At 75.1% G+C, this 57,115-nt stretch carries 50 protein-coding genes (1 of these 50 running past the window's edge); 30 read left to right on the top strand and 20 right to left on the bottom strand.

Annotation, left to right across the window (positions count from 1 at the left end; genetic code table 11):
- Nucleotides 1-1,898, top strand: the 3' portion of a protein-coding gene (locus NLX85_RS33290) for a WG repeat-containing protein (RefSeq protein ID WP_305885054.1). It extends 3,883 nt beyond the left edge of the window; the window shows 1,898 of its 5,781 coding nt (coding positions 3,884-5,781); the start codon falls outside the window, past its left edge; the stop codon is at nt 1,896-1,898.
- A 74-nt stretch (nt 1,899-1,972) separates the two neighbouring features.
- Nucleotides 1,973-2,971, top strand: a complete 999-nt coding sequence (locus tag NLX85_RS22300; protein WP_254338151.1) for an aldo/keto reductase family protein — start codon at nt 1,973-1,975, stop codon at nt 2,969-2,971.
- A 106-nt stretch (nt 2,972-3,077) separates the two neighbouring features.
- Here NLX85_RS22300 and NLX85_RS22295 read toward each other — a convergent pair whose 3' ends face one another.
- Both NLX85_RS22295 and NLX85_RS22290 read right to left on the bottom strand, forming a co-directional pair.
- Nucleotides 3,078-3,875, bottom strand: a complete 798-nt coding sequence (locus tag NLX85_RS22295; RefSeq protein ID WP_254338149.1) for a site-2 protease family protein — start codon at nt 3,873-3,875, stop codon at nt 3,078-3,080.
- Nucleotides 3,872-4,072 (bottom strand): hypothetical protein, encoded by a 201-nt coding sequence (locus tag NLX85_RS22290; protein WP_091320006.1) that lies wholly within the window; start codon nt 4,070-4,072, stop codon nt 3,872-3,874. The genes NLX85_RS22295 and NLX85_RS22290 overlap by 4 nt, the downstream gene beginning before the upstream one ends.
- A gap of 124 nt (nt 4,073-4,196) precedes the next feature.
- Here NLX85_RS22290 and NLX85_RS33760 point away from each other — a divergent pair, with 124 nt between their 5' ends.
- The 4 genes from NLX85_RS33760 (at nt 4,197) to NLX85_RS22270 (ending at nt 10,375) form a co-directional block, all read left to right on the top strand.
- Nucleotides 4,197-6,158 (top strand): protein kinase, encoded by a 1,962-nt coding sequence (locus tag NLX85_RS33760; protein WP_374628220.1) that lies wholly within the window; start codon nt 4,197-4,199, stop codon nt 6,156-6,158.
- Nucleotides 6,159-6,209: 51 nt separating this feature from the next.
- Nucleotides 6,210-8,255 (top strand): bifunctional adenosylcobinamide kinase/adenosylcobinamide-phosphate guanylyltransferase, encoded by a 2,046-nt coding sequence (locus NLX85_RS22280; protein WP_254338147.1) that lies wholly within the window; start codon nt 6,210-6,212, stop codon nt 8,253-8,255.
- Complete coding sequence (locus tag NLX85_RS22275) at nt 8,245-9,018, top strand: adenosylcobinamide-GDP ribazoletransferase (protein ID WP_254338145.1); 774 nt, start codon at nt 8,245-8,247, stop codon at nt 9,016-9,018. Before NLX85_RS22280 ends, NLX85_RS22275 begins: the two co-directional genes overlap by 11 nt.
- A gap of 64 nt (nt 9,019-9,082) precedes the next feature.
- Nucleotides 9,083-10,375, top strand: coding sequence for a DUF2314 domain-containing protein (locus NLX85_RS22270; protein WP_254338143.1), 1,293 nt, complete (start codon nt 9,083-9,085; stop codon nt 10,373-10,375).
- A 6-nt stretch (nt 10,376-10,381) separates the two neighbouring features.
- Here NLX85_RS22270 and NLX85_RS22265 read toward each other — a convergent pair whose 3' ends face one another.
- A complete protein-coding gene (locus tag NLX85_RS22265) occupies nt 10,382-10,717 on the bottom strand; it encodes a helix-turn-helix domain-containing protein (protein ID WP_254338141.1) in 336 nt (111 codons plus the stop codon).
- A 67-nt stretch (nt 10,718-10,784) separates the two neighbouring features.
- On the opposite strand from NLX85_RS22265, the gene NLX85_RS22260 reads away from it, so the two are divergent.
- Complete coding sequence (locus NLX85_RS22260) at nt 10,785-11,090, top strand: putative quinol monooxygenase (protein WP_254338139.1); 306 nt, start codon at nt 10,785-10,787, stop codon at nt 11,088-11,090.
- Nucleotides 11,091-11,168: 78 nt separating this feature from the next.
- Here the strand turns inward: NLX85_RS22260 and gcvT are convergent, their stop codons facing one another.
- Nucleotides 11,169-12,299 (bottom strand): glycine cleavage system aminomethyltransferase GcvT, encoded by a 1,131-nt coding sequence (gene gcvT, locus NLX85_RS22255; protein WP_254338137.1) that lies wholly within the window; start codon nt 12,297-12,299, stop codon nt 11,169-11,171.
- A gap of 198 nt (nt 12,300-12,497) precedes the next feature.
- On the opposite strand from gcvT, the gene NLX85_RS22250 reads away from it, so the two are divergent.
- Nucleotides 12,498-14,066 carry a leucyl aminopeptidase gene (locus NLX85_RS22250; RefSeq protein ID WP_254338135.1) on the top strand — a complete coding sequence of 523 codons (1,569 nt, stop codon included), beginning with the start codon at nt 12,498-12,500 and terminating at the stop codon, nt 14,064-14,066.
- 64 nt (nt 14,067-14,130) lie between these two features.
- On the opposite strand, the gene NLX85_RS22245 is transcribed toward NLX85_RS22250, so the two are convergent.
- Nucleotides 14,131-14,460 carry a hypothetical protein gene (locus tag NLX85_RS22245; protein WP_254338134.1) on the bottom strand — a complete coding sequence of 110 codons (330 nt, stop codon included), beginning with the start codon at nt 14,458-14,460 and terminating at the stop codon, nt 14,131-14,133.
- 177 nt (nt 14,461-14,637) lie between these two features.
- Between NLX85_RS22245 and lpdA the strand changes: the two genes are divergently transcribed.
- Nucleotides 14,638-16,029, top strand: coding sequence for a dihydrolipoyl dehydrogenase (lpdA, locus tag NLX85_RS22240; protein WP_254338132.1), 1,392 nt, complete (start codon nt 14,638-14,640; stop codon nt 16,027-16,029).
- 66 nt (nt 16,030-16,095) lie between these two features.
- Nucleotides 16,096-17,901: a 2-oxoglutarate dehydrogenase, E2 component, dihydrolipoamide succinyltransferase gene (gene sucB / locus NLX85_RS22235; RefSeq protein ID WP_254338130.1), complete on the top strand. Its 1,806-nt coding sequence runs from the start codon at nt 16,096-16,098 to the stop codon at nt 17,899-17,901.
- Between the two features lie 64 nt (nt 17,902-17,965).
- Here the strand turns inward: sucB and NLX85_RS22230 are convergent, their stop codons facing one another.
- Nucleotides 17,966-18,910, bottom strand: a complete 945-nt coding sequence (locus tag NLX85_RS22230; RefSeq protein WP_254338128.1) for an SDR family NAD(P)-dependent oxidoreductase — start codon at nt 18,908-18,910, stop codon at nt 17,966-17,968.
- Nucleotides 18,911-19,058: 148 nt separating this feature from the next.
- On the opposite strand from NLX85_RS22230, the gene NLX85_RS22225 reads away from it, so the two are divergent.
- The 5 genes from NLX85_RS22225 to NLX85_RS22205 all read left to right on the top strand — a co-directional run bounded on the left by NLX85_RS22225 (nt 19,059) and on the right by NLX85_RS22205 (nt 23,555).
- Nucleotides 19,059-19,625, top strand: a complete 567-nt coding sequence (locus NLX85_RS22225) for a TetR/AcrR family transcriptional regulator (RefSeq protein ID WP_254338127.1) — start codon at nt 19,059-19,061, stop codon at nt 19,623-19,625.
- Between the two features lie 45 nt (nt 19,626-19,670).
- On the top strand, nt 19,671-21,002 hold the full coding sequence (locus tag NLX85_RS22220; protein WP_254338125.1) for a low temperature requirement protein A: 1,332 nt from the start codon (nt 19,671-19,673) through the stop codon (nt 21,000-21,002).
- Between the two features lie 138 nt (nt 21,003-21,140).
- Nucleotides 21,141-21,656: a hemerythrin domain-containing protein gene (locus NLX85_RS22215; RefSeq protein ID WP_254338123.1), complete on the top strand. Its 516-nt coding sequence runs from the start codon at nt 21,141-21,143 to the stop codon at nt 21,654-21,656.
- Nucleotides 21,653-22,546, top strand: coding sequence for an oxidoreductase (locus NLX85_RS22210; protein ID WP_254338121.1), 894 nt, complete (start codon nt 21,653-21,655; stop codon nt 22,544-22,546). Before NLX85_RS22215 ends, NLX85_RS22210 begins: the two co-directional genes overlap by 4 nt.
- 85 nt (nt 22,547-22,631) lie before the next feature.
- Nucleotides 22,632-23,555 (top strand): LLM class flavin-dependent oxidoreductase, encoded by a 924-nt coding sequence (locus tag NLX85_RS22205; RefSeq protein ID WP_254338119.1) that lies wholly within the window; start codon nt 22,632-22,634, stop codon nt 23,553-23,555.
- 54 nt (nt 23,556-23,609) lie between these two features.
- Here the strand turns inward: NLX85_RS22205 and NLX85_RS22200 are convergent, their stop codons facing one another.
- Nucleotides 23,610-24,134 carry a PadR family transcriptional regulator gene (locus NLX85_RS22200; RefSeq protein WP_254338117.1) on the bottom strand — a complete coding sequence of 175 codons (525 nt, stop codon included), beginning with the start codon at nt 24,132-24,134 and terminating at the stop codon, nt 23,610-23,612.
- 72 nt (nt 24,135-24,206) lie between these two features.
- On the opposite strand from NLX85_RS22200, the gene NLX85_RS22195 reads away from it, so the two are divergent.
- The 3 genes from NLX85_RS22195 (at nt 24,207) to NLX85_RS22185 (ending at nt 26,550) form a co-directional block, all read left to right on the top strand.
- Nucleotides 24,207-25,022 (top strand): alpha/beta fold hydrolase, encoded by an 816-nt coding sequence (locus NLX85_RS22195; RefSeq protein ID WP_254338116.1) that lies wholly within the window; start codon nt 24,207-24,209, stop codon nt 25,020-25,022.
- The gene (locus NLX85_RS22190) at nt 25,019-25,525 is read left to right on the top strand and encodes a DinB family protein (protein ID WP_254338114.1); all 507 of its coding nucleotides are present in this window, start codon (nt 25,019-25,021) and stop codon (nt 25,523-25,525) included. The genes NLX85_RS22195 and NLX85_RS22190 overlap by 4 nt, the downstream gene beginning before the upstream one ends.
- 125 nt (nt 25,526-25,650) lie before the next feature.
- The gene (locus tag NLX85_RS22185; RefSeq protein ID WP_254338112.1) at nt 25,651-26,550 is read left to right on the top strand and encodes a TIGR01777 family oxidoreductase; all 900 of its coding nucleotides are present in this window, start codon (nt 25,651-25,653) and stop codon (nt 26,548-26,550) included.
- Between the two features lie 21 nt (nt 26,551-26,571).
- Here NLX85_RS22185 and NLX85_RS22180 read toward each other — a convergent pair whose 3' ends face one another.
- Nucleotides 26,572-27,798, bottom strand: coding sequence for a PHB depolymerase family esterase (locus NLX85_RS22180; protein WP_254338110.1), 1,227 nt, complete (start codon nt 27,796-27,798; stop codon nt 26,572-26,574).
- 187 nt (nt 27,799-27,985) lie between these two features.
- Here NLX85_RS22180 and NLX85_RS22175 point away from each other — a divergent pair, with 187 nt between their 5' ends.
- The 5 genes from NLX85_RS22175 (at nt 27,986) to nadE (ending at nt 33,008) form a co-directional block, all read left to right on the top strand.
- On the top strand, nt 27,986-29,797 hold the full coding sequence (locus NLX85_RS22175) for a DUF2079 domain-containing protein (protein WP_254338108.1): 1,812 nt from the start codon (nt 27,986-27,988) through the stop codon (nt 29,795-29,797).
- Nucleotides 29,798-29,861: 64 nt separating this feature from the next.
- Nucleotides 29,862-31,097, top strand: coding sequence for a hypothetical protein (locus NLX85_RS22170; protein WP_254338106.1), 1,236 nt, complete (start codon nt 29,862-29,864; stop codon nt 31,095-31,097).
- Nucleotides 31,098-31,125: 28 nt separating this feature from the next.
- The gene (gene lipB, locus NLX85_RS22165; RefSeq protein WP_254338104.1) at nt 31,126-31,767 is read left to right on the top strand and encodes a lipoyl(octanoyl) transferase LipB; all 642 of its coding nucleotides are present in this window, start codon (nt 31,126-31,128) and stop codon (nt 31,765-31,767) included.
- A 5-nt stretch (nt 31,768-31,772) separates the two neighbouring features.
- Nucleotides 31,773-32,165, top strand: a complete 393-nt coding sequence (locus NLX85_RS22160; RefSeq protein WP_254338102.1) for a VOC family protein — start codon at nt 31,773-31,775, stop codon at nt 32,163-32,165.
- Between the two features lie 18 nt (nt 32,166-32,183).
- Nucleotides 32,184-33,008 carry an ammonia-dependent NAD(+) synthetase gene (gene nadE, locus NLX85_RS22155; protein ID WP_305885053.1) on the top strand — a complete coding sequence of 275 codons (825 nt, stop codon included), beginning with the start codon at nt 32,184-32,186 and terminating at the stop codon, nt 33,006-33,008.
- Nucleotides 33,009-33,056: 48 nt separating this feature from the next.
- Here nadE and aspS read toward each other — a convergent pair whose 3' ends face one another.
- A complete protein-coding gene (gene aspS, locus NLX85_RS22150; protein ID WP_254338100.1) occupies nt 33,057-34,343 on the bottom strand; it encodes an aspartate--tRNA(Asn) ligase in 1,287 nt (428 codons plus the stop codon).
- 355 nt (nt 34,344-34,698) lie between these two features.
- Between aspS and lipA the strand changes: the two genes are divergently transcribed.
- A complete protein-coding gene (gene lipA / locus NLX85_RS22145) occupies nt 34,699-35,745 on the top strand; it encodes a lipoyl synthase (protein WP_254338098.1) in 1,047 nt (348 codons plus the stop codon).
- A 60-nt stretch (nt 35,746-35,805) separates the two neighbouring features.
- Nucleotides 35,806-37,665, top strand: coding sequence for a DUF423 domain-containing protein (locus NLX85_RS22140; protein ID WP_254338097.1), 1,860 nt, complete (start codon nt 35,806-35,808; stop codon nt 37,663-37,665).
- On the opposite strand, the gene NLX85_RS22135 is transcribed toward NLX85_RS22140, so the two are convergent.
- Both NLX85_RS22135 and NLX85_RS22130 read right to left on the bottom strand, forming a co-directional pair.
- Nucleotides 37,647-40,643 carry an AAA family ATPase gene (locus tag NLX85_RS22135; RefSeq protein ID WP_254338095.1) on the bottom strand — a complete coding sequence of 999 codons (2,997 nt, stop codon included), beginning with the start codon at nt 40,641-40,643 and terminating at the stop codon, nt 37,647-37,649. The genes NLX85_RS22140 and NLX85_RS22135 overlap by 19 nt on opposite strands.
- A gap of 314 nt (nt 40,644-40,957) precedes the next feature.
- Nucleotides 40,958-41,128, bottom strand: a complete 171-nt coding sequence (locus tag NLX85_RS22130) for a hypothetical protein (protein ID WP_254338093.1) — start codon at nt 41,126-41,128, stop codon at nt 40,958-40,960.
- A 210-nt stretch (nt 41,129-41,338) separates the two neighbouring features.
- Here NLX85_RS22130 and NLX85_RS22125 point away from each other — a divergent pair, with 210 nt between their 5' ends.
- Nucleotides 41,339-42,028 (top strand): DUF4191 domain-containing protein, encoded by a 690-nt coding sequence (locus NLX85_RS22125; protein WP_254338091.1) that lies wholly within the window; start codon nt 41,339-41,341, stop codon nt 42,026-42,028.
- Nucleotides 42,029-42,093: 65 nt separating this feature from the next.
- Here the strand turns inward: NLX85_RS22125 and NLX85_RS22120 are convergent, their stop codons facing one another.
- On the bottom strand, nt 42,094-42,504 hold the full coding sequence (locus tag NLX85_RS22120) for an RDD family protein (RefSeq protein WP_374628208.1): 411 nt from the start codon (nt 42,502-42,504) through the stop codon (nt 42,094-42,096).
- A 299-nt stretch (nt 42,505-42,803) separates the two neighbouring features.
- On the opposite strand from NLX85_RS22120, the gene glnA reads away from it, so the two are divergent.
- Nucleotides 42,804-44,228 (top strand): type I glutamate--ammonia ligase, encoded by a 1,425-nt coding sequence (gene glnA, locus NLX85_RS22115; protein ID WP_091319930.1) that lies wholly within the window; start codon nt 42,804-42,806, stop codon nt 44,226-44,228.
- A 70-nt stretch (nt 44,229-44,298) separates the two neighbouring features.
- On the opposite strand, the gene mptB (NLX85_RS22110) is transcribed toward glnA, so the two are convergent.
- Both mptB (NLX85_RS22110) and mptB (NLX85_RS22105) read right to left on the bottom strand, forming a co-directional pair.
- A complete protein-coding gene (gene mptB / locus NLX85_RS22110) occupies nt 44,299-45,780 on the bottom strand; it encodes a polyprenol phosphomannose-dependent alpha 1,6 mannosyltransferase MptB (RefSeq protein WP_254338089.1) in 1,482 nt (493 codons plus the stop codon).
- A gap of 12 nt (nt 45,781-45,792) precedes the next feature.
- Complete coding sequence (gene mptB, locus NLX85_RS22105; protein ID WP_254338087.1) at nt 45,793-47,208, bottom strand: polyprenol phosphomannose-dependent alpha 1,6 mannosyltransferase MptB; 1,416 nt, start codon at nt 47,206-47,208, stop codon at nt 45,793-45,795.
- A gap of 45 nt (nt 47,209-47,253) precedes the next feature.
- Between mptB (NLX85_RS22105) and NLX85_RS22100 the strand changes: the two genes are divergently transcribed.
- On the top strand, nt 47,254-48,870 hold the full coding sequence (locus NLX85_RS22100) for a hypothetical protein (RefSeq protein ID WP_254338085.1): 1,617 nt from the start codon (nt 47,254-47,256) through the stop codon (nt 48,868-48,870).
- A gap of 17 nt (nt 48,871-48,887) precedes the next feature.
- Here the strand turns inward: NLX85_RS22100 and NLX85_RS22095 are convergent, their stop codons facing one another.
- Both NLX85_RS22095 and NLX85_RS22090 read right to left on the bottom strand, forming a co-directional pair.
- Nucleotides 48,888-51,911, bottom strand: coding sequence for a bifunctional [glutamine synthetase] adenylyltransferase/[glutamine synthetase]-adenylyl-L-tyrosine phosphorylase (locus tag NLX85_RS22095; RefSeq protein WP_254338083.1), 3,024 nt, complete (start codon nt 51,909-51,911; stop codon nt 48,888-48,890).
- Nucleotide 51,912: 1 nt separating this feature from the next.
- Nucleotides 51,913-52,683, bottom strand: coding sequence for a type 1 glutamine amidotransferase (locus NLX85_RS22090; protein WP_254338081.1), 771 nt, complete (start codon nt 52,681-52,683; stop codon nt 51,913-51,915).
- A 65-nt stretch (nt 52,684-52,748) separates the two neighbouring features.
- Here NLX85_RS22090 and NLX85_RS22085 point away from each other — a divergent pair, with 65 nt between their 5' ends.
- The gene (locus NLX85_RS22085) at nt 52,749-53,678 is read left to right on the top strand and encodes an LD-carboxypeptidase (RefSeq protein ID WP_254338079.1); all 930 of its coding nucleotides are present in this window, start codon (nt 52,749-52,751) and stop codon (nt 53,676-53,678) included.
- Nucleotides 53,679-53,751: 73 nt separating this feature from the next.
- Here the strand turns inward: NLX85_RS22085 and NLX85_RS22080 are convergent, their stop codons facing one another.
- Nucleotides 53,752-54,636, bottom strand: coding sequence for a virginiamycin B lyase (locus NLX85_RS22080; RefSeq protein ID WP_254338077.1), 885 nt, complete (start codon nt 54,634-54,636; stop codon nt 53,752-53,754).
- Nucleotides 54,637-54,816: 180 nt separating this feature from the next.
- Between NLX85_RS22080 and NLX85_RS22075 the strand changes: the two genes are divergently transcribed.
- Complete coding sequence (locus tag NLX85_RS22075) at nt 54,817-55,281, top strand: hypothetical protein (RefSeq protein ID WP_254338075.1); 465 nt, start codon at nt 54,817-54,819, stop codon at nt 55,279-55,281.
- Between the two features lie 131 nt (nt 55,282-55,412).
- Here NLX85_RS22075 and NLX85_RS22070 read toward each other — a convergent pair whose 3' ends face one another.
- From NLX85_RS22070 to NLX85_RS22060, 3 genes are all read right to left on the bottom strand, one after another.
- Entirely contained in the window at nt 55,413-55,784 is a 372-nt protein-coding gene (locus NLX85_RS22070) for a VOC family protein (protein ID WP_254338073.1), read from the bottom strand.
- A gap of 98 nt (nt 55,785-55,882) precedes the next feature.
- Nucleotides 55,883-56,575 carry a YafY family protein gene (locus NLX85_RS22065; protein WP_254338070.1) on the bottom strand — a complete coding sequence of 231 codons (693 nt, stop codon included), beginning with the start codon at nt 56,573-56,575 and terminating at the stop codon, nt 55,883-55,885.
- Nucleotides 56,576-56,607: 32 nt separating this feature from the next.
- A complete protein-coding gene (locus NLX85_RS22060; protein WP_254338068.1) occupies nt 56,608-57,033 on the bottom strand; it encodes a DUF350 domain-containing protein in 426 nt (141 codons plus the stop codon).
- Nucleotides 57,034-57,115: the final 82 nt, after the last annotated feature.

Below are 57,115 nucleotides of genomic sequence, written 5' to 3'. Positions count from 1 at the left end.
CGGCCGGCCCGGCACCCACCGGCGCCGCGGCTGCGGTACCGTCCGCTGCCCCGGCCACGCCCGCCCGACCGGCTCCGGCCCCCTGGACACCACCGGTCCACAGCTCCGGCGACCCCGGCACCCACGAGGTACCGGCGCAGGCCGCTGCCCACGTCCCCGCAACCGCCGACGTCGCCCCGCCGGCCCGAGCCGAGGCGCCGGCGCAGGCCGACATACCGGCACAGGCAGCGCCGCGGGAAGCCGCCCCACCGGCAGTCACGTCGCGCGAGAGCGACGCGGCCCGCGACACCGCCCCGGCCGAGGTCCCGGACGAACCGGCCGTCGCCCCCGAACAGCCACATCCCGTCCCGGCCCCACCGGCCGCCCAGGCCGCGCCGCCGGAGCCCACCACGACCCTGGGAACCGACACCCAGGACACGCCGGCAGAACCCACCCCGGCCGTGGGAACGGACGTCCAGGACACGCCCGCAGAACCCACCACCGGAAGCGACACCACCCCGACCGGGGAGACAGCGCCGCCGGCCGCCACCGCCACGGAGCAGGGGACGGCAGAGCCGGACGCCGACGCCGACCAGCGGGAGTCCCGGCCGGCGGACCCGGAGCAGGCCCTCGCCGCCACCCGCTGGCGGCTGCACCCGGAGACCCTCCGCGAGGAGGCCCCCGATCCCCCGGCGCTGCGCGAGATCCGGGACGGACTGACCACCAAGCTGGGCAGCGCGCTGGACAACCGCAGCCGGGCCCGGCTGCTCAGCCTGCGTTCGGTGGCGTCCCGGATCCTCGGCGACCTGGACGACGCCCTGGCCGACGCGCGGCTCGCCCTCACGTACGCGGAGGCCACGGGTGAGTTGCGGCGGACCGCGCTGGCCCGCGCCCGGCTGGCCGAGGTGCTGCGTTGGCGAGGTGAGCACGCGGAGGCCGACCGGCTCTTTGCGGAGGCCAACTCGGCGGAGCTGCCCGACCGGCTGCGTGCGGTGCTGCACGAGCACGCCGGCCGCTCCTGCTACGACCAGGGCCGGCTGACCGAGGCGTGCCTGCACTTCGAGCGGGCTCTGGACCTGCGCCAGGGCGAGGACCCGGAGCTGAACGCACGTACCTCGCTGGCGTTGGACGCGGTCGCGGAGCGGGCCGCGACGGGCGGGTTCGGGCCGAAGCCGCGCAGCCGGGAGACGGTCCTGGGCGGCGAGCGGCACCCGGTGCCGACCTTCGACGAGGAGCAGGAGCTCTGGGGGTACGCGGACGCCGAGGGCGAGCTGGTGATCGCGCACCGGTACGCCGAGGTGCAGCCGTTCCGCGAGGGCCTGGCGTGGGTACGCCGCCCGGAGGCGTCCCGCTGGGCGCTGATCGACACCACCGGCGTGGCGCTGATCGAGGCGAACAACGGCTACCGGGCGGTGGGCTCGTTCTCGGAGGGGCTGTCCTGGGTGTCGATGGACGGCAAGGGCCGGTGGATGGCGGTCGACCGGACCAACATCGTGAAGATCCCGCCGGGCTACGAGGACGTGCGGCCGTTCCGGGGCGGCCTGGCGGCGGTCCGGCAGAACGGCGGCTGGGGCGCGGTGGACCGGACCGGCCAGGTGGTGGTGCCGACCCGCTACCACGGTCTGACGACCGCGCTGGCCGACGGCCGGTACGTGGACGGCTTCTCCGAGGACGGCCTGGCCGTGGTGGAGCTGGCCGGCCGCCGCGGGGTGGTGGACCGGACCGGCCGGGTGCTGGTCGCGCCGGCGTACCCGACGTTGGTGGTGCATCCGGTGGCATTCCTGGTCGGCGACGAGTCGGGCCGGTGGGGCGCGCTGGACCGGCGGGGCGAGCGGCTGATCGAGCCGGTGCACCCGAGCCGGGCCGCCGTGGTCGCGGAGATCGACCGGCTGCTCGCCGACAGCACCCCGGTGCTCTGACGCGCGGGACCCGGGGGCGGCGCGGCCGGGAGCGCCGCATGTCGACCATGATCGGACGGGGCTAGGGTCGGGTCATGGAATTCCGACACCTAGGCCGATCGGGCCTGCTGGTCAGCGAGATCTCGTACGGCAACTGGATCACCCACGGGTCGCAGGTCGAGGAGGAGGCGGCGACCGCCTGCGTGCGGGCCGCCCTGGACACCGGCATCACCACCTTCGACACGGCCGACGTCTACGCCGGCACGCGGGCCGAGGAGGTGCTCGGCCGCGCGCTGAAGGGCGAGCGGCGCGAGGGGCTGGAGATCTTCACCAAGGTGTACTGGCCGACCGGGCCGGGCCGCAACGACCGCGGCCTGTCCCGCAAGCACATCATGGAGTCGATCAACGGCTCGCTGCGCCGCCTGCAGACCGACCACGTGGACCTCTACCAGGCCCACCGCTACGACTACAGCACGCCGCTGGAGGAGACGATGGAGGCGTTCGCCGACATCGTGCACTCCGGCAAGGCGCACTACATCGGCGTCTCCGAGTGGAAGGCGTCGCAGATCCGCCAGGCGCACGCGCTCGCCCGCGAGCTGCGCATCCCGCTGGTCTCCAACCAGCCGCAGTACTCGATGCTGTGGCGGGTCATCGAGGCCGAGGTCATCCCCACCAGCGAGGAGCTGGGCGTCGGCCAGATCGTGTGGTCGCCGATGGCCCAGGGTGTGCTGTCCGGCAAGTACCTGCCGGGCCAGCCGCCGCCGGCCGGTTCCCGCGCCACCGACGAGAAGTCCGGCGCGGGGTTCATCGCGTCCTGGCTGAGCGACGACGTGCTCACCCGGGTGCAGCGGCTCAAGCCCCTGGCCGAGCAGGCGGGGCTCACCATGCCGCAGCTCGCCGTCGCCTGGGTGCTGCAGAACCCGAACGTCTCCTCGGCGATCGTCGGCGCGTCCCGGCCGGAGCAGGTGCACGACAACGTGAAGGCGGCGGGCGTGAAGCTCGACGCCGACCTGCTCAAGGCCATCGACGAGATCGTCGAGCCGGTCACCGAGCGGGACCCGGCGAAGACCGAGAGCCCGGCGCAGCGTCCGTGACGCTCTCCCCGGGCCGGCGCGACCTCCGCGCCGGCCCGGGAACCCTCGGGGGTACGCACGACCCGGAGCGCCCCGCCGCTTCGCGGCGGCTCCCGCCGCGGGAGGGTCAGCCCCGCCAGAACCGGATGAGCTCCAGTCCGAGCACGTAGAGCTGGGGCGGCAGCCCGAGGAAGTCCGCCACGTCGAAGACGGCGCCGAAGAACCAGTTGCCGATCCGCGGGCTCCACAGCAGCGCGAACAGCAGGATGAAGCCGTACGGGGCGAACAGGTCGTACATCCGCCGGTACTCCGGGCTCAGCCACGGCTGGATCATGTTGCCGCCGTCCAGGCCGGGCACCGGCAGCAGGTTGAGCACGCTGGCGGTGAGCTGGAGGAACGCGAGCAGCCCCACGCCCGCCCAGAACTCCAGCGGGCCGCCCACTTCCGGGCCGATCCGCACGGCCAGCACCAGCAGCAGGGTGAACAGCACGTTTGTGGCCGGTCCGGCCAGGCTGACCAGGGTGTGGCGCAGCCGGCCGGGGATGGCGTGCCGGTCCACCCAGACCGCGCCGCCGGGCAGGCCGATGCCGCCCAGCAGCACCACGACCACCGGCAGCACGATGGACAGCAGCGGGTGGGTGTATTTCAGCGGGTTCAACGTCAGGTAGCCCCGGTGGGCGATGTCCCGGTCCCCGGCCCGGTACGCGACCACGGCGTGCGCGTACTCGTGCAGGCAGAGCGAGATCAGCCAGCCGGAGACCACGAAGAGGAAGACGTCGAACCGGACGTTGCCGAACCGGTTCCAGGTCATCACCCCGCTGGCCACGAAGAGCGCGACCAGGGCCAGGAAGATCGCGCTGGGCCGGAACGCCGCCCGGGGCACCCCGAGCACCAGCGGGTCGCGCGGGCGCTCGTAACCGGTCATTCGGCCGGGGGCAGCAGGCTCATCCGGTACTCCACCCGGTCGTCCTCGACGAGCGCGACGGAGGTGACGCCGGATGCCGCGAGCTCCCGCCAGGCCTGGCCGATCCACGATTCGGCGTCCGCCTGACTGGGGAACGACTCACCCGGCCCGTCGACCGAAGCGCCGTTCGTGCCCTCGTACCGCCAGCTCCACGCCATGCCGCGTCTCCCCTCGCCGCCGTCGCCCTGGGACGGAAACCCCCGCAAGCCTAGTCGGCCCGGCGCGGGACGGCCCGGCCGCCACATGGATCATGCCGTCACCCCGGGCCGGTACGGTGGCGCGGTGCTGACTCAAGGAGTGGTGCTCAGCGACCGCTATCGGCTGGGCGAACGCATCGCGACGGGCGGCATGGGGGCCGTCTGGAAGTGCACCGACACCCTGCTGGGCCGCGAGGTCGCGGTGAAGGTGCTGCTCCCCTCGCTGGTCGCCGACCCCGAGTTCACCACCCGCTTCCACGCCGAGGCCCGGATGCTGGCCGCGCTGCGCCACCCCGGCATCGTCCAGGTCCACGACTTCGGCTCGGCAACCCTCGCCGACGGCAGCCAGGTCAGCTACCTGGTGATGGAGTACGTCGACGGCGAGCCGCTGGTCACCTGGATCCGGCGCGCCGGCCGGCTCGACCCGGCGTCCACCATGTCGGTGGTGGCGCAGGCCGCGCACGCGCTGCACGCCGCCCACCTCGCCGGGATCGTGCACCGCGACGTGAAGCCCGGCAACCTGCTGGTCAAGCGGGACGGCACGGTGGTGCTGGTCGACTTCGGGATCGCCCGGGCCAGCACCATGGCGGGCATCACGGCCGCGCACATGGTGCTGGGCACCGCCTCGTACATGTCCCCGGAGCAGGCCGCCGGCCAGCCGGTGTCGCCGGTCACCGACGTCTACGCGCTCGGCGCGGTCGCGTACTTCTGCCTGGCCGGGCGGCCGCCCTTCGACGGCGACAACCCGCTCCAGGTGGCCATGCGGCACGTCCAGGACGAGCCGCCGCCGCTGGTCGGCACGCCGCCGGCGGTGGTCGAGGTGGTCGCCCGTGCGCTGGCGAAGCGCCCGGCCGACCGGTTCCCGAGCGCGCTCGCCCTGGCCGAGGCCGCCCAGGACGCCCGGGACGCCACCCTCGCCGCCCTGCCCGTCCCGCCGCGCCCGCCGTGGGCGGTGGCCGGGCCGGCCGTGCCGGGCGCGGCCGTCCTGCCGGCCCCCGCGCCGATCCCGGGCCCACCCGGGGGTACGCCGCCCGCCGGCCAGCCGCCCGCCGTGGTCCCGGCCGCTCCGGGGACCGACCCCGCCGCGCACACCCCGACGCCCGGTCCCGCCTCCGCGCCTCCCGGGCACGTCTCCGCGGCTCCCGGGCATGTCTCAGCGGCTTCCGGGCACGTCCCTGCGCTTCCCGGGCACATCTCCGAGGCTCCCGGGCACGCCGCGGCTTCGGGGCCGGTTTCCCCACCGGGGCCGGCCTGGTCGGTCGGGGTCGCGCAGCCCGGGCGGCCGCCCGGCGGGTACGGCCCTGTGCAGGAACGGCACGCCGGTTCGGGCGTACCGCCGACGCTGGAGGAGCCGGCGGAGCGCCGGGGTCGCGGCCGGGCGCTGGCGCTGGCCGGGGCGGCCGGCGTCGTCCTCGTCGCGGTGCTGACCGCGGTGGCCGTGGCGGCGCTGCGCTCCCCGGACGACACGGACGCGGGGCAACGCCCGGCCGCGCTGACCGGGGAGTCCGCGGTCGCCGACCCCGTGCAGCCGGAGGTCCCGGCCAGCGCCACTGCCGGCGCGGAGCCGACGCCGAGCCGTACCGGCCGGCCGAGCCGGTCGCCGTCGGCCACGCCGAGCCGCCCGGCGGCGGACGCCGGCGCCCCGTCGAGCGGGGACCCGGCGTCGACCACCGGCGCGCCCGCGCCGACCGCGAGCACGGCCGGGCCGAAGCAGCCGTACACGGCGGGGCAGGTGTGCGGCAGCGGCTACCAGGTGATCGACTCGGCGACGCTGACCGCGGGCGGGGTGCGCCGGGGCCGGGTCTACCTGCTCTACAGCACCGCCGCCGGCACCAACTGCGTGGTCACCCTCAAGGACACCGACGTGGGGCGGGCCACCACGGTGACCACGTACCTGGAGGTGCAGGGCAAGGCGCGGCAGACCGAGAGCGGCAGCTACCAGTACTACGCCGGGCCGGTGCGGGCGAGCGCCCCGGGGGTCTGCGTGAAGTGGGGCGGGTCGGCGGGCGGGGCCAGCTACGCCAGCCCGTTCGAGCACTGCGACTGAGCCGACCGGGCCGGCGGGCGGCGACCCGCCGGACGGCTTTAAGGTACGGGCATGTCCGTTGACGGGTGGAACACCCTCCTGGTGCTCGGCGGTATCCGCTCCGGCAAGTCGGAGTTCGCCGAATCGGTGGTCGCCGAGGCGCCCACGGTCCGGTACGTGGCCACCGCCCCCGCGGGGGACCCGGAGGACACCGAGTGGGCGACCCGCCTCGCGGCGCACCGCGCCCGTCGGCCGGGGAGCTGGACGACGGAGGAGACCGCCGCGGACCCCGGCCGGCTGGCCGAGGTGATCACGGCGGCCGGGCCGAACGAGACGCTCCTCGTGGACGACCTGGGCGGCTGGGTGACCGTGCTGCTCGACCCGGCCCACCAGCCGGCCGACGACACGGCCACCATCGCCGAACTGGCCGCGGCGGTCCGCGCCAGCGCCGCCCGGCTGGTGCTGGTCAGCCCCGAGGTGGGCCTGTCCCTGGTGCCCACCACGCCGCTGGGCCGGGCGTTCACCGACGCGCTCGGCGCGACCAATCGTGCGGTCGCCGACGCCTGCGACGCCGTCGCGCTCGTGGTGGCCGGGCAGACCGCCTGGCTGAAGCCGGCCGCCACCCCGACCCACCCGGCGGCGCCGGTCGGCGCCGGCCAGGCGGACGTCCCGGCGCAGGCCGGCCCCGGGCAGGCGGGCACTCCGGCGCAGGCCGGTCCCGGACAGGCGGGCGCGCCCGACGAGGCGCTGCCCGAGGTGCTCACCCCGGCGGCGCCCGCCACCCCGGCAGCGGCGCCGGCCGGCGCGCCCGGCCAGGCCGACTGGGCCGCGCCCACCATGGCGCTGCCGATGGTCGCCACCGGCCTGGTCATCCAGCCGGGCATGGAACTGCCGATGCCCGACGACTACACCGGCCCGCAGGCGGTCGACCGGCTGGCCACCCTGGACATCCCGGGCGCGGGCCTCGGCGTCCTGGAGCGGGTGGTCGGCTTCGCCGCCGCCACCCAGGGCACCGCGACCCCGACGCCGTGGGGCCCGGTCCGCGTGCTGCTGCTGCACGGCGACCACGAGGGCGGGGCGTCGGCCGGCGCGACGCCCGGCGAGTCGGCCCGCCGCGCCCGGCAGGCGCGCGCCGGCAAGGGGGCCCTGGCCCGGCTGGCCGCCGAGAACGGCGCCAGCCTCCAGGTGGTCGAGACGCCCACCTCCGCGCCCATCGAGGAGGGACCGGCGCTCACCGGCGAGCGGGTCGAGTCGGCCCTGCGCTACGGCTGGCGGCTCGCCGAGCAGGCCGCCGACGCGGGCGTACAGCTGCTGGTGCTGGCGGCGTGCGGAGCCGGCACCGAGACGGCCGCCGCGGCGGTGCTGGCGGCCACGGCCGGCGCGGAGCCCCCGGCGGTCCTCGGCCGGGTGATGAACGAGCACGGCGAGTACGACGACGCCGCCTGGATGGTCCGCTGCGCGGCCGTCCGCGACGCGCTGCACCGCACCCGGCGCTCCCCCCGGGAGGCCAAGGACATCCTCGCCGAGCTGGGCGGCGGCGACGTGGCGGTGGCCACCGGCGTCCTGCTGGGCGCGACCGCCCGGCGCGTTCCGGTGCTGCTGGACGGGCCGGTCGGGGCGGCCGCCGGCATGGTGAGCCGCGACCTGGCCGGGCAGGCCCGGCACTGGTGCCTGCTGCCCGACCACGGCGGCCGGCCCGGGGTGCGGCTCGCCGCCGACGTGCTGGGCCTGACCCCGCTGCTGGACCTGCGGCTCGACCTGGGCGAGGGCGCGACCGCGCTGGCCGCCCTGCCGCTGCTGCGCTCGGCACTGACGCTCGCCGCCGGCCTGCCCGTGCACCCGTCGCTCGGCGGCGGGGACGACGAGGACTTCACCGAGCCCGAACCGGCCGGCCCCGGGCCCACCAGCACGGAGCCTGAGCCGGAGTTCACCGAGCCGGAGCCGGCCGGGCCGGGGCCCACCAGCACGGAACCGGAGTTCACCGGGCCCGAGCCGGCCGGACCGGGGCCGACCGGCACCGAGGCCGGGCCGGAGTTCGCCGAGCCGGAGCCGGCCGGACCGGGGCCCACCACCATCGGGCCGGACGAGCCGGTGGCCCCCGGCCGACGTGCCGACTGAGGTCCGGCTCGCCGACGGGATCCGGCTGGCGCTCACCACCTTCACCACGGCGCCGGTGCGCTCCGGCCGGGTGGACCGGGCCGCGGCCGGCGCCGCCATGGCGCTCGCCCCGGCGGTCGGTGCGCTGCTCGGCGTGCTCCTCGGGGCCGTGCTGCTGCTCGCCGCGGCGGTCGCTCCCCCGCTGGTCGCCGCCGGGGTGACCGTCGCGCTGGGCGCGCTGCTCACCCGAGGCCTGCACCTGGACGGGCTGGCCGACACCGTGGACGCGCTCGGCTCCTACCGGCGCGGGCCGGCGGCGCTGGAGATCATGAAGAAGCCGGACGTCGGCCCGTTCGGGGTGGTCGCGCTGGTGGTCGTACTCCTGCTCCAGGCCGCGGTGCTCGCGGAGCTGGCCGGGCGGTCCCGGCCGGCGGCGCTCGCGGCGGTGGTCGCCGCGACGGCGGCCGGCCGGCTGGGCGTCGCGCTGGCCTGCCGGCGCGGGGTGCCGGCGGCGCGGCCGGAGGGGCTGGGCGCGCTGGTGGCCGGCACGGTGGGCCCGGTCGCGCTGGTGGCCGGCACGGTGGCCGTCGCCCTGCTGGCCGTGCCGGCGGTGCCGGACCGCCCGTGGCAGGGGCCGCTCGCCGTGCTCGCCGCGCTCGCCGTCGCGGCCGGGCTGCTGCGGCATCTGGTACGCCGGTTCGGCGGGATCACCGGCGACGTGCTCGGCGCCCTCCTGGAGATCGTCACCACGCTGTCCTACCTGGGACTGGTGCTGTCCGGCTGATCGTCACCCGTCCGGGCGGGTAGCGTTCTCGGCGAGGTGCACCGGTGTGGTCGAGGGGGACGGCATGCTCATCACGGACGACTTCCTGCCCGTACCGGTGCCCGAGTCGCTGGACGCGACCTACCTGGTGCCGATCGTCGGGCTGCCGAAGGTGAGCCCGAAGACCGCGGTGGAGGGGCTCGCCGGCCGGCTCGCCGAGCCGGTGCACGGGCTGGCCCGGCAGATGCTGGACAGCCCCCTCATGACCGTGGACACCCGGCCGGTCAGCGAGTTCCCCGAGCTGCCGCCGGACCTGCTCACCGCGTTCGGGGCGACCGAGGCGCAGCTGGCCCGGCTGGCCGCCGCCACGCACCTCGTGGTGGTGCAGGCCGAGTACCGGCCGGGCTGGCCGCCGGCGCACGAGTGGGCGGCCCGGGCGGTGGCCGCGGCGGTCGCCGAAACGGTCGACGGGGACGTCGTGGACGTCTTCGGGCTCCAGTTCCTCGACCCGGCGGCCGCGCTGCGGTCCCTCCCCGACGAGCACGGCCGGATCCGGCTGGTCGACTGGGTGCTGGTGCCGTACTCGTCGGACGCCGACGGGCTCTGGTTCACCACGAAGGGGCTGCGCCGCTTCGGCCTGCTGGAGCTCCAGGCCCAGGGCGTGCCGGACCACCTCACCCGGGCGTGGGGCGCGGTGATGACCGGTGCCGCCCGGCGGCTGCTGCGGGACTGGACCGAGGGGCTGGCCGGCGAGGAGGTGCCGGCGTTCGTGCAGCTCCCGGTGCTCGCCACGGTGACCGGGCACGACATCGCGGTGGCGTACGGCAACCCGGAGCAGCACGGCGCGACGGCGCCGGTGCTGCTGCGGCTGGAGCTGGACCCGGCGACCGACCCGGACGCCGACTCGTTCCTCACCCTCAACCCGCCGCCCGGGCACCCGGGCCCGCCCGGCCGCTACTTCGCCGCCGCCTGCGCGACCCTGTTCAACGGCATCCAGCCCGACGTCCGGTACGCCCGCTCGGGCGACGCGATGAGCCGGGCCATCGCCACGGCCCGCGCCGCGCTGGACGACATCCGGGCCCGCTTCCTCGCCGGCGGACTCCCCGCCGAGAGCCAGCTCGTGGTCAAGTACGGCCTGCCCGGCGACGACGGCCCCGAGTACGTCTGGGCCGGGGTGACCTCGTGGGACAACCCGGAGCGGATCGTCGGGGCGAGCGCCAGCGACGCCGCCGGCGACCCGACGGTCCGGATCGGCGCACCCGTGGTGGTGGAGGCCGCCGACGTCGTCGACTGGGCCGTCCTCGACGGCACGGGCGTCATCGAGGGCGGCTGGACCCAGGCGGTCCTCGACGCCGGCGAACCCCCGATCGCCGAATAGCGGGCGTCAGGGCTCGATCGGCGTGCCGGTCCGGGCGGCCCGGGCCAGTCCCCAGGCGTGCAGCGCGGTCAGCACCGGGACGAGGCTTCGCCCCTCCTCGGTGAGGTGGTACTCGACGTGCGGGGCCTTCGGGGTGCCGAGGTCGTGCCGGGCGACCAGGCCCTCTGCCTCCAGCTCGCGCAGCCGCTGGACGAGCATCTTCTCGCTGGTGTCCGGCATCCGGCGGCGCAGCTCGCCGTAGCGGTGCACGCCCTCCTTGAGGTGGGCGAGGATCACCGGCCGCCACCGGCCGCCGATCACGTCGACGGCCACCTCGACCGCGCAGTGGTAGCGCCTGGGCACGCGATCCCCCTACTCACCGGAAAGTGCGTACTTGAGCATGCGCCGGCCCGGGTGTGGGCTGGTGGGCATGATCGTCGAGTACATCAGGTACCGGGTACCGGCCGAGCGGCAGGCGGAGTTCGTCCCGGCGTACGCGCGGGCGGCACAGGCGCTGGACGCCGCGCCCGAGTGCCTCGGCTACGAGCTGAGCCGCTGCGTCGAGGACCCGGCCGCGTACGTCCTGCGGATCCGCTGGACGTCGGCCGAGGACCACCTCCGGCGCTTCCGCACCGGCCCGCACTTCCCCGCCTTCTTCCGCGAGATCCGCCCCTACGTCCCCGACATCGAGGAGATGCGCCACTACACCCCGACGGAGGTCACCTCCACGGACTGACACTGTCGATCATGAAGTTGGCGGCGATGTCGACCTCGCCGGGTGCCGCCAACTTCATGATCGACGAGCGTGCTGCCGTCAGCGGACGGAGGGCTCCACGAAGGGCGGGCGCGTCAGGCGCATCTGGGCGCGGCGGCCGCGGATGTCGACCTCCAGCGTCTCGCCGTCGGGGAGCTTCGGGTCGGTGTCGATCAGGGCCAGGGCGATGCCCTGCTTCTTCGTCGGGCTGAAGGTGCCGCTGGTGATCGTGCCGACCTGCTTGTCGCCCGCGTAGACGGCCATGCCGGGGCGCGGGATGGCCCGGTCGATCGCCTCCAGGCCGCGCAGCGTGCGGGCCGGGCCGGCGGCCTTCTCGGCCCGCAGCACGTCGCGACCCCAGAAGGCCGGCTTGTCCCAGCCGACGGCCCAGCCGGAGCGGGCCTGCACCGGGGTGATGTCCAGGGAGAGGTCCTGCCCGTGCAGCGGGTACCCCATCTCGGTGCGCAGCGTGTCCCGCGCGGCCAGGCCGCAGGCGCGCAGCTCGTACGCGGCGCCGGCGGCGAACAGCGCGTCCCAGACGGCGAGCGCGTCGACGGCCGGGACGACCAGCTCGTAGCCGAGCTCGCCGGTGTAGCCGGTGCGGCAGACGGTCAGCTCGACGCCCTGCAGGGAGGCGGTCGAGAAGCTCATGTAGTCGTGCTCCGTGGGCAGGCCGAGCGCGCCCAGCAGCTCCGCCGAGCGCGGGCCCTGGACGGCGAGCACCGCGTACGCCTCGTGCTCGTCGGTGACGACCACGCCGTCGGGCGCCGCGGCGCGCAGCCGGCGGACCACCTCGGCGGTGTTCGCCGCGTTCGGCACCAGGAAGACGTGGTCCCCGTCGTGCAGGTAGGCGATGATGTCGTCCACCACGCCGCCGGTGGCGTCGTCGCAGCAGAGCGTGTACTGGGCCTTGCCGGGTGCGATCCGGCCGAGGTCGTTGGACAGGCAGGAGTTCACGAAGTCCGCGGCGCCCGGCCCGGTGATCCGGGCCTTGCCGAGGTGCGAGACGTCGAAGACGCCCACCCCGGTACGCACGGCCGTGTGCTCCTTGAGGACGCCGCCGCCGGCGTACTCGAGTGGCATCTCCCAGCCCCCGAAGGGGGCGAACTTGGCGCCGAGCGCGGTGTGCCGCTCGTGCAGCGGGGAACGGCGCAGCCGGGTCGCGGCCGCGTCGGAGGTCACCTCGGTCATGGGTGCGAACTTACCGGCCCGTGACCCGCTGGTTAGCATCGGCGTGACCCCCGCCGGCAACCCATCGGGTGCGGGCGGGACGTCCCGCCTGCGCCCATCGGCGGGACAGCCACGCGTCCGGCGGGTAGGTTCGCCGCCGAGACCTTCATCGCCGGTTCGCGACGCCGCGGCCGGCCCGGCCCGCCCGGAGTAGCTTTCGTGACATCGCCCCGCACCACCCTCAGCCTGGTCGACACCGACCCCGCCGAACTCGCCGTCGACGCGATCGTGATCGGCGTGCACAGCCAGACCACCGAGCAGGAGTCCGGCTCACCCGCCGGCGCCCTGCTGCTGGCCAGCGGCGCGGAGAGCATCGCCGCCGCGTTCGACGGCAAGCTGACCGAGACGCTGGCCCTGCTCGGCGCCACCGGCGGCCCCGGCGAGGTGATCAAGCTGGCCACGCTGGGCACGATCACCGCCCCGGTGGTCGCCGCCGTCGGGCTCGGCCCGGAGCCGTCCGGCGCCGCCCCGGCCCCGGAGACCCTGCGCCGGGCGGCCGGCGCCGCGGTGCGGGCCCTGGCCGGCGCCGCCCGCGTCGCGCTCGCCCTGCCGCTGCCCGACGACGCCGACGCCCCGGCCGCGCTGCGCGCGGTCACCGAGGGCGCGCTGCTCGGCGGCTACCGGTTCGCCGGCTACAAGACCAAGCCGCAGCCGGCCCGGCGCGCGCCGGTGGCCGAGGTGCTGGTCGCGGTGCCGGACGCGGCGGACGCGACCGCCCAGGCCGAGGTCACCCGCGCACAGGCGGTGGCCGGTGCGGTGCGGACCAGCCGGGACTGGGTCAACACGGCCCCGAACGAGCTGCGCCCGCCGTCGTTCGCCGACGCCGTGGCCACCGCCGCCCGGGAGGCCGGGCTCGGCGTCGAGGTGCTCGACGAGGCGGCGCTGGCCGCCGGCGGCTACGGCGGCATCCTCGCCGTCGGCCAGGGCTCGGAGGCCCCGCCGCGGCTGGTCAAGCTGACCTACACCCCGGAGGGTGGCGGCAACGGCAAGCGGGTGGCGCTGGTCGGCAAGGGCATCACCTTCGACACCGGCGGCATCTCGATCAAGCCGGCGCAGGGCATGTGGGAGATGAAGTCCGACATGGCGGGCGCGGCGGCGGTCGGCGCGGCCATGCTGGCGGTCGCGGCGCTCAAGCCGTCCGTCGCGGTCACCGGCTACCTGCCGATGGCGGAGAACATGCCGTCAGGCACCAGCTACCGGCCGGGCGACGTGATCACCATGTACAGCGGCAAGCGGGTCGAGGTGCTCAACACCGACGCCGAGGGCCGGATGATCCTGGCCGACGGCATCGCCCGGGCCTGCGAGGACGGCGCCGACTACCTCTTCGAGACCTCCACGCTGACCGGCGGCCAGGTGATCGCGCTGGGCAAGAGGATCGCCGGCGTGATGGGCACCCCGGAGCTGTGCGAGCGGGTGCGGGCCGCGGGTGACGCCACCGGCGAGCCGGCCTGGCCGATGCCGCTGCCGGACGACGTGCGCAAGGGCATGGACTCCGACGTCGCCGACATCTCGCAGGTCAACGCCGGCATGGACCGGGCGGGCCACATGCTCCAGGGCGGCGTCTTCCTGCGGGAGTTCGTCACCGACGACGTGGCCTGGGCGCACATCGACATCGCCGGCCCCGGCTACCACTCGGGCGAGGCCACCGGCTACTGGACCAAGGGCGGCACCGGCGTCCCGGTGCGTACGCTGCTGCACCTGGTCGACGACGTCGCCGCCAACGGCTGACGCGTCCACCACGCCGTAACGGGGCGCTCCCCTCGCCGGGGGGCGCCCCGTCCGCGTGTCCGGATCAGAACAGCTCGGGGCGGCGCTTGCGGCGCTCGTTGTAGTCGCGCATCCGCTGCGGGTAGCCCATGAGCCGGACGTCGTAGATCGGGATGGCCAGCCGGTGCGCGAACCGGCGGGCCTCGTCCGGCCCGCCGACCCGCCGCCGGGTCCACTCGCCGTCGTCGGCGATCAGCATGACCGTGGTCTCGGTGACCGTGGTCCGGGGTTCCAGGTACGCCTCGACGCCCCGTCGGGTGCGGACGAAGCCCTCCAGGTGATCCAGATCGGCGCGGTCGGCGGCGCGGTCGCGGCTCACGGCGCCCACCCGCTTGCGTCGTCGGAACAGCCCCACCGAACCCACTCCTCCCCCGCCGGTCATCGAAGACGGTGCCAAGCGTACGTGCCACCGACGTGTCGTTGGGCACCTCACTACGCGCACCGTCCCCGGTGGTGACAAGATGACCGAGGTGGGGTGTGCCTGTTACTCCCCCGTAACCCCCGATGCAGCGACGCGACCTGGGAGTTGGACGTGAGCGAGCCGAACGACGCAACCTTCGACATCGTCATCCTCGGAGGTGGTAGCGGCGGCTACGCGGCGGCGCTGCGTGCCGCCCAGCTGGACCTGTCCGTCGCCCTGATCGAGAAGGGCAAGCTCGGGGGCACCTGCCTGCACAACGGCTGCATCCCCACCAAGGCGCTGCTGCACGCCGCCGAGATCGCCGACCAGACCCGCGAGTCGGAGCAGTTCGGCGTCAAGGCCGAGCTGGTGGGCATCGACATGGCGGCGGTCAACTCGTACAAGGACGGCGTCATCTCCCGCCTGTACAAGGGCCTGCAGGGCCTGGTGGGCAGCGCCAAGAAGATCACCTTCGTGGCGGGCGCCGGCAAGCTGGTCGGGAAGAACGTCGTCGAGGTCGACGGCAAGCGCTACACCGGCCGCAACATCATCCTGGCCTCCGGCTCGTACGCGAAGAGCCTGCCCGGCCTGGAGATCGACGGCGAGCGGATCATCACGAGCGACCACGCGCTGACCCTGGACCGGGTCCCCTCCTCGGCGATCGTGCTGGGCGGCGGCGTGATCGGCGTCGAGTTCGCCAGCGTCTGGAAGTCCTTCGGCGTGGACGTGACCATCGTCGAGGCGCTGCCCCGCCTTGTCGCGGCCGAGGACGAGGAGTCCTCGAAGGCCCTGGAGCGGGCGTTCCGCAAGCGGAAGATCAACTTCAAGGTCGGCAAGCCGTTCGAGAAGGTCGAGAAGACCGAGAACGGCGTCAAGCTGACCATCCAGGGCGGCGACGCCGTCGAGGCGGAGCTGCTGCTGGTCGCCGTCGGCCGCGGCCCGACGACCGCCAACCTCGGCTACGAGGAGCAGGGCGTCAAGATGGACCGCGGCTACGTGCTGACCGACGAGCGGCTGCGCACCAGCGTGCCGAACGTCTACGCGGTCGGCGACATCGTGCCCGGCCTCCAGCTCGCCCACCGCGGCTTCCAGCAGGGCATCTTCGTCGCCGAGGAGATCGCCGGCAAGAACCCGGCCGTGATCGACGAGGCCGGCATCCCGCGGGTCACCTACTGCGACCCGGAGCTGGCGTCGGTCGGCCTCACCGAGGCGAAGGCCAAGGAGCAGTACGGGGCCGACAAGATCAAGACCTACAACTACAACCTGGGCGGCAACGGCAAGAGCCAGATCCTCAAGACCGCCGGCCACGTGAAGCTGGTCCGCGTCGAGGACGGCCCGGTGGTCGGCGTGCACATGGTCGGCGCCCGGGTCGGCGAGCTGATCGGCGAGGCGCAGCTCATCTACAACTGGGAGGCGTACCCGGCCGAGGTGGCGCAGCTCGTCCACGCCCACCCCACGCAGACCGAGGCCCTGGGCGAGGCGCACCTGGCCCTGGCCGGCAAGCCTCTGCACGCGCACGCCTGACACGACAACCGCGGCGTCCGGCGACGGGCGATGATCCCACCAGGGGAATGAAGGAGTCTGGAGAACATGCCGGTATCGGTCACCATGCCCCGGCTCGGCGAGAGCGTCACCGAGGGCACCGTCACGCGCTGGCTCAAGCAGGAGGGCGACACCGTCGAGGTCGACGAGCCGCTGCTCGAGGTGTCCACCGACAAGGTCGACACTGAGATCCCGTCCCCCGCGGCGGGCGTGCTGAGCCGGATCGTGGTCGGCGAGGACGAGACCGCCGAGGTGGGCAGCGAGCTGGCGGTCATCGCCGGTGAGGGCGAGGAGGCCGGCGGGGCCGCCCCGCAGCAGGAGGCCCCGGCGGAGCAGGCCGAGGAGGCCGCCGCCGAGCCGCAGGCCGAGGCGGAGCAGCCGGCCGTCGAGGAGCCCGCCCCGGCCGCCGCGGCGCCGTCGGGCGAGGGCACCCCGGTGACGATGCCGGCCCTGGGCGAGAGCGTCACCGAGGGCACGGTGACCCGCTGGCTCAAGCAGGTCGGCGAGACCGTCGAGGTGGACGAGCCGCTGCTGGAGGTCTCCACCGACAAGGTCGACACCGAGATCCCGTCGCCGGTCGCCGGCACGCTGCTGGAGATCAAGGTCGCCGAGGACGAGACCGCCGAGGTCGGCGGCGTCCTGGCGATCGTGGGCGCGGCCGGCGCCGCGCCGGCGGCGAAGCCGGAGCCGAAGCCCGAGCCCAAGGCCGAGGCGAAGCCCGAGCCGAAGCCGGAGCCCAAGCCGGAGCCCAAGGTCGAGGAGCCGACCCCGGGCATGTCCTACAACGAGCCGGCCGCCGAGACCGAGCAGGCCGCGCAGCCGGCCAAGGTCGAGCAGGCCGCCCAGCCGTCCGCGCCGACCACCACGCCGCAGCGGCCGACCGTCCCGGCCCAGGCCGGTGGCGAGGAGGGCGCCGGCTACGTGACCCCGCTGGTCCGCAAGCTGGCCGCCGAGCACGGGGTGAACCTCTCCTCGGTCAACGGCACCGGCGTCGGCGGACGGATCCGCAAGCAGGACGTGCTGGAGGCGGCCGAGAAGGCGAAGGCCGCCCAGGCCGCGCCGGCCGCGCAGCCCGCTCCGGCCGCCGCGGCGGCCCCGGCCAAGCCGGCCGCGAAGCCGCAGCCGAGCGGCAAGCGGGGCACCGTCGAGAAGCTGCCCCGGATCCGCAAGGCCATCGCCAACCGGATGCACGAGTCGCTGCACGAGATGGCGCAGCTGACCACGGTGATCGAGGTGGACGTCACCCGGATCGCCAAGCTGCGGGCCCAGGCCAAGGACTCCTTCCAGCAGCGGCACGGCGTGAAGCTGTCCTTCCTGCCGTTCTTCGCCCTGGCCGCCGTCGAGGCGCTCCAGTCCTACCCGATCGTCAACGCCCAGCTGGACCTCGAGGGCGGGACGATCACCTACCCGGAGGCGGAGCACCTCGGCATCGCCGTGGACACCGAGCGGGGCCTGCTGGTGCCGGTCATCCACAACGCCGGTGACCTCAACCTGGGCGGGATCGCCAAGCGGGTCGCCGACCTGGCCGAGCGCACCCGGACCAACAAGATCAGCCCGGACGAGCTCGCCGGCGCGACCTTCACGCTGACCAACACCGGCAGCCGGGGCGCGCTCTTCGACACCCCGATCGTGCCGTCGCCGCAGTCGGCGATGCTCGGCACGGGTGCCGTGGTGAAGCGCCCGGTCGTGGTCAACGACCCGGAGCTGGGCGAGGTCGTCGCGGTCCGGTCGATGGTCTACCTGGCCATGTCGTACGACCACCGGCTGATCGACGGCGCGGACGCGGCCCGCTTCCTCGTCGCGGTCAAGGAGCGGCTGGAGGCCGGCAACTTCGAGGCCGAGCTGGGGCTCTGACCCTCTGACGGCACGAAAGGGGGCGCGGGGCGTTCGCCGCGCGCCCCCTTTCGTCGTCTCCGGGTCAGCCGCGCAGGTGCTCCTCGGACACCTCCCAGAGCCGCTCGGCGGCCTCCGGGTCACGGGCGTACGGGGCGTAGCCGGTGCGGGTGCCGGGCTGGTTCGGCCCGGCCTCCTGGCAGTCCTCGAAGTACCGGCCGCCGACTCCGGCGACCAGCGGCGAGGCGGCGACCAGCACCGAGGTGGCCGCGCCCTGCTCGGGCGTCTTCCAGTACGCCGCGCCACCGCCGCTCTGGGTGCGCATGCGGTCCAGTTCCTCCTCGCTGATGTAGCGCTGGAGGTTGGTGCGGATGGCGCCCGGCATCAGCGCGTTGGTCCAGATCCCGTCGTCGGCCCAGCGCCGGGTGGCGTCCACCGCGAAGAGCACGTTCGCGGTCTTGGACTGCCCGTACGCCTGCCACGGGTCGTACGGCCGCTGCCGGAAGTGGATGTCGTCGAAGACCACCGGCGAGCGCAGGTGGGCCGCGGAGCTGACCGAGACGATCCGCGCGTCTCCGGCCGCGGCCAGCGCCGGGCGCAGCCCGGTGGCCAGTGCGAAGTGCCCGAGGTGGTTGGTCGCGAACTGCATCTCCCAGCCCTGCTCGGTGCGCAGCTCGGGCGAGGCCATGATGCCGGCGTTGTTGACCAGCATGTGCAGGGGCCCGTCCCAGGTGCGGACGAAGGCGTCAACCGAGCCGAGATCGGCCAGGTCGAGCGGGGCGACCAGGATCCGGTCGTTGCCGGTGGTGCCGGTGATCTCGGCGGCGGCGCGCTGCCCGGCCTCGGGGTTGCGGACCGCGAGGGTGACGTCGGCGCCGGCGGCGGCGAGCGCGCGGGCGGTCTCCACGCCGATCCCGGAGGCGCCGCCGGTGACGACGGCCCGCCGGCCGGTGAGGTCGAGGTCGCGGACCACCTCCAGGGCGGTGGTCTCGCGGGAGAACGGGGTGCTGACGGGTGTGCTGGTGGTCATGATCCATCCTTGTCGGTGGCGGCACGACCGGTCGGCCGGCCGCTACGATGAGAAGCGGAGGATCCTCCGTTACGACCGAGCCTAACCGGAGGACCCTCCGGTTGCCAGTCCGGCCGGACCTGCCGTCCGGTCGAGCCGAGGAGGAGCTGTGCCCGACCGACCGCTGCGCGCCGACGCGCTGCGCAACCGGCAACGACTGCTGGACGCCGCGGTCCACACGTTTTCCCAGGCAGGCGCCGAGGTAACGCTGGACCGCATCGCCAAGGAGGCCGGAGTCGGCATCGGCACCCTCTACCGCCACTTCCCCACCCGCGAGGCGCTGATCGAGGCGGCCTACCGCAACGAGCTGGCCAAGCTCTGCGACGCCGTGCCCGAACTCCTCGCGGCGCTGCCCGCCGAGGCGGCGGTCCGGGCCTGGATGGACCGGTTCGTCGACTACCTCGCCACCAAGCGCGGCATGGCCGACGCGCTGCGGCTGGCCATCGCCTCCGGCGCCAACCCGTACGCGCACAGCCGGGACCGGCTGCTCGCCGCGCTGGGCGACCTGCTGGCGGCCGGCGTCGCCGCGGGCACCGTACGCGCCGACGTGGCCCCCGCCGACGTGCTCGCCGGGCTGAGCGGCGTCTCCCTGGTGGCCGGCGAGCCGGACCAGCGCGCGCAGGCCGGCCGCCTGCTCGACCTGCTGATGGACGGGCTGCGCCACCGGTCGGCCTGAGCAGAATCCGGCCCGCCGCCGACCCGGCGCTGACAGACTCGGTCGGTGAGCGGCTTCGGGTGGCGGGGACGCCTCGGGCCGGCGGTGCCGGTGGCGCCCGGGGCCCGGGTGGACCGCTTCGAGGTCTTCTTCGACCTGGTCTTCGTCTTCTCGTTCTTCATCATCACCCGGGCCACCGCGCTCCAGGTCAACGGCGGCGCGCTGCTGCACGCGCTGCTGGTCCTCGCCGTGCTCTGGTGGTCGTGGGTGGTGCACAGCATCGTGGCCACCCGGATCCGGCTCGGCGAGGGCTTCGTCCCGGTGCTCATGACGGTCGGCATGGCGGCCCTGTTCACCTTCGCCCTGTCCCTGCCGAACGCGTTCCGGGACCCGCGCGGCAACGCGGCCGGACCGATCGTCGCGGCGGTCAGCTACACCGTCATCCGGGGGGTGCACCTGCTGCTCTACCTGCACGCCGTGCGGGACAGCCCGAACGAGCGCCGGCAGCTCCTCCGGTTCACCCCCGAGCTGGTGGGCAGCACCCTGCTGCTGGGTGTCGCCGCCCTGATCCCCCCGAAGATCGACGACCTCTTCTCGGCGGCGGCGGTCCGGGACGGGCTGTGGGCGACCGTCGTGCTGCTCCAGTACGCCACCGGCCTCGTCGCGGGCACCTGGGGCTGGGGCGTCGCCTCCGCCGAGCACTGGACCGAACGGTACGACCTCATCCTGATCATCGCCCTGGGCGAGTCGGTCATCTCCGTGGGCGTCGGCAGCAACCTGCTCGGCCAGCCGCCGACCTGGCCGGCCGTGGCGGCGGCCGTGCTCGGCATCTTCTTCACCGCCGCGCTCTGGTGGGCGCACTACGACATGATCGGGCCGGCCGCCCGGATCGCCCTGCACGCCGCGGAGGACGGCCCCCGCGTCGCCATGGCCCGGGACGCCTACGGGTACCTGTTCCTGCCGATGATCGCGGGCATCATCCTCTTCGCGCTCGGCGCCGAGATGATCGTGCACCAGATCGCCGACCCGCACGTGCCGCAGCACCTGCCGGCGCTCGGCCCCGGCGTACCGCTGCTCTTCGGTGGGGTGATCTGCTACATCTGCGGCAACATGCTCTTCCAGCTCCGCACCCTGCGCACCCTGAGCTGGACCCGGATCGGCGCCGTGCTGCTGCTCGCGGTGACCATTCCGGTCGCGCAGCACCTGCCCGCCCTGGCCGCGTTCGCGCTGCTGACCGCGATCACCGTCGGCATGGTGACGGCCGAGGTGGTCGTCTTCGACGAGGGCCGGCGGGCGCTGCGCGCGCTCGTGTTCGAGGAGCGGACCAGCCACGAGGCGCACGAGGCGGCCTACCGGGCCCGCTGGCACGAACCGCACGAGCGCGACGAGGGCGAGTGAGCGCCGGCGCCGTGACGGAGACCGCTCTCGCCCGGACCCGCCGGGGCCGGGGGGACGCCTAGACTGCTCGGCAGCGTCGCGGTGCACCCGGCACGAAGGCCGCCGTGGGCATGGAGGCGCGGGACAGCAGGGGACCATGTGCACCCATCCCACCCGCCGAGCGGCCGGCTGACCGCCCTCGGCACCCAGTTGATCGAGATCCACGACTGGCTCCGCGCGGAGCTGACCCGGCTCCGTGCGAGCCTCGACTCCCCCGACGGCGGCGGCGCCGCACTCTCCCGGGAGCTGCGCGCGCACTGCGTCGGTTTCTGCGCGGCGCTGGACCGGCACCACACCGGCGAGGACGGCGGCGCGTTCCACGTGCTGGCCGAGCAGGCGCCCGAGCTGCGCCCCGTGCTGGCCGAGCTGAGCGCCGACCACCGCGTCGTCGCCGACCTGCTGCGCCGGGTCGACGCCGTGCTCGCCGAGGCGGCCGACGGCCGGTCCGTCCGGGCCGAGCTGGACGGGCTGGCCGCGCTGCTGGAGTCGCACTTCACCTACGAGGAGCGGAAACTGGTCGCCGCCTTGAACCGACTGGCGGGCGACCCCGTGGAACTGCTCGGCGTGACGCCACCCCGCAACGGGGACATCCTCGAACGGACGGAGACCGCATGACCATCGACACCGTCGACGCCGCCGCGGCCGGCACCTGGCAGCTGGGCGACTGCACCGTCAACCGGATCGGCTTCGGCGCGATGCGGCTGACCGCGAACGCGGACGGCAGCCCCAGCGACCGGGACCGGGCCGTGGCGGTGCTGCGCCGCGCGGTCGAGCTGGGGGTCAACCACATCGACACCGCGGCGTTCTACTTCTCGCCGCTGCGCTCGGCCAACGAGCTGATCAACCGGGCGCTGTCGCCGTACCCGGAGGATCTGGTCGTCGTCAGCAAGGTCGGGCCGGGCAAGGACCCGTCCGGCCAGTGGCTGCCGATGGCCCGGCCGGACCAGCTCCGCGGCCAGGTCGAGGAGAACCTGCGCCAGCTCGGCCGGGACCACCTCGACGTGGTCAACCTGCGGGTGTACGGCCCGGAGCCGCTGGCCGAGCACTTCGGCGCGCTCGCCGAGCTGCGCGACGCCGGCCTGATCCGGCACCTCGGCGTCTCCGCCGTGACGCCGCACCAGGTCGCCGAGGCGCGCACCATCGCCCCGGTGGTCTGCGTGCAGAACTCGTGGAGCCTCGGCTACCGCAGGAGCAACGACGCGTTGATCCGGGACTGCGCCGCGCACGGGACCGCGTTCGTGCCGTTCTTCGCCCTCGCCACCAGCGGCCGGGAGGCCGGCGCGAGCGGCGCGGAGCACGACGAGGTGCGCGCGGTGGCCCGGGCGCACGGCGTGACCCCGGCCCAGGTCCGGCTGGCCTGGACGCTGCACCGGAGCCCGAACGTGCTCGCCATCCCCGGCACCGGCAACCCGGCGCACCTGGAGCAGAACGTCGCGGCCGGCGCGCTGCGGCTCACCGACGACGACCTGTCCCACCTCGACGCCCTCCACGAGTCGGCCGGCTGAGCCCGCGCCCGCCCGGATTCGCCGGTCAGCAGAATCGGCGGGTCCGGGCTGGCCGGGACGGGCGTACCCCGGGAATGCTGGGCCGATGGCGATCTTCTCCGTGCAGGCCCGCCCCACCGACGCGACGGGCTGGACCGACCTGGCCCGCCGGGTCGAGGCCGCCGGCTTCGACGCGCTGCTGGCCTCCGACCACCCGGGCCACGGCGCGTCGCCGTTCGTGGCCCTCGCCGCCGCCGCGGCGGTGACCTCGACGCTGGGCCTGGGCTCGTACGTCTCGAACGCCGGCGTGCGCGAGCCGATCCTGCTCGCCACCGATGTGGCCACCCTGGACGTGGTCTCGGGCGGCCGGGCCCGCCTCGGCCTCGGCGCCGGGCACACCCCCGCCGAGTGGCGGGCCGTCGGGCGGGAACGGCCCGACGTCGCCGCCCGGGTCCGCCGCTGCGTCGCGGTCGCCGAGGCCGTGCGCGACCTGCTGGCCGGACAGGAGGTCACGGTGGACACCGCCGAACTGGCCGTCCGCGGCGCGCGGCTCACCGAACTGCGCCCCGTGCGGGACCGGGTCCCGCTCACCATGGGTACGGCCAATTCGACGCTGCTGCGCTGGGCCGGCGCACACGCCGACGTGGTCGGGCTCACCGGCTTCGGGCGTACCCTCGCCGACGGCCACGCCCACGACGTGCGGTGGCGGGCCGACCAGATCGAGGCGCAGCTCGCGCACGTGGCGGCCGGCGCGGCCGGGCGGGACGCGCCGCCCGCGCTGGAGGCGCTGGTCCAGCAGGTCACCGTGACCGACGACGCCGAGGCCGCCGCCGCCTCGATCGCCGCCGACACCGGGCTCAGCGCCGCCGACCTGCTGGCCACCCCGTTCGTGCTGATCGGCACGGCCGACGAGATCGTCGCGGCGGTCGCGGAGCACCGGCGCCGCTGGGGCGTCACCCACTTCGTGGTACGCGCCGACGCCGTCGACGCCCTGGCACCGCTGCTCCCCCGCCTGACCGCCGTCGCTTGATCAACTCAGCGGGCCGATCCTCCTCTGCCGGGTAGCCGCCCACTACCCGAGCGCTCAGCCGTCGAGATCCGTGAGCGTCTCACGCAGCCATTTCAGCTCGGTACGCGTCGTCGCTGTCGCGATCGTGAACAGCCCCCGCCGGAACGGGTCGTCGAAGTCGGCGGCGCGCAGCGGCCGGTCGCCCTCCCAGAAGAAGCTGGCCGGCTGGGTGAGAAACGTCAGGCGCCGCCGCAGGACCGCCGCCTGGGCTGCCGGGTCGTCGAGGTGGCGCAGGAACGCGAGCAGGGTGAACCAGCGGTTCTCGTCGGTGATGAACAGGTCGTCGGGCTCGCGTAGCCGGTCGAGCAGGGCTTGGCGGCCGGTGGCGGTCAGCGACAGCACGTGCCGCGGCGCGGCCACGGGGCCGGGCTGGATCTCCCGGGTCAGCAGTCCGGCCGCCTCCATGCGCTTGAGCAGTGGGTAGAGCGTGCCGTCGGCGATCGGGCGCACGTGCCCGGCCAGGGCGGCAATGCGCTTACGCAGGTCATAGCCGTGCAGCTGCTCGTCGTAGAGGAATCCGAGGGTCGCCAGCTCCAACATGATCCAGATCATACCCCCTTGTCGATATACCCTCTTGCCTAGATACCTCGGGTACGAGATATGGTCTGCGCCATGCACAGCGCCATCGTGACCCCTGACGGTTCCCGCATCCGCTGGGCCGAGCTCCCCGGCACCGAACCCACCCGCGTCTACCTGCATGGACTCGGCGCCAGCTCGGCGCCCTACTACGCCGGGGCCGTCGCACATCCCGCCCTGGCCGGGCACCGCTCACTGCTCATGGACCTGCTGGGTTTCGGGATCAGCGACCGGCCGGCGCACGCGGCCTACACCCTGGACATGCACGCGGACCTGCTGGCCCACGCCCTGGACCAGGCGGCGGTGCAGGACGCCGACGTGATCGCGCACAGCGCGGGCGGCGCCGTCGCGGTCCTGCTGGCGGCGCGCCACCCCCGGCTGGTACGCCGCCTTGTGCTCGTCGATCCCGCCCTCGACGCGGTGGAGACGTTGCCGACGACGAAGCGGCCGGGCAGCTCGGGCATCGGCGTCTACCACACCGAGCAGGAGTTCCTGGACCACGGCTGGGACGAGACGATCGCATTCGTCGGGCCGGAGTGGGCGGCCACGATGCGCCTGGCCGGCAGGGAGGCGCTCTACCGCACGGCGATGAGCCTGCTCCGAGGCACGACCCCGGGCGTGCGCGAGGAGCTGGCGAGTCTGGCCGTGCCGCGTACGTTGCTGTATCCGGCGGCCGACGGGCCGCGGTCCGACGCGGACCGGCTGGCGGCCGCGGGTGTCGTCACGGTGGCGGTTCCGGACTGCGGCCACAACGTCATGGTCGACAACCCGGCGCGGTTCGCCCTGGCTGTGGCGGCCGCACTGGCTGGCGGGAACGACACAGCGTCGAACGCGTGTACGATGCGGGCGTGATCGACGAACGGTTCGCGTTGCCGGCCACCGTGGACGAACGGACGATGCTGGAGACCTTCCTGGACTTCCAGCGGGACGCCCTGGTCCGCAAGTGCGCCGGGCTCACCGACGCGCAACTGCGGCTGCGGCCGGTGCCGTCCTCCGGCCTGTCGCTGATCGGCCTGGTCCGGCACCTGGCCACGGTGGAACGTTGGTACTTCCAGGCGGTGCTCGCCGACGCCTTCCCCGGCGACCTGTTCGACCTCACGGACGACCCGGACGCCCCGTTCACCGATGTCGCCGAGGCCACCGGCGCGGAGACCTTCGCGCTCTGGCGGGCGGAGGTGGCCGCCGCGCGGCGGATCGCCGCCGAGCGCCCGCTGGACGCGGTCGGCCGCCACCCCGGCACCGGGCGCCCGCACCCGCTGCGGTGGATCCTCGCGCACATGATCGACGAGTACGCCCGCCACCTCGGGCACGCCGACATCCTGCGCGAGGCGATCGACGGCCGGACCGGGGAATGAACCGCGGCTCACACGCGCCGTCCGGTGGGTAGCGGCCGGGAGGCCAGCCGGCAGGTGCCGCGAACGACGAGTGAGTGATTTCGCTCAACGCATCCAAGTTCCGGTCCGTACCCGAAGATATGGACATGCGGATCCTCATGGCCGGAGTGTCCGGCTTCCTCGGCACCCGACTGGTCGACCGGCTCACCGCGGACGGGCACCAGGTAACCCGCCTCGTCCGCCGCGCGCCGCGCACCCCCGACGAGCGGCAGTGGAACCCGTCCGCCGCGCAGCTCGACCCGCAGGTCGTCGCCGACGCCGACGCGGTGGTCAACCTGGCCGGCGCCGGGGTGGGCGACAAGCGCTGGAACGACGCGTACCAGGGCCTGATCCGGTCCAGCCGGGTGGACAGCACCACCACCCTGGCGATCACCATGGCCGGCCTGCCGGCCGCCGACCGGCCCGCGGTGCTGCTCAACTCCTCCGCCGTCGGCTGGTACGGCAACACCGGCGACCGGACGGTCGAGGAGGACTCGCCGGCCGGTGAGGGCTTCCTGGCCGACGTCTGCCGGGTCTGGGAGGCCGCCACCCGCCCGGCCGAGGACGCCGGCGTGCGGGTGGTGCGGCTGCGTACCGGGCTGCCGTTGCACCGCGACGGCGGGATGCTCAAGCCGCAGCTGCTGCCGTTCCGGCTGGGCGTCGGCGGCAAGCTTGGCAACGGTCGGCAGTGGCTGCCGTGGATCTCGCTGCGGGACTGGCTGGACGGGGTGACCTTCCTGTTGGGCCGGGACGACCTCGCCGGTCCGGTCAACGTGGTCGGCCCGGCCCCGGTCACCAACGCCGAGTTCACCCGGGAGTTGGCCCGCCAGCTGCACCGGCCGGCGGTCATGCCGATCCCCGCGCTGGCCCTGAAGGTCGCCCTGGGCGGATTCGCCCACGAGGCGCTCACCAGCACCCGGGTCCTCCCCGGCGTGCTGGGCCGGGCCGGCTTCACCTGGACCCACCCGGACCTGCCGGGCGCGCTGCACGCCGCCCTCACCGGGTGACCGGCGAGGGCGGCGGCGCGGTCAGCAGCCGATGACCCAGTAGCTGGGGCCGGTCTGCTTGAGGGTGCTCGTGTAGAAGGTGTTGTAGAGGCCCATCCGCTGGTTGCTGCCCAGCGCGTAGGCGTAGCCGCCGGACTGGTAGGCCCGGCCGGCCGTGACGTGCGCGTAGTTGCTGGCGGTGACGCAGACCGGCGCCGAGGTCGGGGATGCGGTCGGCGTGGGCGTGGGCGTGGGCGACGCCGTGGCCGTGGGGGTCGGGCTCGGCGTGCCACCCCCGTCGAGCCCGAAGAAGAGCGCGTCCCGGTAGGTCGAGCAGATCGTGTCCAGGAAGTACGCCCCGGCCGTGCCGCACTGGTCGGTGGCCGAGCCCGGGTCGACCGGGGTGCCGTGGCCCATGCCGGAGACCCGGTAGAGGCGTACCTGGTCGCTGCCGTAGACCTCCAGGCTGGTGCCGGCCGGCAGGGAGGCGGTGCTGGTCGGGGTCTGGGACACGCCCAGCACGTTCGTCCACTGGTCGCGAGACTCGGCGGCGTTCAGCGGCGCGACGGTGGTGTCCGAGGTGCCGTGCCAGATGGCCACCCGGGGGCGCTTGCCGGTGTAGCCGGCGTAGGCGTTGCGGACGAGGTCGCCCCACTGCGCCGGGGTCTTGTCCACGCCGGGGTTCATGCAGGTGAAGGCGTTGGTCATGCTGGTGGCGCAGCGGTAGGGCAGGCCGGCGACGACCGAGCCGGCGGCGAACACGTCCGGGTAGGTGGCCAGCATGACCGCGCTCATCGCGCCGCCCCCCGACAGGCCGCTGACGAAGACCCGGCTCCCGTCGACGGAGTAGTTGGCCTTGGCGTAGTCGACCATCTGCTTGACCGACAGCGCCTCGCCCTGGCCCCGGGCGGTGTCCCCGGTCTCGAACCAGTTGAAGCAGGAGTTGGCGTTGTTGGCCGACGGCTGCTGCGGCACGATCAGCGCGAACTTCCACAGGTCGGCGTACTTCTGCCACCCGGAGTTGGTGAAGTAGGTCGAGGCGTTCTGGGTGCAGCCGTGCAGCAGCACCACGGCCGGGGAGTTGGCCGGCAGGCCGTCCGGGCGGTAGGCGTACATGGCCAGGTTTCCGGGGTTGGAGCCGAAGCCGGTCACCTGGGTGAGGGTGGCGGCCTGCGCGGGGAGCGCGGCGACGAGGACGGCGGCCGCGGCCAGCACGACCCCGGCCGCCACCCCGGCCAGGCGGGTGAGAAGGGATGAGGAGCGGCGCACGGCGACCTCCTGACGGCGAATTGTGAACTGGGTCACCTTCGAGTTGCCGCGACGTTACGTCCGTGTTTCACGCCCCCGGAATGGCCGCCGCTCACACATTCACGAACGCCGAAGTGTGCGGGCGCGGCCACGCCCCAGGTTCCGTGTCTGACCGGCGTGCCCAGTTCCGGTTGGTAACGTCCGCTGCGTGCCGTCCTCCCCGTCCCTGGCCACCGGCCCGTCGACCGCCTTCCGGAACCGGCGCGCCGACCTGCTGCTGGTGCTCGCCGCGGTGGCCCTGGCCCTCTGGGTGACCAGCGGGATGTGGCGGGACCCGAACACCCGCATGATCACCGTCAACTCCAGCGACCAGGCCCTCTTCGAGTGGTTGCTGGCCTTCGGCGGGCACGCTCTGACCCACGGGGAGAACCCGCTCTTCACCCACCTGATCAACGTGCCCGACGGGGTGAACCTCGCGGTCAACACCTCGATCACCGCGTACGCGGTGGTCTTCGCGCCGCTGACGTACCTCATCGGGCCGCCGGCGACGTTCCTGGTGATCCTCACCCTCAACCTCGCCGCCACCGCGGTGGCCTGGTACTGGCTGCTCAGCCGGCAGCTGGTCACCAGCCGGCTGGCCGCCGGCGTCGGCGGGCTCTTCATCGCCTTCTGCCCGGCCATGGTGTCGCACGCCAACGCGCACCTGAACTGGACCGCCGGCTGGCTGGTGCCGCTGCTGATCTGGGGCGTGCTCCGGCTGCGCCGCCCCGGGCGCGCGGTGGCCGGCGGGGTGGTGCTCGGCGTGCTCGTGGCGGTCGCCTTCTCGATCGCCGCCGAGGGGCTCTTCTTCACCGCGCTGGCGGTCGCCCTGTTCCTGCTGGTGTGGGCGCTGCACCGGGTCCGCCGGGCCGAGGTGCGGGCCGCCCTGCCGAGCTTCCTGCGCGGGCTCGGCGTGACCGCGCTGGTGGCCGGGGTGCTGCTGGCGTACCCGCTGTGGCTGCACTTCGCCGGGCCGCAGCGGTTCCACGGCACCGGCTTCGACCCGATGATCCACTCCGAGGACATCGCCGCGTACGGGTCGTATCCGCGCCGGTCCCTGGCCGGCTGGGCCGGGCTGGGCACCTCGCTCGCGCCCAACCCCACCGAGGAGAACTCCTTCTTCGGCATCCCGCTGCTGCTGCTCGGCGTCGCCTGCTTCGTCCTGCTCTGGCGGCGCGCCGACCAGGCGTTCCGGGCCACCCTCACGGCGCTCGGGGTGACCGCGGTGGTCTTCGCCGTGCTCTCCTGGGGCCCCACCGCGAAGTGGAACGGCCGGCGCACCGACCAACTGCTGCCCTTCGGCGTGCTGGACAACCTGCCGGTGGTCAACGCGGCGCTGCCGTCCCGGCTCGCCCTGGTGGTGGCGCCGGTGATCGGGCTGCTGCTGGCGTACGCGGTCGACACGCTGCGCGCCCGACCGCCCCGGCACCGCTCCAGCCAGCTGGCCTGGGCCATCGGCTTCGCCGCCGCGCTGCTGCCGCTGCTGCCCACCCCGCTGCTGACCAGCGTCCGGGAGCCGATCCCGGCGTTCATCACCAGCGGCGCCTGGCAGCGCTACGTCTCCCCCGGCGGGGTGCTCACCCCGCTGCCGCTCACCGTGGACCTCTATCCGGACGGCCAACGCTGGCAGGCGTACGCCCTGGCGCACCGGCAGGGCGAGTTCCGCATCCCGGCCGGCTTCTTCCTCGGCCCGGGCGGGCCGGAGGGCCGGGGCCGGATCGGGCCGGTGCCGCGGACCTTCAGCGCCCTGATGGACCAGGCCGGGCGAACCGGGCTGGTGCCGATCGTCACCGACGGCAGCATCCGGGAGGCCCGGGCCGACCTGCACTACTGGGGTGTCGAGACGGTGGTGCTGGCCGACCGGGTGCACGGGGCGAAGTTCGACGTCGACGAGGAGGCGGTCCGCCGCACCGCGACCGCCCTGCTCGGCCCGCCCGAGCGGGTCGAGGACGTCTGGGTCTGGCGGGTGCCTCCGGCGTGACCTGTCGGCCCGGGCCGGCACGGGACCACCGGGAGCCGGACGACGGCGTCTAATGGTGCGGGTGATGTTCCCCCGGGTCAGCCGACGGGCCGCGCCGCGCGCGGCCCTGTCGATCGTCGCCACTGTGGCACTGGCCTCCGGCCCGCTCGCCGCGCCGGTTGCGGCCGCCGCCACCGACACGGCGCCGGCCAGGGTCTACGACCCGTGGCTCTGGCAGGCGACGATCGGCCAGCGTCCCGCCGGTCCGGCCTCGGTGGTCTTCTACACCTCGAACACCCGCTACTTCGAGTCGACGGGCGTGCTCGTGGGGCGCGACGGCGCCTACCGACTGATTCCGCTGCAGGTCGGTGAGGATCACGGGCTGCTGTCTCTGGACGGGCGGCACTACGTGCGGCCCCACCGAGGGATCCTGGTCGACCTGACCACCGGTGAAGAACACCGCACCCATCGGCCGGGCATCCGCGCGCTGGCCTGGTCACCGGACGGCAGGACGCTGCTCGGCACGCGGGACAACGACGACGCGGTGATCACGTACGGACCGGACAACCAGCAGCTCAACGACCCTGCGAAGCCGGACGACCTGCTCGTGGTCGACCCGTACGGCGGGGTCGAGCGGGTGCTCCCGGCCGGCACGTTCGCCAGTCACGCCGTCGGGGCCTGGTCACCGGACGGCAGCCTGGTCGTGGTCGCCGGCCCGACGGATCCGGCTACCGAGCGGCAGCGGCTGACGGTCACCGACGCGGCAAGGGGCGGTGTGCGGTGGCAGCGCGACCTCGACGAACGGCACCTGCTCGCCGGGCGGGGCGCCTGGAGCCCCGACGGCGCGCGGATCGCGCTGCTCGCCTTCGACGGCTGCGCCGGCCTCGCCTGCACCCTCGAGGAGGTGGCCGCCCGGTCCTGGCGGCTCGAGTTCCTCGACGCCGCGACCGGTCGACCGCTCGGCACCACCGTCCCGGTCGGTGGCTGGGCGACGGAGCTGGTCGGCTGGCGGCACGGCGACGCGGTGCTGAACCGGCTGTCGCGGGAGACGGCCTTCCAGGAGCGGCACGCGTCGCTCGTCGCCCTGACGGCCGGCGGCCGTGAGCAGGTGCTGGTGACGGGACCCCCCGGCGTCTCCGGCATCGACGTACCGGCGGACCTGCTGGCCGACGCCGTCTTCACCGGCTCCGCCCCGCGGCCCTCCCCGTGGGCGGCCCCGTTGTGGCTCTACCCGGTGGTCGCCCTGCCGGCTCTGCTGCTCGCCGTCCTGCTCGTACACGCCCTGCGCCGTCGCCGGCAGCGACGAGCCTCACCGGGCTGACGCCGTCGGGCAAGACTAGGCTGGACGGGTGAGCGTGACGACTTCCGGGCTGACCGCCGTCCGCGCCGGTCTGCTCGACTACCAGGCCGCCTGGGACGAGCAGCGCCGGCTGCACGAGGCCGTGGTGGCCGGCGAACAGGGCGACACCGTGCTGCTGCTGGAGCACCCCAGCGTCTACACCGCCGGCAAGCGCACCGAGCCGTGGGACCGGCCGGTGGACGGCACCCCGGTGATCGACGTGGACCGCGGCGGCAAGATCACCTGGCACGGGCCGGGGCAGCTGGTCGGCTATCCGATCGTCAAGCTGCCCGACCCGGTCGACGTGGTGGCGTACGTCCGGCGCACCGAGCAGCTGCTGATCGACGTCTGCGCCGAGTTCGGGCTCGCCGCGGGGCGGGTCGAGGGGCGCAGCGGGGTCTGGGTGCCGGAGGACGACCGGGGGCCGGCCCGCAAGGTGGCCGCCATCGGCATCCGGGTGGCCCGCGGCGTGACCCTGCACGGCTTCTCGATCAACTGCGACTGCGACCTCGGCCACTTCGACCGGATCGTGCCGTGCGGCATCCGGGACGCCGGGGTCACCTCGCTCACCGCCGAGCTGGGTCACCCCGTCACGGTGGCCGACGTGCTGCCGGTGGTCGAACGGCACCTGCCCACGCTGGTCCAGGTCTGACCCGGGTGCGCATCGACCTCGTCACCCTCGTCGTCCCCGACTACGACCCGGCGATCGCCTTCTTCACCGAGGTGCTCGGCTTCGAGCTGGTGGAGGACAAACCGTCGCTGACCAACGACGGCCGGCCGAAGCGCTGGGTGGTGGTCCGCCCGCCCGGCGGCGGCACCGGCCTGCTGCTGGCCCGCGCCGACGGGGAGCGGCAGGCCGCGGCGGTGGGTGACCAGACCCACGGCCGGGTCGGCTTCTTCCTCCAGGTCGACGACTTCGACGCCACCTACCGGCGGATGGTCGAGGCGAAGGTCGAGTTCGTGAAGCCCCCGCGCACCGAGCCGTACGGGCGGGTCGCCGTCTTCCGCGACCTCACCGGCAACCCCTGGGACCTGCTCGGTCCCGCCTGAGCAGGAGAGAACACCTTGATGACCGATGTGATGTCGACCCGGCGGCGGATCGCCGAGGAGCTCCAGGTGTCGGCGACCTTCGACGCCGCCGACGAGATCGAGCGGCGGGTCGTCTTCCTCGCCGACCGCCTCGTCGACACCGGCCTGACGACGCTGGTCCTGGGCATCAGCGGCGGCGTGGACTCGACCACGACCGGCCGGCTCTGCCAGCTCGCCGCGGAGCGGGCCCGCGCCGCCGGCCACCCGGCGGTCTTCGTCGCCATGCGCCTGCCGTACGGGGTGCAGGCCGACGAGCACCACGCCCAGGCGGCGCTGGAGTTCATCCGGCCCGACCGGCTGCTCACGGTCGACGTCAAGCCGGCCGCCGACGCCGCCCTGGCCGCGCTGGTCGCCGGCGGGCTGACCTTCCGCGACGCCGCCCAGCAGGACTTCGTGCTCGGCAACGTCAAGGCCCGGCAGCGCATGATCGCCCAGTACGCGGTCGCCGGCGCGGCGGGCGGGCTGGTGGTCGGCACCGACCACGCCGCCGAGGCGGTCACCGGCTTCTTCACGAAGCACGGCGACGGTGCGGCGGACCTGGTCCCGCTGACCGGGCTGACCAAGCGGCGGGTGCGGGCGCTCGCCGCGGCGCTCGGCGCCCCCGCCGAGCTGGTCGGCAAGGCGCCCACGGCCGACCTGGAGAGCCTCGCACCGGGCAGGCTCGACGAGGACGCGCTCGGCCTGGCGTACGAGCACATCGACGACTACCTGGAGGGCCGGCCGGTGCCGGCCGAGGTGGAGTCGGCGCTGGTGGAGCGCTACCGGGCCACCGAACACAAGCGCCAGCTCCCGATCGCACCCTGACGCGACGCCCGGCGGGAGGGGCCCCGGTCGACCGGGACCCCTCCTTCCTCACGGCGTGAGGCGGTGCAGGTCGCGCGGGAAGGCGGTCACCTCGCGGACGTTGGCCGCGCCGGTGAGCCGGGCCACGAAGCGTTCCAGCCCGATGGCGAAGCCCCCGTGCGGCGGCATGCCGTGCCGGAACGCGTCCACGTACCCGGCGTACGGCTCGACCGGCTCGCCGCGGGCCGCCAGGGCGGCCAGGTAGTCCTCGTGCCGGTGCAGCCGCTGCCCGCCGGTGACCAGCTCCATCCCCCGGAACAGCAGGTCGAAGCCGTTGGAGTGGGTCGGCCGGGCCGGGTCCGGGTGGGTGTAGAACGGCCGTTTCGCCATCGGGTACCCGGTGACGAAGAGGAAGTCCGAGCCGTGCTCTCGCAGCGCCCACTCCCCCAGCGCCCGCTCGTGCGCCGGGGCGAGGTCCGGCTCGTCGGCCGGCGCCCCGGCGATCTTCAGCGCCTCGGTGAAGTGCACGGCCGGGATCTCGGCGGGCACCTCGGGAAGCGTCAGCCCGAGCGTGGCGAGCGCACCGCCGGCCCGCGCCGCAACCTCGGCCAGCATCCCGGCCAGGGTCTCCCGCAGCACCGCCATCACGTCCCGGTGGTCGGCCACGAAGCCCAGCTCGACGTCGAGCGAGGTGTACTGGGCCAGGTGCCGCACGGTGTCGTGCGGCTCGGCGCGGAACACCGGCCCGACCTCGTACACCCGCTCGAAGACGCCGACCATGAGCTGCTTGTAGAACTGCGGCGACTGGGCCAGGTACGCGGGCCGGCCGAACCAGTCCAGCGCGAACACGTTCGCCCCGCTCTCGGTGGACGAGGCGACCACCTTCGGGGTGTGGATCTCCACGAACCCGCGGGCGTCCAGGGCGGCCCGGAAGCCGGCCACCGCCGCCGCCGAGATCCGCAGCGCCGCCGACCGGGTCGGGTGGCGCAGCGCGGCCGGCGCGTGGTCGAGCTGGGTGGGCAGGGTGGCGGTGAGCGCCGGCCGGTACAGGTCGAACGGCGGCGGGACGGCGGGCGGGCCGAGTGGGCGTACCGCCGGCTCGGCCAGCTCGACCCCGGCGGGCGCCGTGGCGTTCGCGACCACCGTGCCGACCACCTCGACGACGGTCTCCTCGGGCAGCGTCTCGACGGCCGCGCGCACGGCGGGGTCGGCGACCACCACCTGGGCCAGGCCCGCGGCGTCCCGGACGATGAGGAAGGCCACCGACTTGAGCAGCCGGCGGCGGTGCACCCAGCCGGCGATCCGCACGGTCGCGCCGACATGGTGGGTGAGCTGGGAGGACAGGATGCGTTGCACGGCGGTTACCTCCTTGGTCAATCGCAACGCGATCCCCGGGAGGTGTGGGCGAGCGGGAGCCTCGCGGTGCCACCACACCTTCGCCCCACACGGTGGCGGGGCCTCGTTCGTCGCCCGTGACGGGGGCCAGCCGGCGGGGTCTACTGGGCGGCCGGGACCGCCGTTCTTCCCGCAGCTCGGGAGGGTCTTCACGCACCGGCGCCAGACCGCCTTCCAGCAACCGGCGGCTCTCTGCGCTGGCGGATCGGCGCGCTACTCGGCTCCGTCGCAGCTCTGCCGGGAGGCTAGCACCCGGGCCCGGCCCGTGTGACGCCCATTTTTCGCCACTGGTGTCCGGTGTCACAACGATTCGGGCGTGACGGCCGTCGCCCGCCGTTCATCGACCGCCACCGACCGGCGTAGGCTCGGTTTTGTGACGATCGAGCACTCCGCGCCGAGGACCGAGCCGGCAGCGCGCACCGCGACGGTCGCCCCCGAGGGGCGGCGCATGCTGCGGATCGAGGCGCGCAACGCCGAGACGCCGATCGAGCGCAAGCCGCCGTGGATCAAGGTCAAGGCCAAGATGGGCCCGGAGTACACCCAGCTGCGCGGGCTCGTCTCGCGCGAGGGGCTGCACACCGTGTGCCAGGAGGCCGGCTGCCCCAACATCTACGAGTGCTGGGAGGACCGGGAAGCCACCTTCCTCATCGGTGGCGACCAGTGCACCCGGCGCTGCGACTTCTGCCAGATCGACACCGGCAAGCCCGCCGAGTTCGACGCCGACGAGCCGCGCCGGGTCGCCGAGTCCGTCGCCGCGATGGGCCTGCGCTACGCCACCATCACCGGCGTGGCCCGCGACGACCTGCCCGACGGCGGCGCCTGGCTCTACGCCGAGACGGTCCGGCAGATCCACGCCCTCCGGTCCGGCTGCGGCGTCGAGCTGCTGATCCCCGACTTCAACGCGGTGCCCGAGCAGCTCGCCGAGGTCTTCGGGTCCCGCCCCGAGGTGCTGGCGCACAACGTGGAGACCGTGCCGCGGATCTTCAAGCGGATCCGCCCGGCGTTCCGCTACGAGCGCTCCCTCGACGTGATCCGCCAGGCGCGCGCCGACGGCCTGGTCACCAAGAGCAACCTCATCCTCGGCATGGGCGAGGAGCGGGCCGAGGTCTCCCAGGCGCTGCGCGACCTGCACGAGGCCGGCTGCGAGCTGATCACCATCACCCAGTACCTGCGCCCCTCCCCCCGGCACCACCCGGTCACCCGCTGGGTCAAGCCGGAGGAGTTCGTCGAGCTGCGCGAGGAGGCCGAGGAGATCGGCTTCGCCGGCGTGATGAGCGGCCCGCTGGTCCGCTCGTCGTACCGGGCCGGGCGGCTCTACCAGCAGGCGCTCGCCGCCCGCGACGAGGTCGTCGCCGCCGGCTGAGGCCGGCCGTCGACCGCGTCACCCACCGCCGGCCGCCCGCCGGATGCCATGATCCCAGGGATGACCGCCGGGGTACGCCAGAAGCCGCGCGAGGCCACCCGCCCGCGTACGCCCCGGCGTACCCGGCTGCCGGCGCTGCTCGCCCTGCTGGTCGGGCTGGCCGGCGTCGGCTACCGGCTGGCGCTGCTGCTCGCCGACGCGCCGCCCACCAACAGCGACGAGGCGACGATGGGGCTGGCCGCCCTGCACATCGCCCGCGGCGAGGACTTCCCGGTCTGGTTCTACGGGCAGGCGTACATGGGCACGCTGGAGGCGTACCTCGCCGCGCCGCTGGTCGCCCTGGCCGGGCCGTCGGTGCTCGTCCTGCGGCTGCCCACCCTGGCGCTGTACGCCCTCCTCCTCGCCCTGTCCTGGCGGCTCACCCGCCGGCTCGGCGGCGACCGGTGGTTCGCCCTGCTCGTGGTCGGCTTCCTCGCCCTCGGCTCGGACCGGGTGGTGAAGAACCAGCTCATCGCCGGGGGCGGCTACCCCGAGCTGAACCCCGCCGTGGTGGCGCTCGCCCTGCTCACCGTGTCGCTGTGCGCCGGCGTTCCGGGAGCCCGGCTGCCCCGTCGGGCGGCCGCGCGACTGCCCCGCTGGGCGGGCTGGGGGCTCGTCTCCGGCCTGCTGCTCTGGGCCGATCCGCTGATCCTGCCGTTCGTGCTGGCGCTCGGGGCGGTGCTGGCGGGGTGGCGGCGGCGGGAGCTGATCGGGCGGGCCGGCGCGGTCCTGGCCGCCGGACTGCTGCTGGGCGCGGCGCCGATGCTGCTGGACAGCCTCCGGCACGGCCGTGACCCGCTCGCCGCCGTGCTGACCGCCAGCGGCGCCGACGCGGCGGCGAGCTGGGGCGAGCGCCTCCACGGCGGCCTGGTGCTCGGCCCGCCCCTGGCCATGGGCTTCTGCTCGCCCGGTCACTGCGCCCCGTGGCAACTCTGGTGGACGCCGGCCTTCCTCATCCTGCTCGCCCTCGCACCGGCCGCCGCCTGGCACGCCCTCCGCCGGCCCCTTCCACCCGCGGATCTTGGACACTTTCCGTTCGCTGCGAACGACAACTCTCCAAGATCCGGAGGTGATCCCGCCGGCGCGACGGAGCGGCGGGTGTCGGCAGGCGTGCGGCTGGCGCTGATCGCCGGGGCGGCGGCGGTGCTGGCGGCCTACACGGCGAGCAGCGCGGCCGGGCGGAGCCCGATCGAGAGCGCCCGCTACCTGTCGCTGCTGGCGGCGGCCACGCCCGCCCTGCTCTGGCCCCTCTGGTGCGCGGCCCGCCGGGCCGGCCTCTGGCCTCCACCCGCCGAGCCGCCCCACCGGCCCCGCAACCACCTCGGCGCGCCGGCGCGGCCCGAGCTGCCGGGTGTGCGCCAGGTCGGCGAGCTGGCAGCATCCGACCTGGCAGGAGCGCACCAGGTCGGCGAGCCGGAGTCGATCGGCCGTGGCGCGGGTGGTCGGACGCGGATCCGGGTGGCCGGGGTGGTGGCGGTCGCGGTGGTGGCGGGGATGCTCGGCACCGGAGCGGTCGCCACGGCGGGCGCCATCGGTGGTGCGCCGGCCGTCCACGCGGAGGCCGACCGGCACCGGGTGCTCGTCGACACGCTCGGCGCGCTGGGCGTGCGGCACGTGCGCGCCGGCTACTGGACCTGCAACCGGCTCACCTTCGCGGCAGGCGAGGACGTGCGCTGCGCCGTGGTCGACGACGAGCTGCGCCCCGGGTTCGACCGGCTGCCCGCGTACCGGCGGGCGGTGGACGCCGATCCGGACGCCGCCTGGGTGGCACCGGCCGGCTCGCCGCTGGCCGCCCGCCTGGACGCGCGAATCGGACCCGGCGTGGGCGCGCTCAGGATGGTCGAAGTTCCCTGCTGGCGGATCTACCTGCCCCGCCGCTGAGCCGGGGCGGCGGGCGGCGTCGGGTCGAGCAGGCCGAGGCGGTGGGCCAGCGCGGCGGCCTCCACCCGGTTGGTCACGTCCAGCTTGGCGATGATCCGGGACACGTGCACGCTCGCCGTCTTCGGCGAGATGAAGAGCCGCTCGGCGATCCGGCTGTTGCTGTGCCCCTCGGCGACCAGCCGGAGCACCTCCTGCTCCCGGCTGGTCAGCAGATCCGGACCGGGCCGGCCGGCGCCGCGCAACCCGACCCGCCGGGCCAGGGTGGCGGCCTGCTCGCCCAGCGGGGCGGCCCCGAGCCGGGCGGCGATCTCGGCGGCCTCGCGGACCGCGCCGGCCGCCTCGTCCCGCTCGCCCGCCGCCGCGGCGGCCTCGGCCAGGGCGAGCAGCGCCCGGCCCAGCGGGTAGGGCTGCCCCACCGCCCGCCACTGCGCCACCGCCGCCCGCCACGCCGGCAGCGCCGCCCCCGGCCGCTGGGCCGGCCCGCCGCGACGCTCGATCGCGGCGCCGGACTGCTCAGCCGGAGCGCCGGGCATGTCGGCATCGAATTCGACGCCGGTGAGGATCGCGGTGACCTGGGCGGCGTGTGCCAGCTCCGCCGGATAGCGGGCCGGCAGCACGGCGGCCACGGCGGACGCCTCGGCGGCCAGCGCGGCGTCGCCGACCAGCGCGGCGGCACGGGCCACCGCGCTGAGCACCGGCCAGCCCTCCCGGGGCAGGTCGACCAGGCGCTCGTCGGCCAGGGCGGCCCGGCTCGCGGCGAGCGCGGCCACCTTGTCGTCCGCCGCCAGGGCGGCCTCGATGCGCAGTTCGCGCAGCGGCAGCCGGTGGTTCGGCCAGAGGTAGGGCCGGGCCAGGAAGGCCAGCGCCCGGCCGACCAGCTCGTCGGCGGCGGGGTGGGCGCGGGCCAGTCGCAGCCCGGCCCGGAGCTGGAGCCAGTGCAGCCCGGAGACGCCCGGCGGGTCGATCCGGGCCGCCTCCGCGCAGGCCGCGTCGGCCTCGTCCCAGCGACCCAGCGCGATCAGCGCCTCGGCCCGGTTCGACAGCAGGTACGCCCCGGTGGAGCGGCTGATCCCCACCCGGCGCGCCTCGCTCACCCCGGCCTCGGCGGCCTCTTCCGACTCGGCGTACCGGCCCAGCTCGTAGAGCACGTCGGAGAGGTACACCAGGGCGCTGACCAGCGCCGGCGCGTTGGCGGTGGCCCGGGCCAGGGCCTCGGCCCGGCGCAGCTCGGACAGCCCCAGGTCGGGGGCCTGGTCGGTGCGGCAGATGAGGGCGATCCGGGTGGGCAGCAGGGCCACGTCCTCGCCGACCGCCTCGGCCGCGGCCATCGCCTCGTCGGCCACCGCGGCGGCCTGCCCGGGGTCGATCTTGACCAGGTGCGCGGCGATGTCGGCGAGCAGCCGTACCCGCTCCGACGTGTCCGGCACCCCGGCCACCAGCCGGTACGCCTCGCCCACCTCGGCGGTGCCGTCGCTCTTGCCGAGCAGGGCGAGCAGCCGGCCGCGCCGGTGGAGCAGGCCGGCGGCGCGCAGCGGCTCGGCGGCGGTGTCCACCTCGGCCAGCCCGGCCCGGGTCAGGGTGAGCGCCCGGTTGTAGTCGCCGGCCGTGGTGGCCGCCGCCAGGGTCTCCTCCAGCACCCGCAGGTGGTCCATGCCGAGCCGGTCGGCGGCGTCGGGCACCAGCTCCCACAGTTCCAGGACCCGCTCCAGCAGCCGGCTCTGCTCGGCGTACGCGTAGCGGTCGGCGGCGGCGCCGGCGGCCGCCCGGGCGGCGATGAGGGCGCGGGGGTGGTCGTGGGCCGCGTACCAGTGGTGGGCGATCTCCGCCGGGGCGCGACCGGCGGCCACCAGGTGCGGCTGCGCCTCGATCGCGGCGGCGTACCGGGCGTGCAGCCGGGCGTGCTCGCCGGGGAGCAGGTCGTCGTGGACGGCCTCGCGGAACAGCGCGTGCCGGAACTCGTAGTCGCCGTCCGGGTCGGCCACCACGAGCTGGCCGGCCACGGCGGCGCGCAGCGCGTCCTCCAGCTCGGCCTCGGGCAGGCCGGCCACCTCGGCGAGGAGCTGGTGGGCGAAGCGGGTGCCGCCGGCGGCGGCGATCCGCAGCACCCGCTGGGCCGGCTCGGGCAGCCGGTCCACCCGGGCCAGCAGCAGGTCGCGCAGCGTCTCCGGCAGCACCGCGCAGCCGACCGGGTCGCCGGCCGCGGCCAGCTCCTCGATGAAGAACGGGTTGCCCTGGGTACGCCCGTGCACGTCGTCGACGGCGCGGGCGACCGGTTCGGCGCCGAGCAGGTCGGCGAGGATGGCCGCCGTGCCGTCCCGGTCCAGCCGGCCCAGCTCGATCCGGTCCACGCCCCGGGCCCGGTCCAGCTCGGCGAGGAAGGGACGCAGCGGGTGGCCGCGGTGCAGCTCGTCGGTGCGGTAGGTGCAGACCAGCACGAGGCGGGTGGCCCGGGCGGCCCGGACCAGGAAGCCGATCAGGTCGCGGGTGGAGCGGTCGGCCCAGTGCAGGTCCTCGATCAGCAGCACCAGCGGCCGCTCCTCGGCGATCCGCCGGAACAGGTCGGCGACCAGGTCGAACAGGTAGCCGCGCGGGGTGTCGGAGACCGGCAGCCCGGTGGGCGCGGCGGCCCCGGCCGGCACCCGGGCCAGCTCGGGCAGCAGCCGGGCGAACTCGGCCTCGTAGCCGGCGAAGGCGGCCGGGCCGTCGTGGCGCAGCACGTCGCGCAGCGCGGCGGCGAACGGCGCGAAGGGCAGGCCGGCCTCGCCGAGTTCCAGGCACTGGCCGATCAGCAGCCGCGCGCCGGCCCCGGTGGCGTGCGCGCCGAACTCCTCCAGCAGCCGGGTCTTGCCGACCCCGGCCTCGCCGCCCACCAGGACGGTGACCGGGTCGCCCGCCCGGGCCCGGCCGAGCGCCTCGCGCAGCCTGGCCAGCTCGGGCTGGCGGCCGACGAGGACGGTGCTGGCGGCGCGTGCGGTCACGCCGTCGAGCATGCCATGGCGTACGCCCGCGCCGTCCCCGCCGACCGGCCGGTTCCCCGCCGGTCCGGCCGCCCCCGTGGCGGCCGGCCCGGCGTGACCCGCCCCGGCCGCACCAGACCAGCCCGAGGCGGCCGGCCCGGCGTGATCCGCCCCGGCCGCACCAGACCAGCCCGAGACGGCCGGCCCGGCGTGATCCGCCCCGGCCGCACCAGACCAGCCCGAGACGGCCGGCCCGGCGTGACCCGCCCCGGCCGGATGGGTCCGGTCCGGGGCGGGTGGTGCGGCGGTCGGGTGCGCGGGCAGCGCCGGGGCGGTCACCGGCGGGCGTCGGTGGTGCGGGCGGTGTGCTGCCGGCGGCCCAGCCAGCTCCGCGAGTGGCGGCGGGGCAGAGACCGGGCGAGCCGGTCGCGGGCCGCGTCGGCCTGAAGCTCGGAGGCGTGGCTGCGGTGGATGCTGAGGAGCAGGTCTGCGTCGTTGCCGAACATCTCGGTTCTCCTGTCGTGCGGTGTTTCCCTGTCGACATCGACTTTCCGCGCGAAGGTGCCCCCAGGGCATGGGTGCGCTGCCTGATCTTCGGCCGTTCCCCCTCCTTACCCGGGGGCCTCAGCGGCCCCAGGCGGACGTAAGGTACTCAGCCGCGGCGGAGGGGCGGCCACGGATCAACGGGTCGCGCGGGGACCACTAGACTCTGCGGCATGGCAAACCCGCAGGAGAAGGTCTCGTTCGGCCAGCGGCTGAAGCAGATCGGGATGGTGTTCCAGTTCACCGCCAAGCAGGACCGGTGGTTCGCGCCGCTGACCGCGGCGGCGGTGCTGATCCCGCTCGCGCTCACCGTGGTCGCGGTGCTCCTCTGGGGTTGGATCTGGCTGCCCATCGGCATCCTGTTCGCCCTGCTCGCGGTGCTGATCGTGCTCAACCTGCGGTCCAACAAGGCGATGATGAACGCCGCCGAGGGCCAGCCCGGTGCGGCGGCCCAGATCATGGAGAGCATGCGCGGCGACTGGCGGGTCACCCCGGCCGTCAGCTCCACCACCCAGATGGACATGGTGCACCTGGTGATCGGCCGGCCGGGCGTGATCCTGCTGGCCGAGGGCAACCCGCAGCGGGTGCGCGGCCTGCTCGGCCAGGAGAAGCGCCGGCTCGCCAAGGTGATCGGCTCGGCCCCGCTGCACGACTACGTGATCGGCCAGGGCGAGGGTGAGCTGCCGATCCGCAAGCTGCGGATGACGCTGATGCGGCTGCCCCGCAGCCTCGCCCCCAAGGACGTCAACGCCCTCGACAAGCGGCTCAAGGCGCTCACCGCCCGCCCGCAGATGCCCAAGGGCGCGGTCCCGAAGAACATGCGGCCGCCGCGCGGCGCGTTCCGCCAGACCCGGGGTCGCTGACCCCCGTCGTACGCGAGAAGGAGCCGGACCCGCGCGGGGCCGGCTCCTTCGTCGTTGTGCCGGGGTCAGCGGCGGGCGGGGCGGGGGGCGTCGGCGACGACCGACCCGGTGAGCCGGTCGTGCAGGCCGCGCCGGTGCCCGTCCATGATCAGTGCGGGCACCACGAGGGCCAGCAGCACGCCGCGCAGCAGCGCCCGGAACAGCCCGATCCGGCCGCCGTCGGCCCAGGACAGGCAGCGGATCCGGGTCACGTACATGCCGGGGGTCTGGGCGAAGAGGCCGAGGAAGAAGCCGTACTCCAGGATCAGCACCAGGACCGGGGGCCAGCCGTCGCGGACCGGGTCGGCGAAGATGTTGGCGATCAGCAGGCAGAGCACCCAGTCGATGACCAGGGCGCCGAAGCGGCGGCCGAGGCTCGGGGGCGTGAAGGTCGGGTCCGTGGCGGGCGGCACCGGCACGGCGGCGGTATCGGTCACAGCGGTCAGGGTAGCCAGCGGCCGGCCCGGGGCCGGGAGCGCCGCGGCGGGCAGGGGTGCCGGTCACTGCCGGATGCGCGGTTCGGCACGGGACGGGAAACAGGACCAAAGCCATCAATCAGCGGCAGACCGGCGCAGCGGGTATCGTCCGAACGGAGAGCCGGCGGCGGCTGAGCGGCCGGGATGACGCTGCGCGAGGGACGTAACACGGCGGAAACAGAGGAGACACGGCCGGGCAACCCCGCCGCCATAGCTTCGTCAGGTAGCCAGCCACCGGAGTGGACCTGCCAGGAGGACGTGTGTTCGCCAATCCCGAGGAACTCCTGCGATACCTCAAGAACGAGGGCGTGAAGTTCGTCGACGTACGTTTCTGTGACCTGCCCGGCGTGATGCAGCACTTCAACCTGCCGGTCGAGTCCGTCGACGACAGCCTCTTCACCGACGGCCTCGCGTTCGACGGTTCGTCGATCCGTGGCTTCCAGGCGATCCACGAGTCGGACATGCTCCTGCTGCCGGACGTCGCGACCGCCTTCATCGACCCGTTCCGCGCGCAGAAGACCCTCGCGCTGAACTTCTTCATCCACGACCCGTTCACCCGCGAGGCCTACTCGCGGGACCCGCGGAACGTGGCGAAGAAGGCCGAGGCGTTCCTGGCGGCGAGCGGCATCGCCGACACCGCCTACTTCGGCGCCGAGGCGGAGTTCTACATCTTCGACTCGATCCGCCACGAGACCTCGGCCCACCAGTCGTTCTACTACATCGACTCGATCGAGGGCGCCTGGAACTCCGGCCGGGAGGAGGAGGGCGGCAACCGCGGTTACAAGACCGCGTACAAGGGCGGCTACTTCCCGGTGCCGCCGGTCGACCACTACGCCGACCTGCGCGACAGCATCGTCCGCCGCCTGGTCGACACCGGTTTCACCGTGGAGCGGTCGCACCACGAGGTCGGCACCGCCGGCCAATCGGAGATCAACTACAGGTTCTCCACCCTTTTGCACTCGGCCGACCAGCTCCAGCTCTTCAAGTACATCGTGAAGAACGAGGCCTGGGCGAACGGCAAGACCGCCACCTTCATGCCGAAGCCGCTCTTCGGTGACAACGGCTCGGGCATGCACACCCACCAGAGCCTGTGGCTGAACGGCGAGCCGCTGTTCTACGACGAGACCGGCTACGCCGGCCTGTCCGACAACGCCCGCTGGTACATCGGCGGCCTGCTGCACCACGCGCCGTCGCTGCTGGCCTTCACCAACCCGACGGTCAACTCCTACCGTCGCCTGGTGCCGGGCTTCGAGGCGCCGGTGAACCTGGTCTACTCGCAGCGCAACCGCTCCGCCTGCACCCGGATCCCGGTCACCGGCAACAACCCGAAGGCCAAGCGGGTCGAGTTCCGGGTGCCGGACCCGTCCAGCAACCCGTACCTCGCCTTCTCGGCGATGATGATGGCCGGCCTGGACGGCATCAAGAACAAGATCGAGCCGCCGGCGCCGATCGACAAGGACCTGTACGACCTGCCGCCGGAGGAGTGGGGCGACGTCAAGCAGGTGCCGGGCTCGCTGCCGGAGGTGCTCGACGCCCTCGAGGCCGACCACGACTACCTGCTCGACGGCGGCGTGTTCACGCCGGACCTGATCTCCACCTGGGTGTCGTGGAAGCGGGCCAACGAGGTCGACCCGGTGCGCCTGCGCCCGACCCCGCACGAGTTCGCCATGTACTTCGACTGCTGAGCTTCTCGGCGCGACACGCTCCACAGCACCGGCCGGGCCGGCTCCGCGACAGCGGGGCCGGCCCGGTTGGTCAGTGCCGCCGGGCGCGGCGGGCCCGCATCGCGGCCACGACGACCGTCACCACGAGCGCGGTCATGAGGATCGCCCCGGGCGCCTTGGTGAACCGGGCCAGGTTGGTGCCGTCGGGCAGGGTGAGCACCGAGGCCACCGCGCAGGGCGCCACGAACCACACCGTCCGGGCCACGGCGACCGTCGCCACGGCGAGCAGCGCGAGGGGCCAGGTCGCGTACCAGGGGTGGAAGACCGGGGCGAGCAGCACGGTGGCGGCCAGCGCCAGGCCGGCCCCGGCCAGGGCCACCCGGAGCCGGGCCGTCCGCTGTCGGACGTCGCCCAGCCGGCGCAGCGCCGTCCACGCCCGCCACCAGAGCAGCACGAGCAGCACCGCGAGCACGGCCAGCGCGACCGCCCGGACCACCGGCACGGCGTCCGGCTCCCGCCCGACGAGGGCGCCCGCGTAGTCGACAACGAGACCCACCGCGGTCGGCGGCGACGTCCACTGCTCCGAGTCGCCGCTGCGGGCCACGCCGCGCACCCAGCCCGGACCCAGCCCGGTGGCCAGGCTGGTGACCACCAGCGCGGCCAGCACTCCCCCGGCCAGCCGGCCGCCGTCGCGCAGCAGCGCACGCCATGTGTGGCGGCCCGACACGGCGGCCAGCGCCGCGAACGGGAGCACCACCACGGCGACGGCCTTCACCGCAACGGCCAGCCCGAGCAGCACCCCGGCGACGACAAGCGTCCGCGGCCGGCCGGGCCGGCGGACCAGCAGGAGCAGGCCGGACAGCAGCAGCCCCAGGCCGACCGCGTCGTTGTGGGCGCCGGCCACCAGGTGCACCCCGACCAGCGGGCAGGCCAGCGCCAGCCACACCGCCCGCCGGCTCGGCACCCCGACGGCCCGGGCCAGCCCGGGCAGGCAGAACGCGGCCAGCAGCACCCCGGCCACGGCCACCACCCGCAGCAGCACGATCGCGCCGACCAGGCCACCGCCGAGCAGCACGGCCAGGCCGGCCAGCAGCACGAAGAACGGCCCGTACGGCGCCGGGGTGTCCCGCCAGATCGGCGACACGCTGTCCGCCCACGGGCAGCCGGCGGCCACCACCCCGACCCGGTAGGGATCGGCGCCGTGCGTCCAGGACCAGCCCTGGCAGGCGTACGAGTAGACGTCCCGGCTGCCCAGCGGCGGCGCGGCCAGCAGCGGCAGCACCCAGAGCCCGGCGGTCAGGTACGCCCACCGGCCCGACGGGGCGCCCCAGCGCAGCGACCACCAGGCCCCGACCAGCAGCACCGTGCCGACCAGCCAGCAGCCGAGCACCGCCGGCCCGTGCGGGGCCCGCCAGGCGTCGCCGAGGCTGGTCACGGCCGGGGTGTCGGGCAGCGCGCCGCCGAGCCAGCCGGCGACGGTCAGCAGCACCGCGCCGGCGAGTCCGGCGTAGCGGGCGAGCGCGGCGGCCACCGGGCGGACCGGTCCGTCGGGCACCGCGCCGGGCTCGCTCACCGGCACCTCTCCTCAGTCGGCTCCTCGGTCGGCGGGGACCGGCCGGCGGGCCGCCCGAGCCGAACGTACCAACCGGACCACCACGACGATCACCAACAGCGTCATGAGGGGCGCGCCGGGCATCTTGGTCCAGCGGGGCAGGCCGGTGCCGTCGGCCAGGACCAGGAACGACGACACCAGCGCGACCAGCGAGAACCACCCGGTGCGGCGGGCGGTGGCGGCGAGCACGGTGAGGGGCCACATCCAGTACCAGGGGTGGAACAGCGGCGAGAGCGCGACCGTCGCGGTCAGCGCCAGGCCGGCGTGCCAGAAGGGTTCCCCGCGGCGCAGCGCCCGGAACCAGAGCCAGACCAGCACCGCCACCAGCACCACCACGGCGATCCCCCGGGTGACCGGCAGCGCGTCGATGTGCGCCCCGAAGATCGCCGCCACGTACCCGGCGGTCTGCCCGACCGCGGTGGGCGGCGACGTCCAGGCCACCACGAGCCCGCCCTGTTCCAGGCCGCTGATGAAGCCGAAGTTGAGCCCCGCCGCGAGGGTCACGGCGACCACGGCGGCCACGGCCGCGCCGACCACCCACGCGCCGTCGCGGACCAGCGCCCGGATCCGGTACGGCCCGACGATCGCGGCCAGCGCGGCGAACGGCACCACGACCAGCGCGGTGACCTTGACGGCGGCGGCGAGGCCGAGCAGCAGCCCACCGGCGAGCAGCGGCAGCGGCCGGCCCGGCCGGGCCGCCACCACGGCCAGCCCGGCGGTGAGCAGGCCCACCATGAGCGCGTCGTTGTGTGCCCCGGAGACCAGGTGCACGGGGACCAGCGGGCAGGCCAGCGCCAGCCAGAGCGCCCGCTGCGGCGGCACCCCGCAGCGGCGGGCCAGCACCGGCAGGGCCCACGCGGTCAGCGCCACCCCGGCGACGGCGAGCAGCCGGAACAGCGCCACGCTGCCGGCCAGCGACCCGGCGGCCGAGACGACCGCCCCGGAGAGCACCACGAACAGCGGCCCGTACGGCGCCGGGGTGTCCCGCCAGATGTAGGAGATGGTGTCCAGCCAGGGGCAGGGCAGCGCGGACACGCCCTGCTCGTACGGGTTGATCCCGGCGTTGAAGCTGGCGCCCTGGCAGGCGTAGGCGTACGCGTCCCGGCTGCCCAGCGGCGGGGTGAACAGCATCGGCAGCAGCCAGAGCGCGACCGTGACGAGCACCCAGCGGGTCGACGGCGCGCTGTCGCGCAGCGACCACCAGGCCCAGGCCAGCAGGGCGGTGCCGACCAGCCAGAGACCGATGACGAGGGGTCCGTTCGGGCCCTGCCAGATGCTGACCGGGGTGGGGCGCAGGTCACCGTGCGGCAGCGCGCCGCCGAGGTAGGCGGCCACGGCGAGCAGCACCGAGCCCGCCAGGCCGATCCAGCGCGAGAGGTGGTGAGGCACGCCGGACATGCTGCCAGTACGGTGGGTCGCGATCAGGAGGTGGGCATGCGGGGCGGTCGGGTGGTGGCGGTGTGCGCCGCGTCCGCGCTGGTCCTCGCCGTGCTGTATCTCACCCTGCCGGCCACCGGCTCGGACCTGTCCGCCCAGGTGGCCCGGGCCGGATTCTTCGCCGATCACGGGGCCGCCCCGGTCGACCTGCGCTGGTACGGCGGGGTTCACCCGTGGGGCTACAGCCTGGTCTCGCCGCCGCTGATGGCCCTGCTCGGGGTCCGCCCCACCGGGGCGCTCACCCTGCTGGCCTCGGCCACCGCGTTCGCGGCCCTGCTAATCCGGACCGGGGTGCCCCGCCCGCTGCTGGGCGGCCTGGTCGGGGTGCTCACCATCGCCGGCAACCTGGTCTCCGGCCGGGTGACGTACGCCCTCGGGGTCGCCTTCGGCCTGGCCGCGCTGCTCGCCCTGACCCTGCCTCCCGGGGCCACGGGCCGCGCCCGGTTGTCGCGTGCGGTGCTCGCCGGCCTGGCCGCCCTGCTCGCCTCCGCGGCCAGCCCGGTGGCCGGGCTCTTCGTCGGCCTGGCGGCCGCCGCGCTGCTGCTCACCCGCCGGTACGCCGACGGTCTGCTGCTCGCCGTGCCCGCCGCCGCGCCCCTCGCGGTGACCGGGCTGCTCTTCGGCGAGGGCGGCTGGATGAACATCAGCCGCGCCGACACCCTGCACGCCGTGGTGACCAGCCTGCTGGTGGCGGCGCTGGTGGCGTACCGGCCGGTGCGGGCCGGCGCGCTGCTCTCGGCGGCCGGGGTGCTGGCCGCGGCGCTGCTGCACACCCCGGTCGGGCTCAACGCGACCCGGCTGGTGGTGATGTTCGCGCTGCCCGTGCTGGCCGCCGCCGCGGCGCTCCCCCGCCGGCTGACCGACCACCGGTCGGTTCCGGCCGCGGGCGAACCGGGGCCGGCGGCGGCACGGCGGCGTCGGGCGGTGGGTGCGGTGGCGCTGGCCGCGCTGCTCGCGGCGGTCTGCTGGTGGCAGCCGCCCGTGGTCACCGCCGACCTGGCCAGCGCGGACGACCCCACGGCCGACCCGGCGTACTTCGCGCCGCTCCGCGCCGAACTGGACCGGCGCGGGCTGACCGGGCGGGTGGAGGTGCCGCCGACCCGCAACTACTGGGAGGCCGCGCACCTCGGCGAGGTGCCGCTGGCCCGGGGCTGGCTGCGCCAGGCCGACATCGCCCGCAACCCGCTCTTCTTCACCACCGTTCCCGGCGCGTCCGGCACCGGCGTCCCGCTGACCGCCGACACCTACCGGGCCTGGCTCGCGGAGAACGCCGTGCAGTACGTCGCCGTGCCCGACGTGGAGCTGTCCTGGGTGGGGCGGCCGGAGGCCGAACTGGTCCGGGCCGGCCTGCCGTACCTCGCGGAGGTCTGGTCCGACCCGCACTGGCGGCTCTACGCGGTCGCCGACCCGACTCCGCTGGTCGGCGCACCCGGCGAGCTGGTCCGCCAGGACGCCGCCACGGTGACCTTCCGCGCCCCCGCCCCCGGCCTGGTGCCGGTGCGGGTCCGCCACGACCGCTGGCTCACGGTGAATGGCGGGGCCACGCTCGCCACCGACGGCGAGTGGACGACGGTGACCGTCCCGCGCGCCGGCACGTACACCGTCGGCGGCTGACCGGGGCGGGCGGCCGGTCAGGCCGGGGCGTCGAGCACCCGCTCCATGGCCGCGCGGGAGCGCCGGCCGGCGCGCAGGTACTCGTCCAGGAACTCGCCGGGGTCGTCCCCGCCGAGCAGCCGCACCACGCCGGCCAGCTCGACCCCGTGCCGGGGCAGTTGGTCACCCGCCCGGCCGCGGACCAGCATGAGCGCGTTGCGGACCTGGGCCGCGAGCGTCCAGCCGGCCGCCATCTCGGCCGCGTCCTCGGGATCCACCAGGCCGGCGTCCCGGGCCGCGGCGAGGGCGTCGAGGGTACGCGTGCCGCGCAGCGCGGGCAGCCGGCCGGCGTGCCGGAGCTGGAGCAGCTGCACGGCCCACTCCACGTCGGCGAGCCCGCCCCGGCCCAGCTTCGTGTGGGTGGCCGGGTCGGCGCCCCGGGGCAGCCGCTCGGTCTCCACCCGGGCCTTGATCCGGCGGATCTCCACGACCTGCTCGCGGGTCAGCCCGTCGGCCGGGTACCGGACCGGGTCGACAAGCGCCTCGAACTCGGCGCCTAGGTCGGCGTCGCCGCAGACGAACCGGGCCCGCAGCAGCGCCTGCGCCTCCCACACCTTCGACCAGCGGGCGTAGTACTGGGCGTACGCGGCGAGGCTGCGTACCAGCGGGCCCTGCCGGCCCTCGGGGCGCAGGTCGGCGTCGACCCCGAGTGGCGGGTCGGGGGCCGGCGCGGAGAGCAGCCGGCGCAGCTCCTCGGCGATGGCGTGCGCGGCGGCGCCGGCGGCCCGCTCGTCGGCGCCCGGCGGCGGGTCGTAGACGAAGAGCACGTCGGCGTCGGAGAGGTAGTTCGACTCGCGCCCGCCGAGCCGGCCCATGCCGATCACCGCGAAGCGCAGGCCGGGCGGTCCGGGCTGGGCGGCACGGGCGGTCCGCAGCGCGGCGGCCAGGGTGGCGTCGGCGACGTCGGAGAGGGCGACGCCCACGGCGCTGACGTCCGCCAGGGTCGGCACGCGCCCGCCGCCGTCCGCCGTTCGCGGGGTGAGCGGGGCGAGCGCGCCGGCCCGGCTCAGCACGTCGGCGCAGGCGAGCCGGACCAGCTCGCGGCGGCGCAGCGCGCGGACGGCGCGGGTGGCCTCGACGGGGTCGTCGTGCCGGGCCGCCGCGGCCGTGAAGCCCTCGCCGAGCACCTCCCGCGGGCGCGGGGTCAGCTCGGTGTCCTCGGCCAGCAGCCGCAGCGCCTCGGGCTCGCGGGCCAGCAGGTCGGCGGCGTACCGGGAGGAGGAGAGCACCCGGGCCAGCCGGCGGGCCACCGGGCCGGAGTCGCGCAGCAGCCGCAGGTACCAGGGGGTGCTGCCGAGCTTGTCGGAGACCTGCCGGTAGTTGAGCAGCCCCCGGTCCGGCTCGGGCGCGTCGGCGAACTCGCTGAGCAGCACCGGCAGCAGGGTGCGCTGGATGGCGGCGGTGCGGCTCACGCCGCCGGTGAGCGCCTGGAGGTGACGCAGCGCCCCGGCCGGGTCGGCGAAGCCGAGGATCTCCAGCCGGTGCCGGGCCGCCTCGGGGGTGAGCCGCAGCCCTTCGGCCGGCACCCGGGCCACCGACTCCAGCAGCGGCCGGTAGAGCAGTTTGGCGTGCAGCCGGCGTACCTCGGTGGCGTGGGTGACCCACTCGGCGCGGAACTCCTCGACGGCGCTGCGGCCCGGGGTGGCCGCGTGGCCGAGCGCGGCGGCCAGCCAGCGCAGCGCGTCCGGCTCGATCGGCACGGTGTGGGTGCGGCGCAGCCCCTGGAGCTGGAGCCGGTGCTCGACGCCGCGCAGGAAGCGGTAGCCGCGCAGCAGCGCCTCACCGTCGGCGCGGCCGACGTAGCCGCCGGCGACCAGCGCGCGCAGGGCGGGGATGGTGCCGGGCGCCCGCAGCGACTCGTCGCCCCGGCCGTGCACGAGCTGGAGCAGCTGGACGGCGAACTCGATGTCGCGCAGCCCGCCCGGGCCGCGCTTGATCTCGCGTTCCAGTTCCTTCGGCGGGATGTGGTCGATGATCTTGCGGCGCATCGCCCGGACGTCCTCGACCGCCTCCGGCCGCTCGGCGGCGCTCCAGACCAGCGGGGCGAGCGCGTCGATCCACTCCCGGGCCAGCGCCAGGTCGCCGGCCGCCGGCCGGGCCTTGAGCAGCGCCTGGAACTCCCAGGTGCGGGCCCAGCGGCGGTAGTAGGCCAGGTGGCTGGCCAGGGTGCGGACCAGCGGCCCCCGGTTGCCCTCGGGACGCAGCGCGGCATCGACCGGCCAGGCGACCAGCCCGCAGACGTGGATGAGCCGGGTGGCGACCTGGGTCGCGGCCGCGAGGTCCTCGTCCGTGGCGGCCACGAAGATGACGTCCACGTCGGAGACGTAGTTGAGCTCGTCGCCGCCGCACTTGCCCATCGCCACCACGGCCAGCCGGGGCCGGGGCGTGCCCTCCGGCAGCTCGTCCGCCGCGATGTCGTAGGCGGCGGCCAGGGTGGCGTCGGCGAGCCCGGAGAGCGCCGCCATGGTCTGCTCCAGGCCGCGCCCGCCGGTCAGGTCGGCCGCCGCGATCCGCAGCAGCGCCAACCGGTACGCCTGCCGCAGCACCGGGATCGGGCCGGTGGCGGCGGTCAGCCGGGCGGCGGCGGCCAGGTCGAGCCGGCCGTCGGCGCGGGGCGCGAGCCCGTCCGGCTCGGTGGCCAGCACGGCCCACTGCCGCGGGTTGGCCACCAGGTGGTCGCCGAGCGCCGAGGAGGCGCCGAGGACCGCGACCAGGCGGCGGCGCAGCCCCGGGTCGGCGGCGAGCGCGTGCAGCACTTCCGGCTTCTCACCGGTACGCCGTTCCGCCTCGACGAGGCGGTGCAGCTGGCGCAGCGCCAGGTCCGGGTCGGCGGCCCGGGACAGCGCGCCGAGCAGCTCGCCGGCCGCCTCGTCGGCGGGTTCCTGCTCCTCGGTACGCCACAATCCGAGCCCGTCCGGGCCGAGCAGGTCGGCCGCGCGCGCCCCGCCGTCGGCCTCGGCGAAGCCGTAGCGGGCCAGGCGTCCCCGGGTCGGTCGGGTCATGTCAGTGCCCGAGCAGCGGCAGGCTGGGGCGCGGGATCGTGGCGTCGTCCAGCTCACCGAGGGCGAGGGCGGCGAACCGGACGGCGAACGGCTGCCAGACCTCCTCCACGTCGGCCATCACCCGGTCGCAGGCGGCCACCACCAGCTCCGGGTCGTAGCCCAGCTCGGCCAGCAGCTCGGAGTCGCGGGCCCAGTCGGCGATCATCGCGGTGTCGCACTCGATGTGGAACTGGAGCCCCCACGCCCGGTCGCCGAGGCGGAACGCCTGGTTCGGGTAGCGGGTCGAGGCGGCCAGCAGGGTGGCCCCGTGCGGCAGCTCGGTGATCTCGTCGGAGTGCCACTGGAGCACGTCCGGCATCAACGGGACGTACCGGAAGAGCGGGTCGGTGTCGGCGGCGTCCCGCTTGCCGACCACCGCGGGCCCGACCTCGGGCCCGGACGGGCTGCGCTCGACCCGCCCGGCGTGGGCCGCGGCCAGCAGTTGCCCGCCGAGGCAGACGCCCAGGGTGGGGATCCGCTGCCGGACCGCCTTGCGCAGCAGCCCTTCGAGGGCCGGGAACCAGGGCGCGCCGGGGCTCCCGTCGGCCTGCGGGTAGGCCTGCTGCTCGCCGCCGAGCACCACGAGCGCGACGTACCCGTCGAGGTCGGCGGGAAGCTCGTCGCCGGCGTGCGGGCGCAGGACCCACAGGTCCAGGCCCCCCTCGGTGAGCCACTCCCCCAGGCGGCGGAGGTCGTCGGTCGGGTCGTTCTCGATCACCAGCGCGGTCGCCACGACGTCGAGGCTATCCGGTGCGCCCGACCACGGTCGGTCCGGCTCGGCCGCACTAGGCTCCCGTCGTGGCCACCGACGACTGCCTGCGCCCACCGGTCCTGCGCCCCGGCGACCAGGTGATGCTGGTCTCGCCCTCCGGACCGACCCGCCCGGAGCGGGTGGCCCGCGGCATCGAGCTGCTCACCGGCTGGGGGCTGCGGCCGGTGCCCGCGCCGCACGCGTACGCCCGCCAGGGCTACCTGGCCGGCGCCGACGAGCTGCGGGCCGCCGACCTGAACACCGCGTTCGCCGACCCGGAGATCCGTGGGGTGATCTGCACCCGGGGCGGCTACGGCGCGCAGCGGGTGGTGGACCTCATCGACATGGCGGCGGTCCGCAGCGACCCGAAGGTGGTGGCCGGCTTCTCCGACATCACGGCGTTGCAGTTCGCGCTCTGGCGGGGCGCCCGGCTGGCCGGCGTGCACGGCCCGGGCGCGGCCTGGCGGGACGACCGCACCCCGCTCCGCTCGGCGGAGTCGCTGCACGCCGCGCTGATGACCACCGAGCCGGTGACCGTCGAGGCGGTGAAGGAGGAGGAGACGTACCCGGTCCGGGTGCCCGGCCGGGCGGAGGGGCGGCTGCTCGGCGGCAACCTGTGCCTGATCACGGCGTCGATCGGCACCCCGGACATGCCCGACCTGACCGGGGCGGTGCTGCTGGTCGAGGAGGTGCAGGAGCCGCCGTACAAGGTCGACCGGATGCTCACCCACCTGCGCCGCTGCGGCGCCCTGGACGGGATCGCCGGTGTCGCGGTGGGCCAGTTCACCGAGTGCGCCGACGGCTGGGACACCACGATCACGGACGTGCTCACCGAGCGCCTCGGCGACCTCGGCGTCCCCGTCCTCGGCGGCCTCCCCATCGGCCACGGCCCCGACCAGCTGACGGTCCCGGTCGGCACCCCCGCCGTCCTGGACGCCACCACCGGCACCCTGACGGTCTCCCCCGCCGTCCGCTGACCCCGGCCGCCACGTGTGAGGTTGACGGCGGTTCGAAGACCCACGACCGCCGCCAACCCCATGATCATCGGGGTCAGGGGGTGAGGTGGGCGACCGCGCCGGTCTCCAGGGCGATCCAGACCGTGCCGTCGGGGGTCACCGTCAGGCCGTGGGGTTCCGAGGACGGGGTGGGCAGGTCGTGTCCGGTGAGGTGGCCGGCCTTGTCGATGTGGCCGATACGGTTGGCGGCCCACTCGGTGAACCAGCAGCCGCCGGCCGGGTCGGCCACGATGGCGTGCGGGCGGGCCGCGCGGTCGGGCAGCGGGAACTCGTCGATCCGGCCGTCCGGCGTGATCCGGCCGAGCTGACCGGCGGCGATCTCGACGAACCAGAGCGCGCCGTCGCCGCCCAGGGTGATGCCGACCGGTCCGGCGGCCTCCGTGGGCAGGGCGTGCAGGGTCACCTGACCGTCCAGGGCCACCCGGGCGATCGCGTTGGCCTGGTGGAGCGTGAGCCAGAGCGCGCCGTCCGGCCCCGCGGCCAGCATCGACGGGAAGCCCTTCGCGACCGGCAGCGGGAACGTGGTGACCGCCCCGTCGACGGTGACCCGGCCGACGGTGTCGTCGCCCATCCCGGCGTACCAGAGGGCGCCGTCCGGGCCGACGGCCAGGCCGCACGGCGCGGTCCCGGGCGGGAGCGCGACGGAGCTGGTCCGCCCGTCGACGGTGATCCGGCCCAGCCGGTGGTCGCCGGAGCGGGTGTACCAGAGCGCGCCGTCCGGGCCGGCGGTGATGATCAGCGGGCGGCTCTCCGCCGGGTCGGCCAGGTACGTCCGCACCTCGCCGTCCGGCCCGACCCGGGCGACGCCACCAGTGCCGGCCAGCGTCAGCCAGAGCGCGCCGTCCGGGCCGGCGGTGATCCCGTACGGCCCCGAGCCCGGCTCGGACAGCTCGATCTCGCGGATGGAGGGGTTCGTCATGCGGCTTCGCCTTCCGTCGGTGACCGGCCCACCCTGCCGCCCGCCGCGTGCCCTGGCAACTGGTTTGTCCTGTTTTCCGGGGGTGATTGCCAGCGCGCTGACAGGTTCGCCACGGGTCGCGCCCAGCTACGCCGGTCACTGTCGGTGACGTCATCGCACCACCACCCAGAGGAGAACCGCATGATCCGCAAGATGTCGAGGAAGCACCTGCTGGCCGGCCTGGCCGCCGCCGGAGTGCTCGGCGTCGGGATCGCCGCCCCGACGGTGGCGCTCGCCGACGACAAGAGCCCGAGCCCGGCCGCGAGCGCCAGCACGAGCACCGACCAGAACAGCGACCGGCAGCAGCAGCGGGCCGACCGGCAGGCCGAGTTCGCCGAGGCGCTCGCCAAGGAGCTGGGCGTCCCGACCGACAAGGTCACCGCGGCGCTGGAGAAGCTGCGCGAGCAGCGGCAGGCCGACCGGCCCGAGCGGCCGTCGACCGAGGACCGGCAGGCCGCGCTGAAGGACCGGCTCGACCAGGCCGTCAAGGACGGCAAGCTCACCCAGGAGCAGGCCGACGCGGTGCTGAAGGCCGCCGAGGCCGGGGTCTTCCCGGGCCCCGGCGGTCACGGCCACCGCGGCGGCGGCGAGCGGCCCGGCAACTGATCCCGGGTGGCCCCACCGGCCCCGCACTGGCCGCACCTCCCTCCCGGCCGGCACCGGTGGGGCCACCCATCCACCGCGATGCTTCGGGTGCGTCTGTTGTCGTCAGGACGGCAACAGACGCACCCGTTCGCTCATCCGGCGGCGGGCGGGGTGAAGACGCCGATGTGGTTGCCCGACGGGTCGAGCAGGTGGGCCCAGATCAGGCCGCTGGGCGTGGTGCGCACCGGCACCAGCACCTTGCCCCCGGCCGCCTCGGCCCGCCGGCAGGTCTCCGCCACGTCGGTGACCTCGGCGTAGAAGATCGCGTAGTTCGACGAGGTGCCGTCGGTGGCCCGGATCGCGCCGCCGATCCCCCGCTCCCCGCCGGCGGCCGTCTGCCGGTACGACGCACCCGGGCCGCCCTGCTCCTCGAAGGTCCAGCCGAACAGGTCGGCGTAGAAGCGTTCCACCTCCGCCGGGCGGTCGGAGCCGATCTCGAACCAGGTGACGGGCGTGCTGGACATGCTTCCTCCTGAGGTTCGCGCCGGCCGGTCGGCCGGCGTCGTCAGGAGTCAGCCTCGGTCACCTCCGCGACACCGTCCTGTCGGTGTTTCCACCGAGATCACACGAGGCTCAGTGGACGGACCCGGCCGGCGGGGATGTCCAGGTCGTCGGGGCGCAGCTCGCGGGTCACCGGCTCGGCCAGCGGGTGCACCGAGGCCATCCGGTCGGTGCGGAAGCAGCGCAGCCCGTCGCGCAGCCGGCACCAGGCGACCAGGTACCAGTGCGTCGGGTTGCCCAGGTAGGCCAGCGGCTCCACGTCCCGCGCCGAGACCGCGCCGGAGCGGTCCGCGTACCGCAGGCGGAGCACGCGGCGGGCGGAGACCGCGTCGGCCACGGCGGCCGGGACGGGCGTGGCCGGCCCGCCGCCGATCAGGTGCACCCGGCCGGCCAGCCGGTGCGCCTCGGCGGCGTCGGCGGGCGGCATCACGGCGACCAGCTTGCGCAGCGCCGCGCCGGCGGCCGGGGCGAACGGCGTGCCGCCCAGCCGGTGCAGCGCGACGGCCATCGCCACCGCCTCGCCCGGGGTGAGGTTGACCGGGGGCAGGGTGCGGGCGCGGTCGACCACGTAGCCGCCGGTGCGGCCCGGCTCGGCCCAGATCGGCACCCCGGCGCCCTGCAACGCGGTGATGTCCCGCTCGATGGTGCGGGTGCTGACCTCGAAGCGCCCGGCCAGCCAGCGGGCGCTGCGCGGCCGCGGCGACACGGCCCGCAGCTCCTCCACCAGGGCGTAGAGACGGTCGGTGCGGTTCACGCCCGGAGGCTATGCCCCGGGTACGACAGCGCTCAGGCGATGCAGGCGCAGACGATCAGCGCGGCGCCGAAGTGGGTGGCCGCGCTGACCCGGGCCGCCGGGTGCGGCTCGTCGGCGCAGATGACCTCGCCGAGCCTGCCGGGGGTGAGCAGGTCCAGCACGAAGAAGGCCAGCGCCATCACGAGCAGGCCGACCAGGCCGAAGATGATCGTGGAGGCCAGCCCCTTGCCGAAGTCGCTGTAGCTGGTGAGGATCGCGGTGAAGACGATGCCGGCGATGCCGAGCTGGTTGGCGGCCAGCAGCAGCGCGGCGTTGCCGTTGCGGCGCACCCAGATCAGCTCCCGCAGCTTCCCCGGGGTGAGCAGGTCGACGAGCACGAAGCCGGCGGCCAGCAGCGCCACCCCGACGACCCCGAACACGATGCTCTGCCACGCCCCGTTGAGCAGGTCTCCCAGCACCGAACGCCCTCCCCGGCCTCGCCCGCCCGACGCGGCTGCCGGGGCGGTGCCGCAGACGATAGCGGCACCGCACCACCGTGAT

The organism is Micromonospora sp. A3M-1-15 (assembly GCF_024213425.1).
Classification (GTDB): domain Bacteria; phylum Actinomycetota; class Actinomycetes; order Mycobacteriales; family Micromonosporaceae; genus Micromonospora; species Micromonospora chersina.
The sequence above is the reverse complement of the archived record's forward strand: the minus strand, read 5'-3'. Positions and strand labels throughout refer to the sequence as shown.

Coding starts and splice junctions, on each gene's coding strand:
- NLX85_RS22070 (WP_254338073.1), bottom strand. CDS start 55,784: ATGTCCAGCACGCCCGTCACCTGGTTCGAGATCGGCTCCGACCGCCCG.
- NLX85_RS22140 (WP_254338097.1), top strand. CDS start 35,806: ATGACCGCCGGGGTACGCCAGAAGCCGCGCGAGGCCACCCGCCCGCGT.
- NLX85_RS22100 (WP_254338085.1), top strand. CDS start 47,254: ATGCGGGGCGGTCGGGTGGTGGCGGTGTGCGCCGCGTCCGCGCTGGTC.
- NLX85_RS22205 (WP_254338119.1), top strand. CDS start 22,632: ATGGCGATCTTCTCCGTGCAGGCCCGCCCCACCGACGCGACGGGCTGG.
- NLX85_RS22300 (WP_254338151.1), top strand. CDS start 1,973: ATGGAATTCCGACACCTAGGCCGATCGGGCCTGCTGGTCAGCGAGATC.
- NLX85_RS22200 (WP_254338117.1), bottom strand. CDS start 24,134: ATGTTGGAGCTGGCGACCCTCGGATTCCTCTACGACGAGCAGCTGCAC.
- NLX85_RS22295 (WP_254338149.1), bottom strand. CDS start 3,875: ATGACCGGTTACGAGCGCCCGCGCGACCCGCTGGTGCTCGGGGTGCCC.
- NLX85_RS22095 (WP_254338083.1), bottom strand. CDS start 51,911: ATGACCCGACCGACCCGGGGACGCCTGGCCCGCTACGGCTTCGCCGAG.
- nadE (WP_305885053.1), top strand. CDS start 32,184: ATGACCGATGTGATGTCGACCCGGCGGCGGATCGCCGAGGAGCTCCAG.
- NLX85_RS22260 (WP_254338139.1), top strand. CDS start 10,785: ATGATCGTCGAGTACATCAGGTACCGGGTACCGGCCGAGCGGCAGGCG.
- NLX85_RS22170 (WP_254338106.1), top strand. CDS start 29,862: ATGTTCCCCCGGGTCAGCCGACGGGCCGCGCCGCGCGCGGCCCTGTCG.
- NLX85_RS22185 (WP_254338112.1), top strand. CDS start 25,651: ATGCGGATCCTCATGGCCGGAGTGTCCGGCTTCCTCGGCACCCGACTG.
- NLX85_RS22195 (WP_254338116.1), top strand. CDS start 24,207: ATGCACAGCGCCATCGTGACCCCTGACGGTTCCCGCATCCGCTGGGCC.
- NLX85_RS22290 (WP_091320006.1), bottom strand. CDS start 4,072: ATGGCGTGGAGCTGGCGGTACGAGGGCACGAACGGCGCTTCGGTCGAC.
- NLX85_RS22080 (WP_254338077.1), bottom strand. CDS start 54,636: ATGACGAACCCCTCCATCCGCGAGATCGAGCTGTCCGAGCCGGGCTCG.
- NLX85_RS22130 (WP_254338093.1), bottom strand. CDS start 41,128: ATGTTCGGCAACGACGCAGACCTGCTCCTCAGCATCCACCGCAGCCAC.
- NLX85_RS22210 (WP_254338121.1), top strand. CDS start 21,653: ATGACCATCGACACCGTCGACGCCGCCGCGGCCGGCACCTGGCAGCTG.
- NLX85_RS22125 (WP_254338091.1), top strand. CDS start 41,339: ATGGCAAACCCGCAGGAGAAGGTCTCGTTCGGCCAGCGGCTGAAGCAG.
- NLX85_RS22270 (WP_254338143.1), top strand. CDS start 9,083: ATGCTCATCACGGACGACTTCCTGCCCGTACCGGTGCCCGAGTCGCTG.
- NLX85_RS22075 (WP_254338075.1), top strand. CDS start 54,817: ATGATCCGCAAGATGTCGAGGAAGCACCTGCTGGCCGGCCTGGCCGCC.
- gcvT (WP_254338137.1), bottom strand. CDS start 12,299: ATGACCGAGGTGACCTCCGACGCGGCCGCGACCCGGCTGCGCCGTTCC.
- NLX85_RS22280 (WP_254338147.1), top strand. CDS start 6,210: ATGTCCGTTGACGGGTGGAACACCCTCCTGGTGCTCGGCGGTATCCGC.
- NLX85_RS22230 (WP_254338128.1), bottom strand. CDS start 18,910: ATGACCACCAGCACACCCGTCAGCACCCCGTTCTCCCGCGAGACCACC.
- sucB (WP_254338130.1), top strand. CDS start 16,096: ATGCCGGTATCGGTCACCATGCCCCGGCTCGGCGAGAGCGTCACCGAG.